The 57671-nt window shown below is 52.1% G+C and carries 48 protein-coding genes (2 of these 48 cut by a window edge); 13 read left to right on the top strand and 35 right to left on the bottom strand.

Features of this window, described 5'->3' with window-relative positions:
• From BQ7364_RS15620 to BQ7364_RS15610, 3 genes are all read right to left on the bottom strand, one after another.
• On the bottom strand, positions 1 to 1230 hold the 5' portion of the coding sequence (locus BQ7364_RS15620) for a sensor histidine kinase (RefSeq protein ID WP_072685608.1). 48 nt of this gene lie to the left of the window's left edge; only the first 1230 of its 1278 coding nucleotides appear in the window; its start codon is at positions 1228 to 1230; the stop codon falls past the left edge of the window.
• Positions 1227 to 1928, bottom strand: a complete 702-nt coding sequence (locus BQ7364_RS15615; protein WP_072685607.1) for a LytR/AlgR family response regulator transcription factor — start codon at positions 1926 to 1928, stop codon at positions 1227 to 1229. The genes BQ7364_RS15620 and BQ7364_RS15615 overlap by 4 nt, the downstream gene beginning before the upstream one ends.
• Positions 1929 to 2058: 130 nt before the next feature.
• A complete protein-coding gene (locus BQ7364_RS15610; protein ID WP_072685606.1) occupies positions 2059 to 4029 on the bottom strand; it encodes an endonuclease/exonuclease/phosphatase family protein in 1971 nt (656 codons plus the stop codon).
• Positions 4030 to 4195: 166 nt separating this feature from the next.
• On the opposite strand from BQ7364_RS15610, the gene BQ7364_RS15605 reads away from it, so the two are divergent.
• Positions 4196 to 5101: a LysR family transcriptional regulator gene (locus BQ7364_RS15605; RefSeq protein WP_072685605.1), complete on the top strand. Its 906-nt coding sequence runs from the start codon at positions 4196 to 4198 to the stop codon at positions 5099 to 5101.
• A 734-nt stretch (positions 5102 to 5835) separates the two neighbouring features.
• Here BQ7364_RS15605 and BQ7364_RS15600 read toward each other — a convergent pair.
• The 9 genes from BQ7364_RS15600 to BQ7364_RS15560 form a co-directional block, all read right to left on the bottom strand.
• Entirely contained in the window at positions 5836 to 7584 is a 1749-nt protein-coding gene (locus BQ7364_RS15600) for an alpha-glucosidase C-terminal domain-containing protein (protein ID WP_072685604.1), read from the bottom strand.
• 2 nt (positions 7585 to 7586) lie between these two features.
• Entirely contained in the window at positions 7587 to 8552 is a 966-nt protein-coding gene (locus BQ7364_RS15595; RefSeq protein ID WP_072685603.1) for a carbohydrate kinase family protein, read from the bottom strand.
• A 183-nt stretch (positions 8553 to 8735) separates the two neighbouring features.
• Positions 8736 to 10112 carry a hypothetical protein gene (locus tag BQ7364_RS15590; RefSeq protein WP_072685602.1) on the bottom strand — a complete coding sequence of 459 codons (1377 nt, stop codon included), beginning with the start codon at positions 10110 to 10112 and terminating at the stop codon, positions 8736 to 8738.
• Between the two features lie 222 nt (positions 10113 to 10334).
• Positions 10335 to 11436 (bottom strand): peptide chain release factor 2 gene (prfB, locus tag BQ7364_RS15585; RefSeq protein ID WP_139248660.1). Its coding sequence is split into 2 segments (ribosomal slippage): positions 10335 to 11363 and positions 11365 to 11436, totalling 1101 coding nucleotides; the frame shifts between segments, so codons are not numbered across the junction.
• Positions 11437 to 11438: 2 nt separating this feature from the next.
• Entirely contained in the window at positions 11439 to 13787 is a 2349-nt protein-coding gene (secA, locus tag BQ7364_RS15580) for a preprotein translocase subunit SecA (RefSeq protein WP_072685600.1), read from the bottom strand.
• An 87-nt stretch (positions 13788 to 13874) separates the two neighbouring features.
• Positions 13875 to 14072 (bottom strand): cold-shock protein, encoded by a 198-nt coding sequence (locus BQ7364_RS15575; RefSeq protein WP_072685599.1) that lies wholly within the window; start codon positions 14070 to 14072, stop codon positions 13875 to 13877.
• Positions 14073 to 14098: 26 nt separating this feature from the next.
• On the bottom strand, positions 14099 to 14308 hold the full coding sequence (locus tag BQ7364_RS15570) for a hypothetical protein (protein ID WP_139248659.1): 210 nt from the start codon (positions 14306 to 14308) through the stop codon (positions 14099 to 14101).
• Between the two features lie 15 nt (positions 14309 to 14323).
• Entirely contained in the window at positions 14324 to 14983 is a 660-nt protein-coding gene (locus BQ7364_RS15565) for a ComF family protein (protein WP_072685597.1), read from the bottom strand.
• The gene (locus BQ7364_RS15560; RefSeq protein ID WP_072685596.1) at positions 14970 to 16118 is read right to left on the bottom strand and encodes a helicase-related protein; all 1149 of its coding nucleotides are present in this window, start codon (positions 16116 to 16118) and stop codon (positions 14970 to 14972) included. The genes BQ7364_RS15565 and BQ7364_RS15560 overlap by 14 nt, the downstream gene beginning before the upstream one ends.
• A 123-nt stretch (positions 16119 to 16241) precedes the next feature.
• On the opposite strand from BQ7364_RS15560, the gene BQ7364_RS15555 reads away from it, so the two are divergent.
• Together BQ7364_RS15555 and BQ7364_RS18075 are read left to right on the top strand one after the other, a co-directional pair.
• Positions 16242 to 18020 (top strand): glycoside hydrolase family 35 protein, encoded by a 1779-nt coding sequence (locus tag BQ7364_RS15555; protein WP_072685595.1) that lies wholly within the window; start codon positions 16242 to 16244, stop codon positions 18018 to 18020.
• A 4-nt stretch (positions 18021 to 18024) separates the two neighbouring features.
• Complete coding sequence (locus BQ7364_RS18075; RefSeq protein WP_159432828.1) at positions 18025 to 18177, top strand: hypothetical protein; 153 nt, start codon at positions 18025 to 18027, stop codon at positions 18175 to 18177.
• A gap of 549 nt (positions 18178 to 18726) precedes the next feature.
• Here BQ7364_RS18075 and BQ7364_RS15545 read toward each other — a convergent pair.
• From BQ7364_RS15545 to BQ7364_RS18550, 3 genes are all read right to left on the bottom strand, one after another.
• Positions 18727 to 19605, bottom strand: coding sequence for an MBL fold metallo-hydrolase (locus BQ7364_RS15545; RefSeq protein ID WP_072685593.1), 879 nt, complete (start codon positions 19603 to 19605; stop codon positions 18727 to 18729).
• Positions 19606 to 19825: 220 nt separating this feature from the next.
• A complete protein-coding gene (locus BQ7364_RS15540) occupies positions 19826 to 21100 on the bottom strand; it encodes a DEAD/DEAH box helicase (RefSeq protein ID WP_072685592.1) in 1275 nt (424 codons plus the stop codon).
• 122 nt (positions 21101 to 21222) lie between these two features.
• On the bottom strand, positions 21223 to 21345 hold the full coding sequence (locus BQ7364_RS18550; protein ID WP_255370403.1) for a hypothetical protein: 123 nt from the start codon (positions 21343 to 21345) through the stop codon (positions 21223 to 21225).
• Positions 21346 to 21438: 93 nt separating this feature from the next.
• On the opposite strand from BQ7364_RS18550, the gene BQ7364_RS18070 reads away from it, so the two are divergent.
• The 4 genes from BQ7364_RS18070 (at position 21439) to BQ7364_RS15520 (ending at position 24229) form a co-directional block, all read left to right on the top strand.
• Positions 21439 to 21612 carry a hypothetical protein gene (locus BQ7364_RS18070; RefSeq protein ID WP_159432827.1) on the top strand — a complete coding sequence of 58 codons (174 nt, stop codon included), beginning with the start codon at positions 21439 to 21441 and terminating at the stop codon, positions 21610 to 21612.
• A 26-nt stretch (positions 21613 to 21638) separates the two neighbouring features.
• Positions 21639 to 22472 (top strand): class I SAM-dependent methyltransferase, encoded by an 834-nt coding sequence (locus BQ7364_RS15530; protein WP_072685590.1) that lies wholly within the window; start codon positions 21639 to 21641, stop codon positions 22470 to 22472.
• A gap of 246 nt (positions 22473 to 22718) precedes the next feature.
• On the top strand, positions 22719 to 23552 hold the full coding sequence (locus tag BQ7364_RS15525) for an RNA polymerase sigma factor (RefSeq protein ID WP_072685589.1): 834 nt from the start codon (positions 22719 to 22721) through the stop codon (positions 23550 to 23552).
• The gene (locus BQ7364_RS15520; protein WP_072685588.1) at positions 23540 to 24229 is read left to right on the top strand and encodes a DUF2461 domain-containing protein; all 690 of its coding nucleotides are present in this window, start codon (positions 23540 to 23542) and stop codon (positions 24227 to 24229) included. The genes BQ7364_RS15525 and BQ7364_RS15520 overlap by 13 nt, the downstream gene beginning before the upstream one ends.
• Before the next feature lie 132 nt (positions 24230 to 24361).
• Here the strand turns inward: BQ7364_RS15520 and BQ7364_RS15515 are convergent, their stop codons facing one another.
• Entirely contained in the window at positions 24362 to 25159 is a 798-nt protein-coding gene (locus BQ7364_RS15515) for a Nif3-like dinuclear metal center hexameric protein (RefSeq protein WP_072685587.1), read from the bottom strand.
• A gap of 199 nt (positions 25160 to 25358) precedes the next feature.
• On the opposite strand from BQ7364_RS15515, the gene BQ7364_RS15510 reads away from it, so the two are divergent.
• Complete coding sequence (locus tag BQ7364_RS15510; RefSeq protein ID WP_072685586.1) at positions 25359 to 26111, top strand: GNAT family N-acetyltransferase; 753 nt, start codon at positions 25359 to 25361, stop codon at positions 26109 to 26111.
• Positions 26112 to 27065: 954 nt separating this feature from the next.
• Here the strand turns inward: BQ7364_RS15510 and ispD are convergent.
• Together ispD and BQ7364_RS15495 are read right to left on the bottom strand one after the other, a co-directional pair.
• Positions 27066 to 27710, bottom strand: coding sequence for a 2-C-methyl-D-erythritol 4-phosphate cytidylyltransferase (gene ispD / locus BQ7364_RS15500; protein WP_072685584.1), 645 nt, complete (start codon positions 27708 to 27710; stop codon positions 27066 to 27068).
• 109 nt (positions 27711 to 27819) lie between these two features.
• Complete coding sequence (locus BQ7364_RS15495) at positions 27820 to 29817, bottom strand: Clp protease N-terminal domain-containing protein (protein ID WP_072685583.1); 1998 nt, start codon at positions 29815 to 29817, stop codon at positions 27820 to 27822.
• A 367-nt stretch (positions 29818 to 30184) separates the two neighbouring features.
• Here BQ7364_RS15495 and BQ7364_RS15490 point away from each other — a divergent pair, with 367 nt between their 5' ends.
• On the top strand, positions 30185 to 30673 hold the full coding sequence (locus BQ7364_RS15490) for an ATP:cob(I)alamin adenosyltransferase (RefSeq protein WP_072685582.1): 489 nt from the start codon (positions 30185 to 30187) through the stop codon (positions 30671 to 30673).
• A 23-nt stretch (positions 30674 to 30696) separates the two neighbouring features.
• Positions 30697 to 33213: a vitamin B12-dependent ribonucleotide reductase gene (locus BQ7364_RS15485; RefSeq protein WP_072685581.1), complete on the top strand. Its 2517-nt coding sequence runs from the start codon at positions 30697 to 30699 to the stop codon at positions 33211 to 33213.
• Positions 33214 to 33301: 88 nt separating this feature from the next.
• Here BQ7364_RS15485 and BQ7364_RS15480 read toward each other — a convergent pair whose 3' ends face one another.
• From BQ7364_RS15480 to groES, 10 genes are all read right to left on the bottom strand, one after another.
• Complete coding sequence (locus BQ7364_RS15480) at positions 33302 to 33931, bottom strand: hypothetical protein (RefSeq protein ID WP_072685580.1); 630 nt, start codon at positions 33929 to 33931, stop codon at positions 33302 to 33304.
• Positions 33932 to 34038: 107 nt separating this feature from the next.
• A complete protein-coding gene (locus BQ7364_RS15475; RefSeq protein ID WP_159432826.1) occupies positions 34039 to 34719 on the bottom strand; it encodes a hypothetical protein in 681 nt (226 codons plus the stop codon).
• A 346-nt stretch (positions 34720 to 35065) separates the two neighbouring features.
• Positions 35066 to 36433 (bottom strand): MATE family efflux transporter, encoded by a 1368-nt coding sequence (locus BQ7364_RS15470; RefSeq protein ID WP_072685578.1) that lies wholly within the window; start codon positions 36431 to 36433, stop codon positions 35066 to 35068.
• Positions 36406 to 36903: a MarR family winged helix-turn-helix transcriptional regulator gene (locus tag BQ7364_RS15465; protein ID WP_072685577.1), complete on the bottom strand. Its 498-nt coding sequence runs from the start codon at positions 36901 to 36903 to the stop codon at positions 36406 to 36408. Before BQ7364_RS15465 ends, BQ7364_RS15470 begins: the two co-directional genes overlap by 28 nt.
• A 345-nt stretch (positions 36904 to 37248) precedes the next feature.
• A complete protein-coding gene (gene uvrA, locus BQ7364_RS15455; protein ID WP_072685575.1) occupies positions 37249 to 39690 on the bottom strand; it encodes an excinuclease ABC subunit UvrA in 2442 nt (813 codons plus the stop codon).
• Between the two features lie 59 nt (positions 39691 to 39749).
• Complete coding sequence (locus tag BQ7364_RS15450) at positions 39750 to 40331, bottom strand: hypothetical protein (protein WP_072685574.1); 582 nt, start codon at positions 40329 to 40331, stop codon at positions 39750 to 39752.
• Between the two features lie 128 nt (positions 40332 to 40459).
• On the bottom strand, positions 40460 to 41602 hold the full coding sequence (locus tag BQ7364_RS15445; protein WP_072685573.1) for a diaminopropionate ammonia-lyase: 1143 nt from the start codon (positions 41600 to 41602) through the stop codon (positions 40460 to 40462).
• Between the two features lie 26 nt (positions 41603 to 41628).
• A complete protein-coding gene (locus tag BQ7364_RS15440) occupies positions 41629 to 43074 on the bottom strand; it encodes an MATE family efflux transporter (RefSeq protein ID WP_072685572.1) in 1446 nt (481 codons plus the stop codon).
• A gap of 183 nt (positions 43075 to 43257) precedes the next feature.
• A complete protein-coding gene (gene groL / locus BQ7364_RS15435) occupies positions 43258 to 44880 on the bottom strand; it encodes a chaperonin GroEL (RefSeq protein WP_072685571.1) in 1623 nt (540 codons plus the stop codon).
• 29 nt (positions 44881 to 44909) lie between these two features.
• Entirely contained in the window at positions 44910 to 45191 is a 282-nt protein-coding gene (gene groES / locus BQ7364_RS15430) for a co-chaperone GroES (RefSeq protein WP_006057763.1), read from the bottom strand.
• A 326-nt stretch (positions 45192 to 45517) separates the two neighbouring features.
• Here groES and BQ7364_RS15425 point away from each other — a divergent pair, with 326 nt between their 5' ends.
• Positions 45518 to 46447 carry an aldo/keto reductase gene (locus tag BQ7364_RS15425; protein WP_072685569.1) on the top strand — a complete coding sequence of 310 codons (930 nt, stop codon included), beginning with the start codon at positions 45518 to 45520 and terminating at the stop codon, positions 46445 to 46447.
• 395 nt (positions 46448 to 46842) lie between these two features.
• On the opposite strand, the gene BQ7364_RS15420 is transcribed toward BQ7364_RS15425, so the two are convergent.
• On the bottom strand, positions 46843 to 47130 hold the full coding sequence (locus BQ7364_RS15420; protein ID WP_072685567.1) for a TetR/AcrR family transcriptional regulator: 288 nt from the start codon (positions 47128 to 47130) through the stop codon (positions 46843 to 46845).
• A gap of 282 nt (positions 47131 to 47412) precedes the next feature.
• Between BQ7364_RS15420 and BQ7364_RS15415 the strand changes: the two genes are divergently transcribed.
• A complete protein-coding gene (locus BQ7364_RS15415; protein WP_072685565.1) occupies positions 47413 to 47874 on the top strand; it encodes a DUF1307 domain-containing protein in 462 nt (153 codons plus the stop codon).
• A gap of 200 nt (positions 47875 to 48074) precedes the next feature.
• Here the strand turns inward: BQ7364_RS15415 and BQ7364_RS15410 are convergent, their stop codons facing one another.
• The 6 genes from BQ7364_RS15410 to BQ7364_RS15385 form a co-directional block, all read right to left on the bottom strand.
• A complete protein-coding gene (locus BQ7364_RS15410; RefSeq protein WP_072685563.1) occupies positions 48075 to 50294 on the bottom strand; it encodes a CehA/McbA family metallohydrolase in 2220 nt (739 codons plus the stop codon).
• Between the two features lie 10 nt (positions 50295 to 50304).
• Positions 50305 to 51213, bottom strand: a complete 909-nt coding sequence (locus BQ7364_RS15405; RefSeq protein WP_072686130.1) for an ABC transporter permease — start codon at positions 51211 to 51213, stop codon at positions 50305 to 50307.
• Positions 51203 to 52276, bottom strand: a complete 1074-nt coding sequence (locus tag BQ7364_RS15400; protein ID WP_083538655.1) for an ABC transporter permease — start codon at positions 52274 to 52276, stop codon at positions 51203 to 51205. Before BQ7364_RS15400 ends, BQ7364_RS15405 begins: the two co-directional genes overlap by 11 nt.
• Positions 52260 to 53783: an ABC transporter ATP-binding protein gene (locus BQ7364_RS15395; RefSeq protein ID WP_072685562.1), complete on the bottom strand. Its 1524-nt coding sequence runs from the start codon at positions 53781 to 53783 to the stop codon at positions 52260 to 52262. Before BQ7364_RS15395 ends, BQ7364_RS15400 begins: the two co-directional genes overlap by 17 nt.
• A gap of 43 nt (positions 53784 to 53826) precedes the next feature.
• Positions 53827 to 54915, bottom strand: coding sequence for a BMP family ABC transporter substrate-binding protein (locus BQ7364_RS15390; RefSeq protein WP_072685560.1), 1089 nt, complete (start codon positions 54913 to 54915; stop codon positions 53827 to 53829).
• Between the two features lie 344 nt (positions 54916 to 55259).
• Complete coding sequence (locus BQ7364_RS15385) at positions 55260 to 56132, bottom strand: LysR family transcriptional regulator (RefSeq protein WP_159432825.1); 873 nt, start codon at positions 56130 to 56132, stop codon at positions 55260 to 55262.
• A gap of 129 nt (positions 56133 to 56261) precedes the next feature.
• Here BQ7364_RS15385 and BQ7364_RS15380 point away from each other — a divergent pair, with 129 nt between their 5' ends.
• Positions 56262 to 57671, top strand: partial view of an FAD-binding protein gene (locus tag BQ7364_RS15380; protein ID WP_072685556.1) — the 5' portion only. 915 nt of this gene lie beyond the right edge of the window; the window shows 1410 of its 2325 coding nt (coding positions 1-1410); it begins with the start codon at positions 56262 to 56264; its stop codon lies off the right edge, out of view.

The following is a 57671-nucleotide window of genomic DNA, read 5'->3' as shown; positions in this document are numbered from 1 at the left end:
ATCTCCATTCTGATGAAGATCAAGTTCGCCCCGGGCTTGATTTACAATCGAGCGAATACTTTGAATACCATACCCGTGTTCTTTAAAGTCCGGTTTCGAGCTTCGATTCAGATTGACTCGCCGGCCGGGCATGACTGAATTGATCAAGGTCAGATAAATTACAGAATCATCTTCCTTCAAATAGAACTCAATCTCCTTTTGTGGTGATTGCCTGGCTGCCTCCACAGCGTTGCTAAGCAGATTGGAGATTAAAAGACAAGTGCTCCATTCTTCTAACGGCCATTGGATATGACCCGTTTCCAAATGAAACTGAACTTCTGGTTCGTTTTCCATCGTCCGGTTCAAAAGACTGTCGATAATCGGATCTCCAGTATGCTCCTTCTTCGAAATTGTCTCGACGACTTTCATGGTACTTCTGACATAAGCGAGCGCTTCCAGATTCCGCTGCTCTTTTAAATAATATTCAAGCATTCCTAACAGATGCTTCAGATCATGCCGTTGTTTCCGGAATTTTTCCTGATTTTCAAGCGTTTCCGCAAGCCAGTTTTCCTTCAGGGTATTGCAGTTATGCTCGAGCTCAAGCCGTTTCTTACTTTCAGCGACGCGATAATACTGCTGGAACATCCATGTCATCAAAACGAAACAGCCGAATAAGACCGCGCTGATCAACAAGGATAGAATACGGATGCGGTCATCGCTGAAGATGCCGCAGATCTGATAATTGATATAAACACAGAGGAATAACAGAAACGCGCAACATCTGAAACTCCAGTCAAAACCTTCGTCCTGCGGCAATTCCGGCTTTCGCTTCATAAACAAAATGGGAATCAGAACCGCGAACTTATTAAAGTAGCCGCCAAGCGTCCGCAGCCAGCTTTCCTGCATCAGCTCCGCTGCGGAAACCTTCGCTGTCAAGGTCAAAAACTGAATAGAGACGGCAGACAGAATTCCTTCAACGATGTAAAACACCAAAATAATCGCAATGAGCGTTCTTGTTTTGCCGGGAAAAAAGAAGCGGATCATCACCATCATATTCATAAGCATAAACGGAATCAACAGCGCCGGATCCACCGTCCAGAACTCCATCGAATATTCGATAAGCGCAAATCCCAGAATGGACAGTACAACGACAAACCCCTGCCTGCGCAGAACAAAAAACTTCTGAACGAGCAGCGTCACGCTGATCATTTCCAGCAGACAGAAACTGAATTCAATGGCGGCGCGAATCATGTTCTCACCTTAAAGTCAGAGAAACGCCGGAGTACCTCTGACTTCTGATACTTACTGGCAAGCAGCGGCCGGTTTAATCCGCAGAGATAAACGGAATTATCTCTAATCTTTTCCACATTCATCAAATTAACTACTTCAGAGCGATTAATCTGGACCAAAATTTCATCCATGGCCAGGGCTTTCACAGCTTCGTTTAAAACGCGGCCTTTCAATTTTACCATTGTTCCACTTTTCAAATAGAGCGTGATGCTTCGATTGAAACAACTGAGATAAAGAATCTGATCCTGCCTGATCATGAGCCGGCCCATTTCAGTTTCAACGCTGACCTGATAATAAGCCGCTTCTTCACGAATTTTCTCAATAAGTCTTGGTAATTGAGTTTTCAGCTTTGATTTTATCAGAAATCCGACGATATGCGAGCCAAAGGCTTCAGCCATGTACTGTTCCTCAGCCGTAACATAAACAATTATCGGCGGCTGAGATAATTCCCGGCAGACTTTGGCGACGAAGAAACCATTCACATTTGGCATTTCAATATCTAAAAATAAAACATCTGGAGAATCCTGATTAAGCTTGGCGAGAAACTGTTGAGGATCGTTGGATGTTTTAATTTCGGTGAATACCATCGTTTTCTCAAGCTCATGGGCCATGACTTCCAGAAATTCCAGATCGTCGTCGACTATCGCTGCTTTGATCACGTTTTTATCTCCTTCTCTTTCAAGTTATCTTATAATTCTATTTATAACATAAATTTTAAAAGACTACAAAAAAAAGCTGAACCTCCAAATATAAAATTCGAGAGTCCAGCATTATTCAAACACTAATATTTTATTCTTCCACACTCATCAACAAGGAAGACTCCACATTCAGTTCGCTGTCGCCGCGCACACCGATATAAGCTTTACCCGGCTGAATCGCCGTCACGACACCCTGCTCATCCACGACCGCCACGCTCTCGTCGCTGGAAAACCAATGCAGCGGGACATCATCCGCGGATTCCGGCACAACTTCGCAGGTGACACGGGTCGTTTCTCCCGGCTTCAGTCCGCTCTTTTCCGCGCTGAGAAACAAGTTCTGAACCGGCGTCACTTCCCGGATCTGCACGTCATCCAGCCACAGTGTGCCTTCAGCGCCGCCCAGCTTAAAGCCCAGCTCCAGCGTCGAGGCAGAATACGCCGTAACAAAATCATAGCGGTAAACCGCCCAGTCTTCGCTCATGCACAGATTATCGTTCAGCTGGACCTGATGCGTCGGGATGATCTCGCCCGCCGCCGTTTTCTGCGTCATTTCCAGACCGAAGCTGTCGCTGTTCAAGCCGGCTGCTTTATGATGGAAAACCAGTTGATAGGTGGTATTCGGCTTTAATTCCAGCTCTGTGCTGAGCACCACGGCGGCAGAAGCGTCGGTTCCCGCTGCTCTCAGCGCCAGCGACTGACTGCCTTCTGTCTGAGTCTGCGTATCGACCGCAGCTGTCAGCGCCGCAGAACCCGGCTGATCTTCCTTCAGACGCCATCCTGACGGCAACACATCGCCGGCTTCCTCAAAGCTGCCGTTCGCCAACAAATCAGCGGGATCCGCCGATCTTCGGACCGGATCGCCAAAGATCTCAATTTCCGTGATTTCATAACCTTGATCCGCAGCCTGCTTGCCTGACAAGTCCAGGCGCACAAACTTCACTTCCTGCTTTTCAGCGGAAATCGCATCGCTGTCCGTCACTTTTTCAACGGCAGCGATTGGTTCAAAGGTTTCCCCATCGACCGATCCGGACACCGCATAGTCTCCCGCACGGACCGCGCCCCACAGAACGTTGATTTGTTCCACGGTGATCACCTCGTTCAGCTCAATCGTAATCGTCTGCGCCTCCGCAACGTCAGAAACCCACGGCGTCTTTCTGTCATAATCGACTAAAAGATACGGTGAACATTCTTCGTTGACAGAAGAAACCACGACGCTCTGACCTAAGGCCCGGTTGCCCGAATTGGCCGTGCCTTCCACTTCGCCTAACAATTCAAATTCAGCGTAAAACAAATCATGATCGGACAATTCACTCTCCACCCGCTGGATATCCGTAATCCGCATATTCTTCGTGCACAATACATTGTCGATTGTCAGCACCTGCATCGACGGATCGTCGCCTTCGCGGTAGGTATCGTACCACATTCCGTTATACCCGTTGGCAAGATTGAAATTATCCAGAAACATCGAATATTCGTAAGCGTGCTGATCGGTATTAAAATCCGCGGTGATGATTTTATATTCTATCGGATCCGCATTCACCCGCTCGATCACCTGCGCGATCTGACGGCGACGCAAATCCAGGTTTTCCCAGCTTAAATGGGTGTTGTATAAGGCGATCTGAACGCCGTCCTTATCAATGACGACGCGCTCCAGCGTCTTGGTCGCCCGGCTGCCGGTGCTTTCTAACGGGATCGAGCTGACGGCCTGCGGTTCATAGCGGGAAAGAATGCCGACCCCGAATGCGCCGTTAGCGAAATCGCGGCCTTTGGCAAAATGAGCATAGGGATAATCCTCATTTACAAAGCTCTGGACCATATCCACCGGATTGCGGTCGTTGAGCACGTCAACTTCCTGAATGCCGACGGCGTCCAGATGATGCCGGGCAAAGAGTTCAGCCATCGCCTGGGTATCGGGATGATTCTTCGCGGCGATATTCCACGTCCCAATGCGCAGCGTAACCGGGTTAGAGCTTCCTGATGAAGTCTGTGAGGAAGCGCTGCAGCCGGTGACCGGCAGCATCAGCAGCAGTAAGCCCAGCGTGAATTTCATTATTTTTTTCATGGTATCCTCCTGTTGTTAACGAATGCGAGCAGGTTGACGTCTGCCCTTAAATATAGTGTACTCATCTTCGCCGCTGTTGTCTATTCATGATTCTTATGGATAAGTAAGATTTCGTTATTCATAAATTCGTCTTATGGTATAATAAGATCAGAATCGAGGGGATAGCATGCTGGATTATCGCTTAAAAACCTTTCTGCTTCTCAGCAAGACGCTGAATTACACGAAAACAGCCCAGCAGCTGCACATGAGCCAGCCGGCTGTGTCGCAGCATATCCGCTACCTGGAGCAAACCTACAACATCAAGCTGTTTGAATATTATAATCGGCGGCTGCAGCTGACGGAAATGGGGCAGCGGTTTTATCAGCAGGTTTTAGCGTTGGAGGTGCAAAGTCAGGACATCATCGAACGGCTGCGGCAGGAACAGGAGCACCGGCGTCTGCTTCGGTTTGACTGCACCTTCACCTTCGGCGAGTACATCATGCCGCCGTTAGTCTGCCGTTGGATGAGGGAGAATCCCAATACCGAGCTGTGCATGCGAATCTCAGGGACGACGGCCTGTCTGGAAGCGCTCGATCAGGGCGAGATCGATTTCGCGTTAGTCGAGGGCTTCTTCGACAAAGCGGTGTATGAAAGCCGGCTGATCAAGATGACGCACATGGGGCTGGTTGTCCCGGTCGGCCATCCGCTGACGCAGAAGAAAGACGTCATGCTGAACGACCTGATCGATTATCCGTTAGTTGTGCGGCAGAAGGAATCGCGGATGCGCGGAATCCTGCCGACCGGTCTGGCAGAACACAATCTTTCTTACGAAAGCTTCGCCGGTTTAGTGCAGTGCGGAAGCATGAACGTCATGAAGACATTGATCAAAAACGGCTGCGGCATCGGTTTTTTGCACGCGGATATCATCCATCCGGAACTGCTTGAGGGCACGTTAGTTGAAATCCCGGTGAATGATTTTGTCCTGAAGCGGGAACTGAATATGGTTTATCTGCCGCATCATGCCGATCCGGGCATGCTCGATCAGATTTATCAGGATCTGGCGGAGCATCTCAAACAGCTGGGTACTCATTAAAGCAATTCTTCCGGCTAATCTTGGAATGAAGAAGAGATGACAAACAGAGATTTCGCATAAAAATAAAGCAGGATCCGACATAAATTGCAGGAGTGATAAAAGCAGGAATATTGTTTATGAAAGTATTGCCTGCTTTTTTGCATTTCTGCGAAGAGTTATTCTTTTTGAAAAACAGAAATTTAAGAAAAAAACGAAAGAAAGAGATTACGAAGCGTATTTCATCTTCTCGGCTATCCCTCATTATTCCGTTGAAATCTTTTCCATCAACTTCTATTCGATCCTCTCAATCCGACTGCTTTTCATCTCTGGCATCTCCTTATAGACCTGATTTGGATTACAGGCGTAACAGAAGATGCTCAGCTTGCTGTAGAGCTGCGAAAAAGCAGCGTAAAGAGGTGGTTTAAGTTCAGCAATGCTGTATCGAAATTCCTTGTCACTCCTGGATGCATGATCATTTCATTCTACGAGAATTAAGGGCAAGATTATGCCTTCAGGCTGTCCTGAATTTTTCAATAAGACCCTTTTAATTCCGCAGTTCACTCATGGAAATATACTATATTTTTGAACGGATTGAGGCTACAATTCTTACATTTTTAAAGATATGAAAAAAGACAGTTGTATCAATTTACAACTGTCTTTGTGATTGTTCAGGGGACTCTTTCGGTAGTCTCTAGTAGCCTCTTTTCATTTTTTAAACTGGAAAAGAGGTTATCTTTTAAATAAGATTTAATTTCTCAGGCTTCGACGATCAGCCACAGAAATTCGTAAGCCTTCAGGTCCAAGCTCTCCTGACTGCCGCGGATTCTTCGGCCCGTCAGCAATTCCCGCGCCTGTTCCTCCTTATTAAATAAGGAAGTAAGCGCACAGTATTGCGGCGATTCTGTAAAGTTGAATAAAAACAACAGCCGACGCTGTTCAGCGGCACGAACGAACGCCAACACTGCGTCGTTGCCAACATTCCCAATCTGTTCCCGACCTTCATTCCAATCCGGGTCCGCCGCCCGGACTTGCAGCATGGCTTTCAGGCTTTGGAAAATCCGGTATTCCACAGTCAGCGGCTGATAACGCCGCCGGGCTTTGTCTTCCACATAAACCGGTCTTTGCAGCCAGCGGCGGTCGCCTTCCTTTTCCGGATCCAGTCGGAAACTGGCGTCGTTGAGCGCGCCAAGTTCATCCCCATCCTGAAGCAGCGGCATCCCCCGCAAAGCCAGGTTCAGTCCCAGCAGCAGTAAAATCCGCCGACAGCTGTTTTCCAACTCATAAGGCTCATGTCCGTCCAAAGCCCGGCCGCAGCCAGCCCAGCTGGCCAGCGTTCCATAACACCGTCCGCTTTCCCGATCGCTTTCCCCTTCGGCAAAACTGCCCAGCGCCTGTCCTGTATAAAAATCCCTCAGAAACTGCCGGTGACAGTCCGGATCCCAGCCCCGCATCCGCGCCGCTTCCTCATTAAAATTCCAAACTACCCCCTGATCTTCGCCCACCGGATGAACCGCGATCGCTGACGAATTCAAGGCGTGGAAAACAAGATCGCCCTGCAGCATTTTCGTATCGCGCGTCGCCAGAGAATTCCAACCGTTGATCATCAATCCCTGATCGACGATAGCGGTTCCCGCCGGCGTCCGTTGGGAAAGAATCTGTAAATCCTTCGCCCCCGCTTCACTGTGACCCATGACCAGAACATCCGGACACACCAGTTTTCCGGCCGCCGCGAAGAGCGCAAACAAATCCGGAACCTGCGGATACAAGCGCTGAGCTTTGCATTCCTTCCACATTGAATCCAGTTGTTTCAGCTCAATCACATCCGCCCCGAAACTGACAAGTTCACAGAAACGTTCCAACATGCCCGCAAGCACCTGCGGATTCTTGTAGTCGAGCAGCCAGCCGCCGGTTTGCGGATGACGATATACATATTGTCCAATCTCATCCAGCCGCAAAAAGTCGCCGTTTTCTTTTTCTTTAGAAAACGGACTGAACAGCGCCGCCAGCTTCGGATCGGAAATCATCCAGTACCGCTGCTGCATCACACTGTCGCCGCGGATTGCCTGAAGCGCCCACGGATCCTCTGCCGGGGTGCTGGCGACGTCGAAATCCAGCCCGACCGCCAGCCCTTCCTCATGCCACAGATCGATCCTCTGCCGAAGTGTTTGCCGCAGGGATTCCGTGTGAGGAAAAGGCACGTCGCCGAACAACACCCAGCCGACGCCCAGCTCCTTCAGCTCCTGCGCCCGCGCATGAACCTGCGCCGGGGTCTGTACATCTGAATAAATAAGCCGCATCCCTGCCGGCGCCTGTTTAATCCACGGCATTGGCCGATTGGTTCTCTGTAAATTTAAAGTTCGCTTCTGTGCTTGTTCATCCAACAGCGCCAGCAGCGCGTCAAAGTCTTCTTCCCGGACGTGAAACGGCTGATAGACGCGGAAGTAAGCCGTCTCCATGCCCGCTTTCAAAGGTTGAAGCCGCCGTAAAAATTCATCCGCTTCCATTGTCAGCGCTCCGGATGTTGATCGAGCAGAGCCTGCGCTTCTTCCGTCGTGACTAACGAGGGCATTCCGCCTTTTCGGGTCACCGACAACGCGCCGGCCGCATTCGCTAACCGCAGCATCTGATAAACATCATCGCCATTGAGCTGTTCCAATGTTTTCCCTGATTTTAAGAAACTGGCCAGGAAACAGCCTAAGAATCCATCGCCAGCCCCGGTCGTATCCACGACGGAGACCGGGAAGGTCGGGGCGTTAATGTAATAGCCGTGGATCAGCGCATGACTGCCTTTTTCTCCTTCGGTGATTAAAATCAGCGGCGTTTTGTATTTCTTCGCGAGCTGCCGCGCGCCTTCTTCCAACGTTTCGCAGCCCGTCAAAAAAATTAATTCGTCTTCCGCAACCTTGAGGATATCGCAGAACTGCAGCCCATGCCGGATCTCATGCCGGGCTTCTTCCTCACTGTTCCACAGCGGCATCCGCAGATTCGGGTCGAACGACAAAATCTTGCCTTTCTGCTGGGCATATTTGACTAATTCGAACGTTGTGATCCGCGCCGGGTTATGCGTCATCGACACGGAACCATAATGAAACAGATCGCACTCGTCGATCGCGCGCAGATTTACTGCCTGACTTTCGATCATTGTGTCCGCGCCAGGATTGCGGTAAAAGCAGAACGACCGTTCCCCCTTCTCGTCTAACTGCACAAACGCCAACGTCGTCTTATAACGGGAATTGACAACCATGTATTCCGTATTGACGCCTTGATTGCGCAGCTTTTCCTGTAAAAACTGACCGAAGATATCGTCGCCGACCTCGCCCACAAAGCAAGCTTGCACGCCGTGCTTCACCGCCGCTGCCGCCAAGTTCGCCGGCGCGCCGCCGGGATTGCGTTCAAATATGATATTTCCGTTTTCGCTGACGCCTACCGGAGTAAAATCGATCAATGTTTCGCCAAATGAACATATTTTCATCTTAAGTGCCTCCTGCCCAAGATCATGAGTCCTTCTTATCTTATTCTAACACGAACCCAACTTTTCCCAAACACTAATCGCAAGCGTTTTCATTCACTTTTTCAAAATTAAAACAGGAATTTCGCTTCTTCAAACAAAAAGAAAAGGATTCCTGATAAGAAATCTCTTTTCTGATTGAGTGTCTTACGACGCGGAGCCTTTGATCACCTCATCGCCGACCCCGATTCGGATTTTATCCCTCCGCTGCAGCTGATCGTCATTCAGCATCAAGACGAAACAAACTTTTGTCCGGGTCTGAGGCTCTAATGTTTTGCTTTGTAAAAAATCATTTCCTTCCGGAATCATAATCCAGCCATATACAAATTCGGAATTTTCCTGCCACAGTATCCCCAGGCGTTCCTCCGCCTTGACCGTTTCAGAGCCATGATTTTCAAACAGTCCCTCAGCCACATAAAGCTGCATACCCGGATCCGCCTTCATGTAGGTATAATCGCCGGTGGTATTCGGCGGGTCCAGACGGGTTACTGTGCTGATTTTCTCGATCGTCAGACGATCTTGCGCTGTTTCAATCACATCGCCTTCCTGATAGACCGGATAAGCGTCCAAGTCATCACCCACCGTATAATCCATCCCGAAGCAATGGCCGTTCACCGCCAACTTCAGCCTTCCTGAAGAAGCTGCGTCAGCATCGAGTTTAATGAGCAGACGCAAGATTTTTTCTGTTCCCGGATCGAATGAGTCATAGACTTCCAGCTCCGTTTCCCCTTCCTCAGCAAACAGATCATAGCCGCCGATTTCAACTTCCTCGTTATGATAAATCAAACTGAACAACAGAAGATGAAGATCATAGTCTTCTCCATTTTTGACCTTAAGCCGTAAACTGATTCCTTGTTCCCCATCTTCCAGACTCATACCGGAATCGCTGCGATACATCAGTACCGAATTTACCGTCTTAATTTCTTCCACCGTCAGCTCTGCCTTTCCCGCCAGGAAGGACTCGCCGATTTTCAATTCAGCATCCTCCGATAAAACAGAATCGTTGGGCTGCGGTATTTGAAATTGGATTTCTTTCTGCGCTTCCTTTTGATCCTTGTACGCTAATCCCATCAGCACGGGGTCGCTTGCTTTCGTGATCAAAATCCAACCCCGGCTGCTTTCCTGGCGGGCCATTGGCTTTATTCCCTGAAACCAGTTTCCCGGATAGATGGCCCAAGACTCGTAAATGGGTTCGTCCTCTGTTTCCTCTGTCTGAAAAGAAGCTTCCCATACCTGGGTCAGATCTAAAACCTCCCGGCCTTCCAGCTGATTCATCGTGACTTCCATCTCGACTGCGCCGACCACCGCTTCTTCCACATACAGGTCGTAATTGCGCAGCTGCTGCACCTGATCCGCATTGAGATAACCTGTCAGCTTCACGCTCGCTTCATACCTCGTTCCATCGCTCAGTTTCCCTGCGATCACCGCCGCTTCCCCCGGCCTGGTTGGTTCTGCCTTCTGACTGCATCCGCTCACTAGGGATAATGCCAGCAGCGCGGCTAAAATTGTTCGTAAACCCTTCATGATTTTCCCTCCCTGGTTTTCTTCTTTAACTTCATTATACCATCCCCAGATTTTTTGGGAACGGGCGAAATGCGCGAAGTCACAGAATACATAAAATCAGGATAACCAAGCCAGAAGTAAAGATTATTCGAACAAATAGAAGCGTGCCAGCGGAATTGAAAATCAACGTCGAAGCCACAAAAAAACAAGCGCTCTCCGACTTTCGGAAAACGCCTGCTTGTTTTACTGAATCTGACTTTTCAGGTAACTGAAGATGAAGCCGTCCAGATCGCCGTCCATGACGTTCTGCACGCTGCCCATTTCATAGCCTGTGCGATGATCCTTGACCATCGTGTATGGACAGAAGACATACGAGCGGATCTGCGATCCCCATTCGATGTTTTTCTGTTCGCCGCGGATCGCTGCCAGCTTGGCTTCCTGTTCCTCGATCATGCGCTGATACAGTTTTGATTTCAACATGTTCATGCAGCGCTCGCGGTTCTGGATCTGGCTGCGCTCAGTCTGACAGGAAACAACGATGCCGGTCGGCTTATGCGTCATCCGCACGGCGCTGTCGGTCTTGTTGATATGCTGGCCGCCGGCGCCGCTGGCCCGCATCGTGACGACGTCGAGATCTTTCTCATCAATCGTGATTTCAATTTCGTCGGAGAACTGCGGCATGACGTCCAGCGAGGCAAATGAGGTATGCCGGCGTCCGGAGGAATCAAACGGGGAAATCCGCACCAGCCGGTGCACGCCCTTCTCCGCCTTCAGATAGCCATACGCCATATCGCCTTCGATCAGGATACTGGCGGACTTGATGCCTGCTTCATCGCCTTCCTGATAGTCCAGCACGGTGACCTTGTAGCCCTTCCGTTCCGCCCAGCGGCAGTACATCCGGTAAAGCATGCTCGCCCAGTCCTGACTTTCCGTTCCGCCAGCGCCCGGATGCAGCTCCAGGATCGCGTTGTTTTTGTCATACGGATGGGAAAGCAGCACCATCACCTCGAAATCCTCGAATTGATTGAGCGTGTCCTGATATTCCATGTCCAGCAGCTCTTTCAATTCCTCGTCGAAATTCTGGTTCAGCTCGTCGACAGTTTCCTGCAGCGAAGCCAGCGCCTGTTCCATCTGATGGTACTTCGCTTCCAGCTCTTTCATTCCGTTGCACTGGCGGATCACATTCTGGGCTGCTTTCGGATCATCCCAGAAATGCTCCTCGTTCATCTTCGCTTCCAGTTCTTCAATTTGTTTTTGCTTCGCAGCCAGGTCAAAGAGAGTCGCCTAACTGCTTTAACTTCGTTACCGAAGCGGTTAGGCCTTGACGGATCTCATACAATTCCATAGTTATTTCTTTCGCTCCTCTATTACAATTCTGACATTCAGGCAGAAGGTGACAACCTCCTGCGCAATCCGTGCCATCATGTCCTCAAACAGCTGATAGCCTTCGGAGACATACGCCTGCAGCGGATTGGACTGCGCGTACGAACGCAGATGAATCCCGTCGCGCAGCTTGCTCATAGTGTCGATGTGATCGACCCAGTTGCGGTCGATAACCTTCAGCACCATCGTCTTTTCAATCGGCAGCACATGCACCTTGATCGGCTCAATCTTGCTTTCATACACATCCCAGGCCGCCTTGCAGCACAGCTCGCTGATCTCCGGAATGCTCTTGCCTTCCAGGTCGGTTTCCGTCAGGCTTTCATGGAAGCCCATCTTGCCTAACGATTCCAGCAGCTCCGCTGTGTTGACCTTTTCTTCCTTGCCGTCATGCTCGGTATGCGCCGAAACCAGATTGCTGACGACGCGGTCGAACATATCCTTGACGATGCTGTGAACGTCTTCGTGATCCAGGATGAAGTTGCGCTGTTCATAGATAATCTCGCGCTGCTGACGCAGGACGTCGTCGTATTCCAGCAGTGTTTTACGAACGTCGAAGTTCACGCCTTCGACCCGCTTCTGCGCGCTGCCGATGGATTTCGTTACAACCTTGGATTCAATCGGAACGTCGCCCAGCTGCGAAAACAGGCTTTCCATTTTTTCCGAACCGAACCGCACCATCAGGTCGTCCTGTACGGAGACATAGAACCGGGAATAGCCCGGATCACCCTGACGGCCCGAACGGCCGCGCAGCTGATTATCAATACGGCGGGATTCATGCCGTTCTGAACCGATGACGGCCAGACCGCCCAGTTCGCGGACGCCCTCGCCCAGCTTGATATCGGTACCACGGCCGGCCATGTTGGTCGCGATCGTCACCGAACCCTTCTGCCCTGCCTTTTTGATAATCTCCGCTTCACGCGCATGATTCTTCGCGTTTAAGACTTCATGCGGGATCTTTTTATCTTTCAGCATCTTTGAGATAAATTCGCTGGTTTCAACGGCGATCGTGCCGACCAATACCGGCTGGCCCTTTTCATGGCATTCCCTGACCTCGTTGACCAGCGCCTCAAACTTGGCTTTCTTCGTGCCGAAGATCGCGTCCGGATAATCGATTCGGGCAACCGGGCGATTGGTCGGGATTTCCATGACACGCATGTTGTAGATGCTTAAGAATTCTTCTTCCTCGGTCTTGGCCGTACCGGTCATGCCGGCCAGCTTGTTGTAAAGGCGGAAGAAGTTCTGGTAGGTGATCGTCGCCAGCGTCGTCGTTTCCTGTTTGATCGACACGCCTTCTTTGGCTTCAATCGCCTGATGCAGACCGTCGGAATACGCGCGGCCCTTCATCAGACGGCCGGTGAACTGGTCGACGATGACGATCTCGTCGTTGTCCACGACGTACTCGACATCCTTCATCATGATGTAGTTGGCTTTTAACGCCTGCGAAATATGATGCACCAGCTGGGTGTGATCCAGCTCGTACAGGTTCTTGACACGGAAAGCTTTCTCCGCCTTGGTCACGCCGGAATCAGTCAGCTGAACCGTCTTGCTTTTGACGTCGATCTCATAGTCTTCGTCCGCCTTCAGCGATTTGACGAAGCGGTCTGCTTGCAGATACAGGTTGGCCGTCTGCTTCTGGCCACCGGAGATGATCAACGGCGTCCGTGATTCATCGACCAGAATCGAGTCGACTTCATCGACCAGCGCGAAATTCAGCGGACGCAGGACGCGGTCCTCAACGCGGGTGACCATGTTATCGCGCAGATAGTCGAATCCGACTTCCGCGTTGGTCGTGTAGGTGATATCGCAGTTATACGCCGCGCGCTTCTGCGCCGGGGTGAGCTGACGCAGGTTCAGGCCGACCGTCAGGCCCAGGAAGCGGTGAATCTGCCCCATCCAGTCGGCGTCGCGGCCGGCCAGGTATTCGTTGACGGTGACGACGTGCACGCCGCGGCCGTCCAGCGCGTTCAGATAGACCGGCAATACGGAGGTTAACGTTTTTCCTTCGCCGGTTTTCATCTCCGCGATATCGCCGCCGTGCAGAACGATGCCGCCCATCAGCTGAACGAGATACGGATATTCGCCGATCACCCGCTTCGCCGCTTCGCGCACAACCGCGAACGCTTCCGGCAATAAGTCGTCCAGCGTTTCGCCGTTCTTCAAGCGAGCCTGAAATTCCGGGGTCTTGGCTTTCAGTTCCTCGTCGCTCAAGCCTGCCATCTGGGAAGCCAGCGCATCGACTTCGTGAGCGCGTTTCTCGATTTCTTTCAATCGTTTTTTATCGTAATTAAATAGTTTGTCCAAAAAAGTTGCCATTGTGGTCCCTCCATCGCTCCTATTGTATCGTAATTGAGCGAAAAACACAAAGAAAAAGGCCGTCAAACCCGGCCTTTGATCGCTGTTTTACAGTTTTTTGACGTTGTGGGCCTGATAGCCCCGGTCGCCTTCGACCAGATCGAATTCCACCTCGGCGTTTTCCTCGATCGTCTTGAAGCCGTCCATCACCAGTTGGGAATAATGGAAAAAAACATCGCGGCCATCGCTGAGCTTGATGAAGCCGTAACCTTTTTCCTTATTGAACATCTTTACTTTACCTTGCATCTGCCTTAAACCTAACCCTTTCTTCTTTATTTATCCGCGGCGGTCTTCTCCGCCATGTCGCTTCGACGGGAACCGGGATCGCTGCCCGTCGTTTTGATGCTTTTCTGCTTCACCCCTTCGTTCGCTGAACCCGGGGAATTCCGCTTCGACTGATCCTGATTTTCGCTTGTTTCCGCCGCTAGAATTCCGCCGCTCCCGTCTACTTTGAGTATAGAGAGGATCGGCCGCAAACTCAAATCTTTTCCTTCGTCTTATTCCGCGCTTTTTCGACAACGGAGCTTACGGAATGGAGCGAAAGGGGGCGAAAGGAAGCGTTGATTGACGGCCAGCACCAGCGCTTGGTCGGCGGCAGGAAGCAATGCGTGAGCGGCGTTGAGCGTACTGCCGGTCGTGAGCACATCGTCGATCAACAACAGCTTTCCATCCGGGATTGGGACGCCGGGGATCAAGCGAATGTGGGTGGCAGCCTGCTGCCGCTGGGAGGCGCTGCCCTGCTGCACGTAATCCTCCGTCTTTTCCAACAGCTCCACGATCGGCAGCCGCAGTCCGGAAAACAGCTGGGGAATCGTATCGAAGCCGCGTTTTTCCCGTTTAGCGCGGGATGAGGGCATCGGCACCAGCGTGAAATGGCGGTACCGCCGGCGCAGCTTATCGCGCCAGGGCAGAAGGAAAACATTCTGCAGCGCTTCGTCCATGCATTCTTTGTACTGCACAAGCATTTTCATGAACGCCTCGTCATAGACAACCAGCCCCCGCACGCTCAGCTCGCCGAGCTTCACTTGATGGAAAATGGGCGTCAGCTGACTGCGGCAGACGCCGCACAGCGAATCGTCGGCGAACATCATTTCGGGGATCGTGCATCCGTTTAACAACGGGCCGCCGCACCACAGGCAGCGCTCAGCCGCTGGCATTGGCTTCCTCCAGACGTCTCACGCAGCGTTCAACCTGTTCGCTGCGCCTGCGGCACAGAAACAACCCGTCGCCATCCGGACAGGCAAAGCTGCGCCCGACCCGTCCGATCATCTGGGTCAGCGAAGCTTCGTCGAACACGCCATGATCGGCGTCCATCACGCACACGTCGACGCCCGCGATCGTCACGCCCCGTTCCAGCACCGTCGTCGCAAAGCAGAACTGCAGTTTGTTTGCCCGCAGCTTCCGCAGCGTTTCATCCTGATCCGGCGACTGACTGGTCAGCTCACCGCAGGAAAATTCCAGTGAAAACAAAACTTTTAAGCGATGACAGCCGCGAATCGTCGGCACAAAGATCAGCGCCTGCTTGTCCGCCTTTTGTTTGCCTTTCAACCAGCGATAAAGCCGCAGGATCAACAGGAACTGAGGACCGATCCGAACCCGGGGCACCGTCAGATCATGACCGTGCGGTCGGCGGTTGAGCTTGAGCTGCCTCAACGTCCCCGCCCTCACCCGTTCCTGCAGCTCCGCATCCGGCGTCGCCGTCGTGTAGACGATCTGGCCGCGGCAGCTGGTGCGCGCGATTCCATGCAGAACCGGGTCGCCCTTGTAGGGAAAAGCGTCCGGTTCATCCAGGATCAACAGATCGAACCGGTGAGGATAGCGGTAGAGCTGGTGGGTCGTACAGACGATCAGATCCGCTTCGGTCTTCTTGGTATAACCCTGACAGACCGGGATCACCGACAGGTTTGGAAACGCGTCCGCCAGCCGCCGCGCCAATTCCAGCACGACCTGCCGCCGGGCGACCGCAACCGCCGCCCGCTGTCCCCGCTGCAGCCGCCTCCGCAGACAATCCATTACAATTTCCGTTTTTCCCGCGCCGCACACCGCGTCGACCAGGACGTCGTGGGTTTCGGACAATTCGCACAGCTGATCGGAGATTTGCTTCTGATTCGGAGTCAGGGGATAATCCAGCCGCAGCTGCGGATCCAGCGGTTCACTAAGCTCGGGCACGACCGGCTCCTTGGCCTCGCACGTCAGCCTCCGGGAAAAGCCGACGCAGCGGCGGCAGTACCAGCCCTTGCTGCCAAGATAGAACCAGGATGGATCCTCATTTCCACATCGCGGACAGCGCATAATTTCACCTCCTACTTATAATATTGCGGAAAATTGGAAAAAGCCCCGCAAAAAACAAGAATTCCTTTCTTTTTTACGATTTCTTTTCTACAATAAAAGGTAGAGAAAGATGAGGAAACAATCATGACTACCTTTGCGATTCAAGATGATTTTATGCTTAACGGCCAGCCTGTCAAACTGATCTCCGGCGCGCTGCATTACTTCCGGATCGTTCCTGAATACTGGCAGGATCGTCTGGAAAAATTAAAAAATATGGGCTGCAACTGCGTGGAAACCTATATTCCATGGAACTACCATGAACCGAAAAAGGGCCAGTTTGATTTCAGCGGACGCAAGGACGTCGCGCGCTTTGTCCGCTTAGCTCAGGATTTAGGTTTGTGGGTCATTTTACGGCCGACGCCGTACATCTGCGCGGAATGGGAATTCGGCGGTCTGCCGGCATGGCTGTTAGCGGACGATTCGATGCGCGTGCGTTCGACCTATCAACCCTATCTCGATGCGGTCGACGCCTATTACGCCGAATTATTCAAAGTCATCCGGCCGTTGTTTTTCACTCACGGCGGACCGGTGCTGATGTGCCAGATTGAAAATGAATATGGCTCCTTCGGCAACGACAAGCAATATCTCAAGGCGATCAAGCGTCTGATGGAAAAGCATGGCTGCGATGTGCCGATGTTTACATCCGACGGCGGCTGGCGTGAAGTGCTCGACGCCGGAACCTTACTCAATGAAGGCGTGCTGCCGACTGCCAACTTCGGCTCGCGCACCGACGAACAGATCGGCGCGCTGCGTCAGTTCATGGACGACAACGACATCCACGGCCCGCTTATGTGCATGGAATTCTGGATCGGCTGGTTCAACAACTGGGGATCGCCGCTGAAAACCCGCGACGCGAAGGATGCAGCGGACGAGCTGGATGCAATGCTGCGTCAGGGCAGCGTCAACATCTACATGTTCCATGGCGGCACCAATCCGGAATTTTATAACGGCTGCAGCTACCACAACGGCATGGATCCGCAGATCACCTCTTACGACTATGCCGCTCCGCTGACGGAGTGGGGTACGGAAGCAGAGAAATACGCCGCTTTCCGCGAGGTCATCGCCAAATATCATCCGATCACCCCGGTGCCGCTGTCCACGCCGATCACCTTTAAAAGCTATGGCGAACTGCGCTGTGTGAACAAGGTTTCCTTATTTAATACACTTTCCTCTCTGGCAAAGCCGATCGAAACCGACATTCCTCAGCCGATGGAAAAGCTGGGGCAGGGCTACGGCTACATCCTGTACCGCGCGCATGTCGGCAAAGCGCGCGAGCTGGCCAAAGCCAAGCTGGCGGATTGCGACGACCGCGCTCAGGTGTTTGTCAACCAGAAATTGATCGCCACGCAATACAAGGAAACGATGGGAAGCAACATCCCGCTTACGCTTGATCATCCGACCGACAACGTGATCGACATTCTTGTGGAAAACCTCGGCCGCATCAACTACGGCGCAAGTCTGGTTTCTCCGCATCAGCGCAAGGGCATCAAAGGCGGCTTCATGCTGGACCTGCACTTCCACACCGGCTGGCAGCAGTATTGTCTGGAGCTGGACCATGTTGATCAGGTTGATTTCACCGGCGATTATCAGGAAGGTGTTCCGGCATTCTATCAATTTACCGTAGACATTGAAGAGCCGGCGGATACGTTCCTGAACCTGAACGGCTGGGGCAAAGGCGCGGCGTTTTTGAACGGGAAAAATCTTGGGCGGTTCTGGGAGCTGGGCCCGACGCATTATCTGTATATCCCGGCGCCGTTATTGAAAAAAGGTAAAAATACGATTGTCCTGTTTGAAACAGAAGGCAGAACCGGAACAGTCTCGCTGGACGACCAGCCGCTGATCGATCAGCCGCAGGAAGCCTGAGCCGATGGTCTGGGGAATTCTCTTTCAGCTTCTCATCCTCTTGATCGCACTCACCCTCGTTTATGAAATCATCCGATGTGCGGTGAAACAGGGAATCCTTGACGCCAAAGCGGAGCTTGAGAAAACTGACAAAAAAGACCGGCAAGATCTCCAATAATCAAAGTCCTTTAAAAAAACAGAGCTATCAGCACGTCCTATCATGAGGAGTTCAGAAACTCCGGGACAGGTTGAAAAGCTCTGTTTTTTAATTTAACGGTTTTCTTATTTTCCTATTATTCAAGGTATCTCAGGCTTCATCCGCAATCAGCCAATCCACAATGTTCACCGATTTTATTTTCTTATAAGAAGCGTTCAGTCCTGGATACAGGGATACAATTATCTTCTCATAATGATCAAAGAAACAGGCTTCTGATAATAAGATAGATATCACAGTTGAAATCGATCTGGAAGGCGTTGACCGTCTCTTCCCCAGCGGGGATCCATTGAACTTCATCGAAAAAGATACATTTTTTAATCAATGTAGTTCCATATAACTCACTTATTCCTTCTATTCTATATATTCCCTTGCCTTCTCCAACCACGGTGACTGAAAACAGTTCTTATGACTAACAAATTTCTCCAAAGTTCTCATTCACAAATAGAAAAAAGATGGACATCAAAGTCCGACTCTTTCATCATCTATCTGCAGATTCCCGATTAATCGTGGTTATTTGCCCTGCGCCGCCGCGACGTTGTGTTCGCACATTGCATGCAGCGGCGTAGCTGGAATGACTTTAGAATTCTGTGTTCTGTCGGTCAGGCTGTCGGCACAGTACACTAACGAAAAGCCTTTCCATGACGCCCGCCGGTAATGAGCTTGGTGATAGGGGAAATGCCGATCCCGGGCGCTGTAGGTCGCGGAGCTGCAGTCGAGACAACCTTCTTCTCCGGCCAGAATCCGATCGCAGAGTTCGATCATGATTGTCAGGACTTCCGGTTTCAACGGTGAACCGTTATGACCGGTGCAGATCCAGTCAAATTCTTCACGCCGCAGATCAAGCTGGATCAACAATTTCCGGTAATCGCTCACCGTCGCCGCCGGCTCGCTGTGAAACTGCCCCGCTTTTTCCGCAAAGCCCGGCAGAAGCAGCACCTGATCCACGTCCAGTTCATCGCCGGCATAGAGGATTCTTTCCGTGTGATCAAAAATCATGATATTGCCCGGAGCGTGACAATCGCAAAGCAGAATTTCCAAGCACCGTTGTCCGAGTTTAAGAATCTGATGGTCCTGCACAAATACCGGCGTATAATCCAAATTCAACTTCGCGGGGTCCTCGTCCATCGCGTTGCGGCTGGACGCCGCCGTTCTTTCCGTCATATACACTTGATCAAATAAGCCGCATTGACCGGTATGATCAATATGGGCATGGGTGCAGATCACCGTCCTGACTGGTTTCTGAATTAAAGCTTCACAGAACTGACGGATCTGGACTTCCCCGCAGCCGCAGTCGATCAGCGCCGGGACCTTTCCGTCCAACAGATAACAGTCGCAGCCGCAGCCCCTTATCCGCCATGTCGTTTTTGTGATCGGTTCCGCCTGAATCATCCTCATGTCCTCCTTGTTTTTAACATTGGTTTTCCTCTTCTTTATTGTAAAGGGGAAAAGCTCAAATGCCAACTCCGCACAGGGAGAAATTCGCGGTGAAAGTCCCCGGGCTAGCGCGAATCCTCGCTGTGACATAACTTTCCCTGAACAAAAGAAAGAACAAAAGAAACAAGAAAAAAGATCGAAAACAGAAATGCTTTCGATCTCATATTCTTCTTCCTTACTTCGCCGCCTCGCGCGACTTCTGCGCGTGAGCTGGACGGCGCCGGCGAGCTGGCCGATGACCGGCTGGTTTATTCGCCGGACTGGCTGGCGCCTGGTTCGGGGAACCCACCGTTTTGGACTCTGCCGCCTGCGGCTGAACCGTAGTTTTACACTCAGGATCCTTGACGACCGGAATCGTATATCGGATCAGTTTTTCAATATCCTTCAAATAAGCGCGTTCATCGTTCTGGCAGAAGGAGATCGCAATCCCTTCCTGCCCTGCCCGGGCTGTCCGGCCGATCCGGTGAACATAGGTCTCGCTGATATTGGGAATGTTGTAATTGATGACATGGGAAAGCTTCTCAATGTCAATGCCGCGCGCCGCGATGTCGGTCGCCACCAGCACCTGGATCTCATGATTCTTAAATGCGGCCAGCGCTTTCTGCCGGGCGTTCTGCGATTTGTTACCATGGATCGCCATCGCCTGAACATGCCCCTTGGTTAAAAAGCGGACAACGCGGTCAGCTTCATGCTTGGTCCGGGTAAAGACCAGCGCCGAGGTGACTTCCTCCTTCTTCAAAACCCGCAGCAGCAGGTCATTCTTTTCGTGCTTTTCCACATAGTACACACGCTGTTCGATCTTTTCAATCGGCGTGGATACCGGCGTTGCTTCCACGCGGACTGGATTCTTCAGCAGCGAAGCGGCCAGCCCGGCGATTTCTTTCGGCATCGTCGCCGAGAACAGCAGCGTCTGCTTTTTGTTCACCAGCAGCGCGCTGACGCGTTTTACATCGTGGATAAAACCCATGTCCAGCATCCGGTCGGCTTCGTCGAGCACAAAGATTTCCACCTGGCTCAGATCCAACAGACGCTGGCCGACCAGATCGAGCAGACGGCCCGGCGTCGCGATCAGAATATCCGCGCCCTTTTTCAGCTGATCGACCTGCGCGCCCTGCTTAACGCCGCCGAAAATCACGACGGTCTTCAACGGCAGGCCCTGACCGTACAGCTGGAAGTTATCCACAATCTGGATCGCCAGCTCGCGGGTCGGGGTCAGCACCAGCGCCTTGATCGCCCGCTTGCCTTTCTGCGGCTGTTTCATCAGCTGGTCGAGAATCGGCAGTGCAAACGCTGCAGTTTTGCCTGTGCCGGTCTGCGCCAGCCCCAGCAGATCGCGCCCCTCCAAGACCGGCGGGATCGCTTTCTGCTGAATCTTGGTCGGGGTCGTATAGCCCATCCGCTGGCAATTTTTCAAGATTGACGGATGGATTGGTAATTCGTTAAATTTCATGGTTCACTCTTTCTATTCCTAATTCAAAAACAGTGCTTCGGCGCACTGTCAGGATGTCATAACACAATTATGCATCAAGAAATGGGACTTACGGTACATAGTATAGCTCATCTTCGTCTATTTTACCAGAAAAAAGCGCGGAACCCCTTTTCCTGCAGCGCCTCCGCTCCTAAAAACAGGACGGCTTCATTGTCAAAATCCATGCCGCAAGAAACGAACAGTCCCGGAATGATCGCGATTGCCATCAGGCTTATTTCCCGTTACAATAAAGGCGCAAGCTCACAAAAAAGGATGGATTCTGTCCGGTGTCCGGTCCTGAAATCTGCGTCCAGCAAAACGTGGAAAAAGAAAATATCATCGCCGGCTGCTGTCAGGAAAGTATGTTACAAGCAGCTCTTTTGGGGTGCGATGGGATTTTCCACAACGATTTTTCGTTGATCAACAAGCGTTTCCCAGGCGTTTTCGAGGAAAAAGCGTTCCTCGCTGCCCCTCAAGCTCATTCCCACGGTTAAAAATCCGAAAAGAAAGGACAAAATTCATGAAAAACTTTATTTCTCAGATCCAAACCCGGCCGGCCTTATATCAACAGAGTCAGGCGAATATCTGGACTGATCCCTATCTGTCGCAGAAAATGCTCGAAGCTCATCTGGATGAAACGACCGATGGCGCGACACGCCGGGGAGACTTCGTCAGGCAATCCGCAGCCTGGATCGCATCCCAGCTGCCGCCGGATCAGTATCCCCAGCTTCTGGATTTAGGCTGCGGGCCGGGAATCTATGCGGAGCTCTTTGCCCGGCAGGGATATCAAGTTTCCGGAATTGATTTCTCCGTCCGCTCGCTGGATTACGCGAAGCAGTCCGCGGCAGAAAAAGGCCTCTCGATCCAATATCGTCAGGGGGATTACACCCAGATCGAATTCGGCGGGCCATTCCATGTGATCACGCTGATTTATTGTGATTTCGGCGTGCTGATGCCTTCCGCCCGAACAGCCTTATTAAAGCAGATCTACGCTTCCCTGCTTCCCGGCGGTGTTTTTCTGTTCGACGTGTTTACACCGCTGAACTATGAGGGCAAGCCTGAAACGAAGCGTTGGTTCGTTGAAGAACAAGGCTACTGGAGCGAGGAGCCGGCGTTGGTCCTGCACGCGTTTTATCGGTATGATCAGGACGCTTCGTATTGTAACCAATATGTCACGATCAAGCCTGACGCGTACACAATCTATCACGTCTGGGAACATGGATTTACCGCTGCAGAATTAGAGCGGGATTTGACCGCGGCGGGCTTTCAGTCCGTTACGTTTTATGGCGATGTGGCAGGCGGGCCGCTGGAAAAAGACAAAACAACGCTGTGTGTGCTGGCAAAAAAGGAATGACGGCTGCGAAAAAAGAACCAATACATTGTCAAAGGATAAGAAGGAAGACCGCTGACTACCACTCTTATCCTGTGACGCGCTGTCCCTTGTTCGCCGCTATGCGAGCCAGCGCTATCCCCAAAACGGATTTTCCGCCTATCCTCGTCTCATGCGGTATCCTGAATTTAAAAATTTTTACAAAAATAACGCAAAAAAATGTCACACAAAGAATTCCCTTCCGTCTAATTATTGAAAGGAGAAATTCAGATGGACAATCAAACTCAACCGCTATCCCCCGCTTTGATTGAGGAGGTGCTGGCGCATAAACCACAGGCCGCGGCAGAATTAGTCCGGCAGCTGCAGACGCCGATCTTTAACCTGGCGCTGCGGATGCTTGGCAGCGTGGCTGACGCCGAAGACGCGACGCAGGAAATCCTGCTTCTGGTTTTGGAAAAACTGCCGTGCTTCCGCGGGGAAAGTGCCTTAAGCACCTGGGTCTACCGGCTTGCGGTCAACCGGCTGATCGACGAAAAGCGCTCGATGTTCGCCACGCATCCGCTGAGCTATGAGGCCTATGCTCAGGATATTCAGGCATACCAGAAAGAATCGCAGCGGGAAGATAAGCAGATTCTGGCCCGGGAACTGAAATATTCGTGTACCAACGTCATGCTTCAATGTCTGAAGCCGCAGGATCGCTGCATCTTCATTCTGGGCACAATGTTTAAAGCCGACAGCCGGCAGGCGGCGGAAATCCTGAACTTAACGCCGGAAGCTTACCGCCAGCGGTTATCCCGCGCCCGTCGGAAAATGGCGGACTTCATGTCGCAGTATTGTTACCTGGCTTCCGGCGGCTGCCGCTGCACCTGCCGGATCGACTTTGCGATCGGCACGCGCCGGCTGGATCCGGACAATCTGGAATATTCCAAGCTGCCGACAGCTGAACCGCAGGTTTTACAGCAGCATTTAGAAGCGATGGAAAAAATTGAGGAACACATGACGGTATTCGATACCCTGTCCGCCTACGCGCTGCCGGAAGAAAAGCGGCAGAAATTACAGGAAGTGGTCGCTTCCGTCTGGATGGAAAAAGTATGTCAGAATTAAATTTTGATCTGGCCCTGACGCAGCAGTTTCTTGGCGATCTGGCCCGCAGCAACAGTCTGGACTGGATGCATGCGCATCAGACAGACTACAAGCTGGCGCGAAAACAATTTGAAAATCTGGCCCGTGCGGTCAACGAACAGCTGGCGGTAAACGACCCGCGGCGGCTGGACATTGACATTTCCCGCCGGATCAGCCGGCTGAACCGGGACACCCGGTTTTCCAACGATAAGTCGCCCTACAACCCGGTCTTCCGGATTCATTGTTCTCCCTGGGGATCCCAGCCGATTCCCTGCGATCTGTTCCTCGCTCTGACACCCGCTGCCTTGCTTGTGGGCGGCGGCTTGTTTGCTTCGCAGTTTGCGGAAGCGACCATGCTGGTCCGTCAGGCAATTCTGGAACAAGCTGACGTTTTCAGCGCGCTGATCCAGACGCCGGACTTCGCCGTCTGTCTGCCGGTCAAAGGAGAAAGCCTGAAACGAGTGCCGAAGCCATTTCCTGCCGATCATCCGCTGGCGGATTATCTGAAGATGAAGTCATGGTATCTCGAATGCTACATCGAGGGCAATCAGTCCGCTTCAGAAGTCGTCGGTCAGATCGTAAGACTGGCTGAAACCATGCGGCCGTTCAACGAATTCCTGAACCGCGCGCTGGCTTCCTTCACGATGCCGCAGCGCTGAGACCGTCCTCATTGAATCGTTATAAAAGCCGGGGATCTCGGATACTCCCGGCTTTTCTTCTCTGTTCTATTTCGTCAGACTCGTATTTTACCAATTTTTGGAACAATTAGCTTATAACGGATTCCTTTTCACTCAATCTTCTGCCGGAGCCTCGATCAGGGTAAACTGAAATCCCTCGTCCAGTTTAACGAATCGGCAATCAGGAAATACTTTGCTTAAATAGTGGACCATGCCGGCCATGCCTTCCATCTCATTGGTAGAATGATGGCAGAGAATGCAGGGAATTCTGGCATCCAGACACCATTGCAGATCGATCCAGTTCGTGAAGCCATCGTCAGCCAGGATCATGCAATCCACATTCTCCAGCATCATCACCTGCGAATTCATCGCCGCGCCGACGCCCATGCCTAATTTCGTTACCCGCTGATCCGGATTCCCCAGAATTTCCACATAACCGCAGCCATGCGGCTTCAAGGCTTTCGCCAGTTTTTCCGCCAGCTCTGAAACGGTTTCCTTTTCAATCGCCGCGTAATGATAAAAAGAGGAAACCGGGCGTTCGTCAAAGGGAATCCCGGTACTGCGCGCCAGCGAATCCGCCACACCGTAGAATGGAAACTGATCCCAGCCGTCATGACAGCGGTATATGGTAATCTGATGTTTTTGGCAAAGCTTGATCTTTTGATCGCGCAGGTCTTTCATCGTCTTATACGGCGCGGTTGTTTCCACATAGAGGCAATTTTCGTGCGAAATGATAAAATGAATATCCTGCCGGATGCATTCCTCGATCACTTTCATCGTTGCGACCCAGCAGACAGCTACTTGACTGACCTCGGAACCCCCTCCGTCAATCAGGATAAAATCCCGGGTTTTGCGATAATCCACCCAGGGCGTATGACTTTGAATATGATCAATTATTGTTTGTATTTGCATAAACGAACCTCCTTTGTTTTCATTATAAGCCGAAATCGAGTGTCCGGTCTTATCAATTTGTCTCTATTATATTTTTTCAATGTTGTCTCTGATTTCATGCGTCCATCATTATTGCATCACTTTCTTACAAAATCCGCGGCGCTCTATGTTTCTGTCATAAAATCTTATATAATTTCCTTAAAAGAAATGAGGATCCGTAATGGAATTCAAATTTGTAACCTTAACGCCGGATAATCTTGCATCCGAGCATCTCAGCTGCATTATCCGCACGAAAAAAGCACATCCGGGAGTGGAAGCCAAACGCCAGTGGCTGGCTGAGCGGCTTTCAGAGGGTCATATTTTCCGCAAACTGGACGCAAAAGAAAAAGAAACAGCCTTCATTGAATACGCGCCGTTAGAAACTGCCTGGGTTCCGATCATCGGCGATCATTATCTCTATCTCTACTGCCTCTGGGTTACCGGCAGCTTCAAGGGAAAAGGGATTGGTCAGGCTTTGATGGATTCCTGTCTGGCTGACGCTAAACGTCAGGGGAAAGCCGGCGTCTGCATGCTGGGTTCGCACAAACAAAAATCCTGGCTGTCCGATCAGGCGTTCGCCAAGAAACAGGGCTTTGAAGTCGTCGATCAAACCGAAAACGGCTATGAGCTTCTGGCTTTGTCGCTGGATGGAACAAAACCGCGATTTACGGAAAGCGCAAAACAAATGCGAATTGAGAATCAGGAATTAACAATCTTCTATGACGATCAGTGTCCGTTTATCGCGCAATCTATTGAAAAGGTTAAGAAAGAGTGTGAAACTCAGGCTATTCAGTTGACGCTCAGGCATGTTGATACCTTGGAAAAAGCCAAAGCCCTGCCCTGTGTTTTCAACAACTGGGCCTGTTTCTACAAGGGAAAATTTGAAACGGTGAATTTGCTTAACCCTGAGATGTTGAAAAGAATATTAAAATAACAGGACAGGATTTCATAAATCATTTATTCACTTACCGCAAACGAACGTTGAGTTTCTCAGCGTTCGTTTTCTATTTTCAGCTTTTATTTCTTGATTGAATTGTTCCAAAGAAGTGCCGCAATCATCACAAAGAAAACTGGCGCTGATCTGTCCGCCACTTCTTAATAAGAGAGAGTGTCTGACCGGGATCGCTTTTTTAAGCATCCCTGCACCCTTAGTCTATTCCTTCTTGAGTTAGTTCATGGCCGTGGTTGTTTTCACAATCTTCATTTCTCTAGTAAATAAATTTTTGTATATCTTTTCCCTTTGTTTCTTCTCTGTATTTAAAAGATGTTCTGAAAGCAACCTGTTCAGGTTCAATCAACTCAAACATGCCATGTTTATGTAATTACGCATATCCGCTCGTTTTTCGCTTAGTTTCATTCGTTTTCATAAAAGATCGCGGGTAATCTTAACTTTCTTCTGTTTCCAGCAAGGCTATTTCTACTTTTGCGCAATATTAATAGTGTAGGGTCTTTGATGAAGCGGCTGCCCGTCCGGGATGGATCTTTCTTTGGATTCATTTGTTTTTCGAGCTGGATTGTTCAGCTCTGGAAAGGAGGGGCTTTCTATGAATTTTTTCATGGAACTCTTGTTTTCTCTCTCTTTTTCTGAATGGATGTTGATGATTCAAACAACGATCATGATCATTGAATGCAGAATCAGAATTATAGAATTCAAAAGAAAAAACGCCGTCATCCGTCACAAAGATCACCGGCGTTTATCTGTCCACAGCTTCTCTTCGATGAAGAGATAGCTTACGACGGGTGCCGCTTTTTCAAGCGTCCCTACACCCTTAGTATATTCCGTTCCTGAGTTATTTCAAGGGCGTGCGGTTATTTTCATAATTTTCATTTTCAGACACTTTGCTCCATAAAAAAACCGGACAGCGATGCTGGCCGGAATGATTCGTTCTTAACGCAGATCTTCCTGCGTCGTAATCTTGATATTTTTATACGATCCCAGCACCGCGTACACCGCTTCGCCGGTTAACAGTTCTACGACCTGCGCGTCGTCGGTCGCCTGTACCTTTTCCTGACGCGCCTTGCGGTACGCCCGCAGAATCAGCGACGTCTTAAACGCCTGCGGCGTCTGCGCCTGCACCAGCTGGCTGCGGTTCGGCGTTTCCTTAATCTTTCCGTCTTCAATGACCTTGATCGTATCCTTGCACGGCACCGTCAACAGACAAGCGTCATGCTCGCTTAAGCTCTGGCAGAGCCGGTCCAGACATTCCTGTTCCAGAAACGGCCGCGCGCCGTCATGGATCAGCACATAATCCTCACTGACCGCCATTAATCCGTTGAATACGCTCTCCTGACGGGTTGTGCCGCCTTCCACAAACACAACGTTCCCCCGTTGTGTCCGGTTGCGCATACAGCGCACGTAATCCTCACGCTGAGTCACAATCACGATTTGTTTGCACCGTGAGTCCGCCTCGAAAATGCTCATCGTCTTTTCCAAAACATTCTTTCCGTCCGCAAAGGTGTAGAACACCTTGTTGTAGCCAAGATTCATCCGGCGCCCCTGTCCGGCAGCCACGATCAATGCTGAATATTCCATCCTGTTCCCTCTTTTTCGCCCTTATGGTAGTGTTTATTTTATCACACCCCGATAAGTCCGGCAATGGACTGAACCGGATTTCACAAATCCCGGCGGATTTTTACAGGATTCAGCCCGCGGATTTTTTAAAATGCCGCGTTAGATAAGAGCGAATCTGACGATCGATCTTTTCCGGGTCTTCCCCTTCCACATCAAACGGCGTATCCTCGCCCAGCTCCATTGCCAGCTGCGGCAGTTTGCGCGTCATCTCCTGATAACGCCGCCGCGCCAGCGTCTCCATTTCCGTGCTGTCCAGCGTCCGGAAATCCAGAACTGCATCGGCCAGCGCCGTCCAGCCTTCCTCTTCGGTTTTTACCGTCACTGCCTGATAGCCCAATCCGGACACGGCGTGACTTTGTTCGCTGTCCAGAAGTATCAGACAATGCCGCAGATCCACCTTCCGCCCCGCTTCTTCCTCGATCATTCCCTGTTCGATGCCTTTGCGCAGGATCGCCGCACATTCCGGACGGGCAGCGTCCAGATTGCGGATCAACAACAGCGAATAGGGCGAACGCCGCAGTTTCTCCAGCCACAGCGAATATTGTTGATCTACGCCATGAACGAAGCGATAACCAGCCTGACTGTCCTGGTAATCCATCATATCTACTTCAATCCGCCGCTCGTTTTGACCAAAGTACAGCTGCGCCAGCACCTTCGCCAGCCGCTGCTTCAAGGAAAACTGCTTTCCGCAAAGCAGCCATACGCCTAACGGACGTTCCTGTACGACGCCCAGCTCCATCCACTGCAGCTGCTGATCAATCTGCGTCAGAATGTCTTCCTGACCGATCAGCTCCATGCGCAGCCGCTGCATCACCCGGTCCTTGCGGCAGCGGTCCTGTAACGGCACATCGGTGAGTTGTTCTAAAATCTGATCAATATCCCGCTGCTCCACTTCTTCACGACAATCCATCCGCGCGCTGGCGCAGGCCAGATCAATGACATCCAGCGCCTTGTCCGGCAGCTTGCGCGAGGGCATGAAATATTGTGTGCTTTCCATCAGCGGGCCAACCAGCCTGAACGGAAATCGAATCTGATGATGCTGCTCGTATTCGGGAATCTTCGCTTCGATCATCCGCCGGGCGGAATCCAGATCCGGCTCTTCAATCATGACCGGCTGAAAGCGCCGCTGCAGCGCCCGATCCTTTTCAATGAACTTCAGATATTCATCATAGGTCGTCGCGCCGATGCAGCGGATTTCTCCGCGCGCCAAAACCGGTTTCAGCACACCGGCCACGTCGATCGAACCCTCCGCCTTGCCGGCGCCGATGATCTGATGAATTTCGTCAATAAAAAGAATGACCTGGGGAAATTGCCGCAGGGCATCCAGGATTTTCTGAATCTTCTCTTCAAACTCGCCGCGGTACTTTGTACCTGCCACCAGACCGTTGACGCTCAGTTCAAAGATGACGCTGCCGCGCAGACAATCCGGCACCTCATTCTCGTCGATGCTTTTGGCCAGCTGTTCCACCAACGCCGTCTTGCCGACGCCCGGATCCCCCAAAAGCAGCGGATTCGCTTTTTCCTTACGGCACAGGATCCGGATGATCGAATTCATCTGCGCCTGCCGTTCAACGATATTGGAAGGCCGGCGGGTCATCCACTGGTTCAGGTTGCGCAGCTCGCGGATGGCATTCAGACTTTCGATATCCTGCCGGTTCAGCTCCGCGATCAATCCGGCGATATCCACATCATACCGTCTCAACAGCTCCGAAGCGACGTTATTGGGTGTTTCCAACAATGTCCGCGTCAACATTTTCAGCGTGATCACCGGCGGCGTGGAACGGGCCGCTTCCACCAGACATTTCTCCAGAATTTCCTGGACAGTCTGCGTATATTCCGTCTGTCTTGTTTCTTCCTCATTAAAACCAAACAGCACCTGAATATCCTCTTTCAGCTGTTCGGCGGTAATTCCGCGTTCGCTCAGCAATTTCTGCAGCGCGGAGTTGTCCGTCTGCAGAATGCCGATTAATAAATGCTCCGTCCCGATAAAGGTGTTTTTCATCTGCCGCGCCACCGTGCGGGCAGCCTGGATCGCCTTTTGAGCCTGAGGATCAAAATTGGTTTTCATCCTCGCGATTCCTCCTTCCAAACCGTTGAACTTCCCAGTTCAAGTTCAGTGATAGTATTGCCCCGGCCCGAGATCACTACACCACGGCCGTCTGTTCCAATTTTTAGGATTTCCCCTGGCGTTTTCAACATGCTTCATTTCAGTTTATCATCCAGGGAGAAAACTTATGCCCGGATCTTCGCTTTGTCCCTGCCTGAATCGCTTTCAAATTATGAAACTGAAATGAAACCAGGTAAGTTTACCTCACTTTTTTTCGAATAAATTATGAAAATCGTTCCAATCGCGATTTCTTTATGACTTCTGGACAAAAACATTTTATAATGGAAGCAATGGCCCGTAAAAGGCAGACATGAAGCGAGGTGAAAACATGATCGTTACAACCAAAACCGGGGATCAGGGAACGACCGGGATTCAGGGTGAGCGGATTTCCAAAGCAGATCCGTTAATCGAAGTCCTGGGCGATCTGGACGAACTGAGCGCTGAATGTCTGTTGCTAGCCAGCGGATTTGCCAGATATAGAAAACCGATGGAACAGATCGTGAACCAGATCAGCGCCGCCAGCGCGAAGTTGGCCGGGTATGGCAGCGCGGATTTGGAAAGTTATACCCGGAAGCTGGAAACGGAAATTTATTCGCGGGTCTCAGCGGCTGGTGAATTCCGGTTTCATTATCCAATCGACAATTCCGAAAGCGCGATGCTGAATCGGCTGCGGGCAATCAGCCGGCGCGTCGAGCGGCATTGGTGGAAGCTGCAGGAAACCCGGAAGACAGATCCGTCGCTGGGCGTCTATCTGAACCGGATCAGCGATTATTTTTACGCGCTGCAGATTCAGAGTGCGAAGGGTTCGGAAATTTAAGCATAGGAGGAAGCATTCATATTATGGGATATCGCAAGGAAACAATCGCTAAACTCAATCAGGACATCCGGGAATTTTTTCCCTATTTAACTGAAATCCAACCGGAAGATCACACGATCCATTCCGGTGTTTCACGGCTGGTCATGCTTGACCGCTACGCCCAAAAGGACCGCGAACTCAGAACGCTGGGCATCGGCGACATCGTGCTGACCGTCATCAAAGAGGACCCGAAATATCCGGCCCGGGGCGTCGGCGTCGTCAAAGCGATCGACTGGGAAAATGAGAGCGTGACGATTGAAATTGAAGAAGAATTCCGCGGTACGCTGGAAGACGAGCAGGAGTCGATCACGGGGATGATCCGCCGGCCGTTTGCGGAAATCGACAAGCCGATGGAAATTTACTATGAACAAATCGCGCGCCGGGTCGGCACCGCGCTGGCGGAGCCGGAAACCGATGAAGAACAGCGGAAAAAATATGCCGGCTTGTTTACTGAACAGTTAAAGAAACTCAACGTCATCCCGGCCGGACGCGTCTTGTTCGGCGCGGGCAGCGGTACGCAGGTTACCTATTTCAACTGCTTCGTTATGCCGTTTGTCGAGGATTCCCGCGGCGGCATTGCGGAACATCGCAAGGAAGTCATGGAAATCATGTCCCGCGGCGGCGGGGTCGGGACCAACGGTTCGACACTGCGTCCGAAGCATGCCCCGGCCAAAGGCGTCGGCGGCCGCAGCAGCGGTGCGGTCAGCTGGCTGAACGACATCGCCAACCTGACCAATCTGGTCGAGCAGGGCGGTTCGCGGCGCGGCGCGCAGATGATCATGTTGGCGGACTGGCATCCGGACATCATCGAGTTCATCATTTCCAAAATGCAGAATCCGCGCGTGCTGAAATGGCTGAGTGAAAACAGTAAAGACGAACAGGTACGCGAACTGGCTCAGCGCAAACTGAAATTTATTCCGCTTTCCCGGCTGGAACGGCAGATGCTGGAAACCTTGATCGAAAGCAAAAACACGCCGGCTGACGTTCTGGACTATGCTCAGCAGACACTGTTGGAAGGCGGTCGTCTGGAAGTGGTCAATCCGGAATTCTTAAGCGGCGCCAACATTTCCGTAACACTGACCGACGAATTTATGGAAGCGGTGGAAAAGAACGGGACCTTTGATCTGCGGTTCCCGGACATCGCCAATTATACCCCGCAGCAGAAAGAAGCCTACGATACCCATTGGCACAAGATCGGCGACGTCCGTGAGTGGGAAGCACTGGGTTATCCGATCAAGACCTACCGCACGATCCGCGCCCGCGATCTATGGGATCTGATCTGCTTCTGCGCGACCTACTCGGCGGAACCGGGCATCTTCTTCATCGACAACGCCAACAAAATGACCAACGCTAAAGCCTATGGTCAGAAAGTCGTCGCCACCAATCCATGCGGGGAACAGCCGCTGGCGCCGTATTCCGTCTGCAACCTGGCCGCCGTCAATCTCGCCAACTTCGTCGACAAGAAAGACGGCCGGATCCTGTTTGATGAACTGGCGGAAACGGTCGCACTGACCGTGCGGATGCAGGACAACGTCATCAACAGCACCCCGTATTTCCTCAAGGCCAACGAAAATCAGGCGCTGGGCGAACGGCGCGTCGGTTTGGGCGTCATGGGCCTGCACGACATGTTGATCTGGAACCGCAAGCGCTATGGCTCGCCGGAAGCGCTGGAAACGATCGATCAGGTCTTCCACTGCATCGCCCGCGCGGCTTATCAGACGTCGGTCGAGCTGGCGAAGGAAAAAGGCAGCTTCCCGTTCTTTACCAGCGGTGAAGCGTTCATCAACACCGGATACATGAAGCAGATGGACGAGGACATCCGGCAGTCCATCCTGAAATACGGAATCCGGAATTCGCATCTGTTAACGATTGCCCCAACGGGTTCGACCGGCACGATGGTCGGCGTCTCCACCGGTCTGGAACCGTATTTCAGCTTCTCTTACTTCCGTTCGGGACGGCTGGGCAAGTTCATCGAAGTCAACGCGGCGATCGTCGATCAGTGGCTGGCGCTCAATCCGGGCTACACCCGCGATACGCTGCCGGAGTTCTTCGTCAGCGCGATGGAGCTGACGCCGGAAGAACACGCCGATACCCAATGTGTAATCCAGCGCTGGATCGATTCCTCCATCTCCAAGACAGTCAACGCCCCGCGGGGCTTCTCGGTTCGGCAGGTTCAGCACATCTATGAACGGCTGTACGCGGGCGGCGCAAAAGGCGGGACGGTGTACGTTGACGGTTCACGTGATTCCCAGGTACTGACCTTGAGCAACGAGGAAGAAAACAGCTGGGATCAGATGGATATTGAGCGTGATTTCGGTGTTCCGGTTAAAAAGACGCAGGAAGCGGAAAAGAAAACCGATCTGCGCGCGGACCGGCAGGACCGCAATATCGGCGTGGAGGTCGGCGATATCTGCCCGATCTGCCTGGAAGGCATCGTCGAAGAAATCGGCGGCTGCAATACCTGCACCAACTGCAACGCACAGCTGAAATGCGGCTTGTAGACGTCTTCTCCTGCTTTGTTTTCCATTCAAAAAGCTAAAAAAGGATTGCGTACTGTGATGACCTGATCACGGTACGCAATCCTTTTGTTTATTCGGCAAGAAACGGCAGCAGCTGGTCCAGCGCGGTTTCCCAGATCTTCTGGTCATGTTCCCAATCCCCATTCATGGCGGGATCGTGATATCTCAGTTCGCCAAGATAAAAGCAGTCGTCGTGTTTGACATGAAACTGACCGCGGACAGTCTGGCCCACCTGTTGATAGTCCAGGATCGCCGCCGTTGACCCAAGCCAGCCCAGCTGCCGCTCTGGCCCCAGCCAGGTAATCATTTTTGACAGCGGCATAACCGAACTCAAATCGCGGTCGCTGATATAAAGCTCCAGCGAGATTCCGCGGCCGTCCGGGCTGTTTCCCTTTCCTTCATACAGAAGACCAATCGGCTGAGGCGTTTGGGTAAAATGAGCGGCGTAGTCAATGGTATAACATTCCCCCCGAAAGTCCACCTCGGCAACCGCCGGCGCAATTTCACGGTTCAGCTCAGCGCGGAACACTTCGTTGATCAGCGTGATATCAAGGCCAACTTTCTCACGCAGCCAAACGCGGGACAGCGTGATCGGCGTCAGTGAATACGGATGGTGACTTAAAGTTTTAAACGTCCAGAACCTGGCAGTGTAGAGAATCATCAGCGCAATCAGCGCGATCTCCAGTTTTTTCCACTTCATACCTCAACCTTCATTTCTTTTAAACCCCGGGGCAGCGGGAAGCGTCCGGAGCGTAATTCAGACGCCTCTGCGCAGCTTTTTCTTATCCGGCCTGGCTCCCATGTTTTTTACATTGCCCAAGCTGACAGATCCATCGTGGTCATCGGCTGGTCCGTACGGACGCTCACGTTGATTTCAACGCTGAAATTCATCGTCATGCCTTCCTCTTCACTGGTCGCGTCGACGACGATCAGTCCGCCGGTCATCTGATAATCTTTCGATACCTGGAAGCTCATCTTCCATTCATTTAAAGCCACCGTCTGATCAATCATTTCAAATTGCTGCTGCAATTCCTGCAGGGCGTCCAGATCGGGTTCAGCATCGCCTAAAGCCCCTAACAAATCCGCCAGCTCGGCAAAGCTCTGCGCTTCATAGATCAGCTCATAACCAGTCCCGGTTTTCTTCACGGAGAAAGCGTTAACCATCTTCTCCATATTCCTGTTCTGCTGAAGCTCCTGGATCGTTTCCGGCGTGTAAGCGTAAGGCTGGCTGCTGCGTTCGCCATTCACTTCGCTGTACATCATCTGATCCTGAACACAGTATTTCATATCCATGGATTGCCCCATAAACGAGGTTGTAAAACTAAAGTAAACGACAGGTTCGCCCTGTTTCTCTGCCGGCTGCGTCTGGATGATGAGATCCATCGGAAATTCCAGCGTCATTCCCTGCGTGGTCATCTTCAGCTGACCGGTCATGGCGACGGATTGAACCGCTTCGCTTTTCATTTGCTTCGCCTGGACTTTTGCCATAATCTCAGACGCGCTTTCTGTTTTAGCACAGCCGCTGAGAGCCAGGCAGAGCCAGACTGCCAGCCAAAGAATCCTGCTTTTCTTCATTTTTCTCATGTTCTGTTCCTTTCTCCTCCTCAAATTCTGCGTATTGCAAGCTCCCTGCCGCAGATCATTCAAGGTATTCTTTACTTTAAGCATAGCATATTCTTACTTCAATTCCGACATCGAATCGTTGCGGAAACTGGAAAATTTATGAAATCGTCAGAAACGGACTTTCTATTTTCTTAAATCTTTGTTTAAAATCAAAATAAAAACGACGCGAAGAGCGTCGCTTTCTTCACAGACTTGTTTTCTCTGCTTCGGCTTAAGCGTGAATCTGTTCGTGCTCCACCGCGCGGAAGAAGCGGAAGAACAACGTGATTGTGACCAGTACGGAAATTGTATCGGCAATCGGTTCCGCGACGAATACTGCAAACACCTTATTCTCAAAGAAATTCGGCAGAATATAGATCAGCGGAATCAACAGGATAATCTTTCGCAATAACGCCAGAAAGGTTGAAATCTTGGCGTTGCCCAGCGCGATGAAGGTTTGCTGGCAAGCCAGCTGCGCGCCCATTAAGAACACAGCCGCGATATAAATCCGCAGCGCCCAGACCGTAATTTGCGTCAGCGCCGGATCGCCGGTAAAGATCGCCGCAAACATCTGCGGGAACAGCATGCACAGCACCCACATGACGGAGGAATAAACCAGACAGCTCACCAGCAGCAGATGGAACGCTTTCTTCACCCGGTCAATATTTCCCGCGCCATAGTTGAAGCTGATGATCGGCTGCGCGCCCTGGGTTAAGCCCTGCAGCGGCAGCATCGAGAACTGCATGACGCTGGACAGGATCGTCATTGCGCCGACCGCCAGATCGCCGCCGTATTTCAATAAGGAGGAATTAAAGCACAGCACTAACAGACTTTCCGTTGACTGCATGATAAACGGCGCAACGCCCAGCGCCAGCGCCGGGAACAGGATCTTGGCGTCGATGCTGAAATATTTCGGATGCAGCTTGAGCTGACTTTTTTTACCGCTTAAAAACTGCAGCACCCAGACGGTCGAGACAGCCTGCGACAGCACCGTCGCCAGCGCCGCCCCGCGCACGCCCATATGGAAGCCGAAGATCAGAACCGGATCGAGCACAATGTTGGTGATCGCACCGATGACGACCGTCAGCATGCTGACGCGGGAAAAGCCCTGCGCGGAAATAAAAGCGTTCATGCCCAGCGTCAGCTGAACGAAAATTGTACCGGCCGCGTAAATCATCATATACGCTTTGGCATAAACGATCGTGTTCTCACTGGCGCCGAACATCATTAACAACGGCTCGCAGAAGATCATCGTGACTGCCGTCAGGGCAAGGGCGGTGATCACTAACGCCGTAAAGCAGTTGCCTAAAATCTTATTGGCCTGTTCGTTATCACCTTTGCCCATCATGATCGAGGCCCGCGGAGCGCCGCCCATGCTGACTAAGGCCGCAAAAGCGGAGATAATCATGATTAACGGGAAGGCAACGCCGACGCCGGTTAACGCCGCAGCGCCTGAGCCTGGAATATGGCCGATATACATCCGGTCGACCATGTTGTAGAGTGCGTTGACGACCTGGGATGTGATCGCCGGAACCGCCAGCGCAAAAAACAAGCTTCCGATGCGGTCCTTCCCTAAATTGGTTTCTTTCGATTGAAGCATAATTCGTCCCCTTTCCGATTGGTCATCGCTTCGATGTTCGCATAAATCTGATGCTGAACCCGGGTATACACCGCCAGTTCTTCCTCGCTGATATTCCGGGTCACCGCTTCGGAAAAGCGTGTCTGATTGACGCGCATCTGACCGATTACCGGAGCGGCTTTCTGCGTCAGCCTGAGGTGCAGGATCCGATGATCCTTCGCGTCTTCCTCGCTGGTCAGATAGCCCCGGCGCATCAGCGTATCCACGCTGCGGCAGACCAGACCTTTGGATACGCCCAGAGTGACGGTCAGCTCTTTGGCGGTGTTGATCGACGGGTTGTTGGACAGGAAGATCAGCACGTTCATTTCATTGGGAGAAAAAGCTTCGTCCGCGATGGAATGAACGCAGAAACGGCTGTAAGCCTCGCGCAAACGGGCATAGCCTTTCAGCATCTGTTCGACGTTGAAGATGGGTATTCGTATTTTACTCATCAGCGTTTCTCCTTGGCAATTAGTTTACTTGTATACGATCATTCCTAAGTATACTCCGGATCTGCCGCAAGTCAAGCGCTCTTTTCCCTTATCTCTATTCTTTTCCCGACCAATATGTTCCCATACCGAAGATCTCTTTATCTGACAAAAAGCACGCAGATCCTGGGATTGAACGCTGTCCGGCAAAGTCCTCCCGCGGCTGAAGCCGTTCTTTTTCGAACAGACGTTCCTGGGTACAGAGAAGAAAAAGCGGCTGATTTGTATTTTTATCAACCGCTCTCTGATTCGCTGAAATCACTGAACATCTTTCCTATCAGAATTCTCATCGTCTTAAAACTTGTTTTGTTACAAATAACGGGCCGTCGCGCTTTTCATTTCGGCTTTGAATGCCTGCGGCGTACCGGCGAACATCAGCTGCCCGCCCTGATCGCCGCCCTGCGGTCCCAGATCGATCACCCAGTCGCACGCCCGGATCAGCTGCGGATTGTGTTCCACTACGATCACGGTATGGCCTGCGTCCCGCAGCCGCAGAAGCAGTTTCAGAAAATGTTCGACGTCGGCCGGATGTAATCCCGTCGTCGGTTCGTCCATTAAATACAGCTTAGCTTTTCCGCTGTGATTTTCGATCAGCTCCACCGCCAGCTTCAAGCGCTGCGCTTCACCGCCGGAGAGAGTCGTCAGCGGCTGCCCCAGCGGCAGATACCCCAATCCCGCCTCCGCTAACCGCTTCAGCATCCGGCCTAATTTCGGCTGCCCGGCAAAGAAAATTATCGCTTCCTCAACCGTCAGTTTGAGCACTTCGTCGATCGAGCGGCCGTTGTATTTGACGCTCAGCACCGTATCGTTAAAGCGCTGTCCATGACAAACGGGGCAGACGACCTCAACGTTGGCAAAAAACAACATGTTGTTCTCCACCACGCCCATTCCCTGACAGTTCTCGCATCGTCCGCCTGGGGTATTGAACGAAAAATAAGAAGCCGGGCAATGCGCGGCGCGGGCTGCCCCGGTCTTCGCAAAGAGAGTGCGGATCAACCCGTAAACGCCGCTGTAAGTGGCGACATTGGAACGCTTCATCCGGGTGATCGCGGATTGTTCAATCGTCACGATCCGTTCAAATTGTTCCAGGCCCGTGATCTCAGCCCGGCCGCCGCGGTTTGCCGCAAGCACTTCAAATACCAGCGTGGATTTCCCCGAGCCCGAAGGTCCGCTCACCGCGCACAGACATCCGGTGGGAAAAGCGACGTCAAAATGGCGCAGGTTATACTGACAGGCATTTTTAATCGTAATCCAGCCTTGCGCGGATCGGGTCTGCGAAGGAAACTCAGCCGGTGCAGCCAGCCAGAATCCGGTTAAGGAATCGGGATTCGACCGAAGCTGTTCCGGGGGTTCGCAGGCGATGAGTGTTCCGCCATGAATCCCGGCGCCCGGTCCGAATTCAACCAGTAAATCCGCAGCCCGCATCACATCCGGATCATGTTCGATCATCAGCACGGTATTGCCCAGATCACGCAGATGGCTAAGGATTGCGATCAACCCTTCGGTATCCTGCGGATGCAGACCGGCCGTCGGTTCATCCAGCATGATTAAAATTCCGGACATCTCCAGATCCAGCGCCGCCGCCAGCCGCAGCCGCTGACTTTCCCCGCCGGAAAGCGTGATGATTTGCCGATCCAGTGTCAGATAACCCAGGCCGACCCGGATCAGACGGTTCAGCTTGGTTTGAATATCGCGCAGATAGGCATCGGCCAGTTCGCGGGCACTGCCGGTTAACGCTGGCTCCAGCCCGGCAACCCAATCCCGCAGACGGTTTAAGGAAAAACCGGATAATTCCGGCAGGCGGGTTCCGTTCACAGTGACCTGAGCGCTCAGCGCGTTGAGCCGCTCGCCATGACAGGCCGGGCATTCAACCGTCTGAAAATACGCATCCAGCGCCGTGGCTTGCCCGCCCTTTTCAGCCCAGCGCCGCCGCAGATTCGCCGCGACACCTTCAAACTTTTTGCCCGCAGCCGCTTTTGGCGGCAGGTTTCTGGCCAGCTCAGACAACAGCGCAGGACTGTCGCTGCCTTCCCACAATAGCATCCGCTGCGCTTTGGAGAACTGACATACCGGGATATTTTGCGGTTCGTCCAGACCGAAAGCGCGGCAGGCGGCATAATACACGGATATTTCATATTCTCCATAGCGTTTTTCCCAGAAACGGACCGCCCCTGCCTCTAAAGAAAGCGCCGGATCCAACATCCGGTCCTCATCGACGGTATGAATTTTCCCCAGCCCCTCGCAAACCGGGCAGGCGCCTTCCGTTGTATTGAACGAAAAATGGGTGCGGGTCAGTTTCTCCATACGCTGACCGCAGCGGCTGCAGCGCATGAAAACATGGAAATCGCCGTCGCGCTTTTCCGTTTCTTCCCTGCAGTCAGCCGCGTCGATCACCGCGCGGCAATGAGGGCAAATGCGGCGGTGTAATTTTTCATAAATCATCCGCAGATCGGTATAGATATCGCTCAGGGTCCCGACCGTGGAACGAGGATTCTTATTCGCGGCCGTCTGCGGGATCACGACCGCCGGACTGGCGCCGCGGACTTTATCCACCTTCGGCTTGGGAATTCCCTGCATTCCCATCGCTTCCAGATACTGCCGCTGACATTCGTTAAACAGGACGTCGATCAGAAACGTCGACTTGCCGGAACCGGAAACTCCGGTCAAAACGATCAGTTTTTCCTTCGGCAGCGTCAGCGAGACATTTCTCAGATTTCCCTCGTGCGCGTTAAATACTTCAATTTTACGCATACCTCACCTGCTTCCTGCTTTCCTTATGACGACGATTCTGCGGCGTTCGCACCGCCCCCTCATGACAGCGGAACTTCGATGTCGATCAACGGCCGGATCTTATTGATGATAAATGGATCCGTAACGTCCAGCAAGGTCATTCCATCAGAGGGCTCATGCGGGATCAGCACATCGGCGATATGAAACATGAACAGACGCTCGCCCACAGTGCCGAAAACCTGATGATCAATCTGAACAATCTGATCGACGCGCCAGGCTTGTGCATCCAGAGGAAAAGCATAATCCAGAATGTTGTCTTCCGTGATTTCAGTTTCGCTCAGCCGGATACAGTGATAAAAACAACCGGCATATTGAACAAGCCGCTGCCATTTCATCATTTCCTTCGTAAGGGCCTGCTGCCGGAGGACTGGATCGGGGATAATCTGAATCTCCATCGAAAAATGGATTTCCTTTGTGTTGATCGAACCCAGTCCCTGTTCTTTCAGAATCTGATCGGCTTCGCTCAGTTCATTGATTTCACATTGATAAGATTGGTCTAAATACACAATTCCGTCTTTCTCAGCAATCGTCAGGGTATTTACTTCGTTGCGCAGACAGCCGTCGAGAAAAGAGGGCAGCTCCCGCACAACCGGTGGCGGCATTGGGGGATCTGGCTCCAACAGCTAGGGAAAGAACACATCCAGATTTTGCAGGAAGATTCCCAAAGCTATGAAAACAATCAGAATGGCGGCGATCACCCCGGTGGAAACCGACCGGCCCCGCTCCCCATTCATTTTCCGACCAACTGCGGATCGCATCCGACAACGCGCCGATAGTCGTCCGGGTCCGTTGCTCCTTCCGTATTCAGAAGCAGCACGACGGAATGTTCATCCAGTCCCAGCGCCTGCTTCATCGCTTCATAATGAGGATCCTGACACAAGCTTAACAGAAGCCCCAGTCCGACAGCCCCGGATTCGCCGGAAACAATCGCTTCATCGCCTTCCAGCGGTTGAGCGTACTGCCGCATCCCGGCCTCCGTGATTTCATCCGCACAGGCGAAGTAGAACGCCGCGTAATCGCGCAGCACCGGAAAGAGATCCGGATTGACTTCCCCGCAATTCAGACCGGCCATGATCGTCGGCGTGATGCCGGCCTTTGAGACCAGCGTGCCTTGCGTACAGGAGGCGAAGACACAGGCGGAGTCCGTCGCTTCAATGATCGAGACGACCGGCATCTCTGCTTTCAATGTATCCGCCAGCCAGCCCAGCACGCCCCCGGCCATCGAACCGACGCCGGCCTGTAAAAATACATGCGTCGGCTTGTCCAGCGCCTGTTCCGCGATCTGTTGAACAACCTCGCGGATCATCGTCGTATAGCCCAGCACGATGTTCTGAGGAATTTCATGGTAATTCTCCAGCACCGTGTCCTGCACTAAAACATAGCCGTTGCGCTGCGCATAATCGCGCGTCCAGCGCACGGTATCGTCATAGCCCCATTCCGTCACGGTGACTTTGGCGTTGCCCAGCGCCTCGATCGCCTGCACGCGGCTGGCGACGGTGCCTTTGGGCATGAAGATCTCCGCCCGGCAGCCGGCCTGCAGTGCGGCCCAGGCCACGCCTTTGCCATGATTGCCATCGGTCGTCGTCACAAATACCGGCCGGGTGTGAGGATGCTGATCAAGATATTGATGCACCGCATAGCTGGCCCCCAGAGCCTTGAAGGCATTCAGACCGAAACGATGCGATTCATCTTTGACCAGAATCGCCTGAATTCCCAGTTTTTCCGCCAGTTTTGATAAATTGATCAGCGGCGTCGGGGCGTATTGCTTTAACGTCTGATGAAAGTCAGCGACCTGCCGGTAATGTTCAGAATTGAACATGGCCGGCAGCGGTCCGCGCGCCAGTTTCCCTTTTGCCATTTGAATTCTATCCATGTGTTTTCTCCTCCGTTTTTCCCAGTTTATGCCGCTTCGCCCTTCAGCTTCATCAGCTGCCATTGGCCGCCGCGGTAGCGCATCCAGATCAAAAGCGTGCGCAGCAGCTGATCCGCAACCAGCGCGATCCAGGCGCCATACAGACCCCAATGCAGCTCGTATACCGTCAGCATCGCCAACAGCGGGCGCACGATCAGCGTCGTGACAAAGATGACCACGGCGGTGGTTTTCGTATCCCCGGCTCCGCGCAGGACGCCGGCCAGAATAAACTGCGTCGCCTGAAACGGCTGGATCAGCGCCAGAAACATCAGAATCCGCGTGCCCTGTTCGATGACTTCCGGTTCGCTGCTGTAAAGAGAGACGATCGGGCCGCCGATCACAAAGAAAACAAACGCCAGCACCAGCGAGAAGCCGATCCCGATCTGTTGACTGACCTTGCCGTAATGATGCGCCATATCAGTCCGCTTTTTTCCCAACGACTGGCCGACCAGCGACGTCGAGGATACCGCGAAGCCCTGACCGATCATAAACGACAGCGATTGAATGTTCATGCAGACATTATGTGTCGCAAACGCGACCGTGCCTAAGGAAGCGACAGTCTTGGAATACAGGATCACGCCGAAGCGCATAAACAGCTGCTCGACCATCGCCGGCAGACCGATCGCAAAGATATTGCCGAGAATTTCCCGGTCAAGATGAAACTTCTTTCGCCAGTGGAATTCAAGATATCCGCCTTTTTTCATCAGCGCCCAGCCCGCCATGAAGAACGCCGCCGTCTGGCCGATCACCGTCGCTAACGAGGCTCCGGCCACGCCCATTTTGGGGAAGCCGAGATGGCCGTAGATCAGAAGCCAGTTCAGAATGATATTGATCACATTGGCTGCGACGTTGTATTTCATCGCCGTCTTGGAATCGCCGCCCCCGCGCAGCACCGCCGTGATCGTCGTGGTCAGCGCCATCAGCACAAAGCCGGCCATTTGTATTTGTAAGTAAACCGTACCATTGATCAAGCTCAGTTCATCCGTGGCCCCCATAAACCGGACCATCGTTTCCGAAAAGAGAAAGCCGACGATGGAAGCCGTAAGGGACATCACCAGCGTCAGCATGAGTGCCTGCCGCACCGCTTCATTCGCCTTCGCCGGCTGGTCCGCACCTTTATAGCGGGCAACTAACGCTGTCGCCCCGACGTTCATCGCCATGAACATTGTCATCATTAGAAATTTCGGCTGCGTCGTCAAGCCGACCGCCGTGATCGCCCATGCCCCCAGCTGTCCGACCATCATCAAATCCGCCATCGACGTCAGCTGTGTCAGCGTCAGTTCGACAAACGACGGGCCCGCGATTCGAAGCACATCCTTCATCAACAGGCCGCGCGTCAATCCCGGCGGCAGCGCCGTTTGTTTCTTTGATATTTCCAGACTCTCGCCGGCTTCCACCCGATCTAAAGCCAGCTGTCCACTTCCCCCTGTCATTGTGATTTGTCCTCCCCTTGATTGTATTTCCTATTATACCATGAAGCGCCCTTTCGGAAAACGCTTTCAGCAAGGTTGAAAGCGAATAAATCAGTTGGGAAAAAGAAAAAACAGACAGCACCGGGGGATTGTGCTGTCTGCGTGAAACACAGAGTTATGATCGTTGATGAATTCAGTTATGGCTTAGTACATGCCGCCATCCGGCATGGCTGGCGCCGCCGGAGCATTCTTTTCCGGCAATTCAGCGACCGCCGCTTCAGTTGTGATGAACAGCGCCGAGATGGATGCCGCGTTCAGCAGCGCGTTGCGGGTAACCTTGGTCGGATCTACGATACCGGCTTCAAACATATCGACCCATTCGCCCTTCTTGGCGTCGAAGCCGATATTCTTGCCTTCTGTCAGCTGACGGGAAGTGATCTGATCGCCGTCATAGCCGGCGTTTTCCGCAATCTGATACAGCGGCTTCAGAATTGCTTCAAAGACAGCGCTGATGCCCTTCTGTTCATCCGGAGTTTCGCCCTTCAGCTCGTCGCGGTATTCGCGATAGATCGAAGCCAGAGCTGCGCCGCCGCCGATGACGATCCCTTCGACAACAGCCGCCTTCGTCGCATTCAAAGCGTCTTCGATCCGCAGTTTCTTTTCCTTCATTTCGCTTTCTGTCGCAGCGCCGACCTTCACGATCGCAACGCCTGTTGTCAGCTTCGCCAGCCGTTCGTTCAGACGCTTCTTGTCGTATTCCTGCGTCGTATTTTCGATCTGCTGCTTCAGTTCTGCGATCCGCTCGTTCAGTCTTTCCTTGTTGCCTGAACCGCCGACGATCGTTGTGTCATCTTTCTTAACAACGACGCGGTTCGCATGTCCGAGATCTTCGATTTCGCCGTCTTTCAGTTCCATCGCCAGATCCTTGGCAAAATACTTCGCACCGGTGACGATCGCGATATCTTCCAGCATTGCCTTCTGATTGTCTCCGAAGCTTGGCGCCTTCGTGCAGACAACATTGAACGTGCCGCGCAGCTTGTTCAGAACCAGCGTCGCAACGACTTCCTGATCAATATCGTCAGCAATGATCAGCAGCGGCTTGTTGGTCTGGACGATCTTTTCCAATAATGGCAGGACTTCCTGAATCGTGTTGATCTTCTGATCGGTAACCAGAATATACGGATTTTCCAGCACCGCTTCGTTCTTTTCGCGGTTGGATACCATGTATGGGCTGATGAAGCCCTTGTCATACTGTAAGCCTTCGACTGTTTCCAGTTCAGTTTCAAAACCATTGGACTCGTCAACAGTGATGACGCCTTCGCGCCCGACTTTTTCCATCGCCTGCGCAATGATTTCACCGACTTCCTGAGAACCGGAAGAAATTGCGGCAACCTGAGCGATATCCTGGTTTGTTTCAACCTTATGCGTCTGTTCCAGCAGCTTGTCCGCAATGAACTTCGCCGCTTTTTCCATGCCGACTCTCATCAGCACCGGATTCGTGCCTTTTTCCACACTGCTCATGCCTTTGTGGATCATCGACTGCGCCAGCAGCGTCGCTGTCGTGGTGCCGTCGCCGGCCGTATCATTGGTCTTGGAAGCGACTTCCAGAACCAGCTTCGCGCCCATATTTTCAATCTTGTCTTCGCATTCAATTTCCTTGGCGATCGTCACGCCGTCATTGGTGATTAACGGTGAACCATAGCTTCTTTCCAGAACGACGTTGCGGCCTTTCGGACCCAGCGTAATCTTGACCGCATCGGCCAGTGTATCGACACCCTTCATCATTGCGACCCGGGCATCTTTAGAAAAACGGACTTCCTTTGCCATATTCTCATTCCTCCTTTAAATGTTTGTTGTTATTCAATAACCGCCATGATCTTGGATTCCGGAACTAATAAATATTCCTGTCCGTCGATCTTGACTTCAGTTCCGCCATACTTTTCGTAAATGACGCGGTCGTTGACTTTGACGCAGCATTCGACATGCTTGCCGTCGACCTCATGACCGTTATTGACTGCCAGAACCTTGCCTACGGTTGGTTTTTCTGTGTTTTTGTCAGTCAGGATAATCCCGCTGGCGGTTTTCTCTTCTGCCTTTTCTTTCTCTAAGAGCACAAAATCATTACATGGTCTGATCATCGTAATTCCTCCTTATCGCTCATTTTAGCACTCTTATCTTATCAGTGCTAGCACTTATTATTATAGTCTGCCAAGCTTCTTTGTCAACACTTCTTCGCGACTTTCTGCAAGAAATTCTGATTTTTTCTCTGCTTGCTTTATTTTAGCGGCAGCAATCGGCGAACCCTCGAATATTTTGACGGACAAATCCGAAATGATCGACTTTCACAAATAACGCTCGCTCGTAAAAGAGCTGAAGACCCTTGCCGCAGAAAACGATCATCGGGCATATATCAAAGAAGGCGGCAGTGGATATGGTATAATAAGGAAAAATCAGGAGGTTTAGCATGCTGAAAAGAAAATTTGGAAAAACCGGGATGGAGGTTTCCGCCGTGGGAATGGGAACCTGGAACATTGGCAATCAATGGGGCGCACTGGATGATCAACAGGTTTACGAAACGATTCAGGCCGCCTATGCAAGCGGGATTACGGTCTTTGATACCGCCGATGCTTACGGCATACCCGGCGGTTGTTCAGAAGAACGGCTCGGCCGGGCATTGGAGGGAATCCGCGAAAACGTCGTTCTGATCTCAAAATTCGGCAACTGGGCGAAGCGCTTCGGCGGCGCGATGCAGTTCACCTGCGCCGATATCGTGATCGAAGCCTGCCACGCCTCGCTGTTTCGCCTGCGGACAGACTATCTCGACATTGCGCTGTGTCATCTCAACGATTTACAACCGGCGGAAGTCGAGCCATGGCTGGAAGGGTTTGAGGAGCTAAAACGACGGGGACTGGTGCGTCATTACGGCATATCGACCGATCATCTGGACGTGCTGAAGGAATTCAACCGGCGCGGCAGCTGCGAGGTCGTCGAGCTGGATTATTCGCTGATCAACAAGACGCCGGAAACTAACGGAATGCTGGACTACTGTCTGGAAAACAACATCGGCGTGCTCGTGCGCGGACCGCTGGCGCAGGGGATTTTATCCGGGCACTATACCCGTGATACGCATTTCACCGATACCATCCGCATGCCGTTTAATGAAGGCGGCAGCGCACGGGAAGTCTATCTTCAGAAAATGGACCGGCTGGACCGTGTGCGCGAAGTGGCGGGCAAAGAGAATCTGGTTCAGACCAGCCTGCGCTATATCCTTTCTCATCCGGTTAGCCCGGTTGTCATTCCCGGGGCGAAATCGCCGGATCAGGCTAAGGCTAACGCCAAAGCCGGCAGCGCTTGTCTGGACGACGAACTGTACGCCAGGCTGAAAGCGTGCTGACTTCTTCCATAAATCAGCGTTCAACCCGTCGGCGCATGCCAGCGGGTTTTTGTTTGAGGGCGTTTCTCCTGCGCATGCTTCTTAATATCCTTTCTGATCCAGCCTCTTCCCTGCCTTGCCGCTTCAACTGAATTCATATTCTTAACGAAGTTGAAATTTCCACAGACAAGCCCTGAGCCCCTACGGTCATTGGCCTGAGGTCTGCCCTTGTTTAACCCGAAACTTTAACCGCTCAGCGCTTAAACTGAAATCAACGATCCGCAAACAGGCATGCCTGCAGCCTGACTCTATGGGATTCTGTTTTTTGTCGGGATTGGGTTTCTTTTATCCGCGGCGATTAAGAAACCCGCCGCCCGCGGTTGATTTCTGCAAATTACAATTCATCAGCCGGAAACTCAACTGGTAATAAAAAGCGGCGGACCGGCAGGGATTATCCCGCTGCGGTCTGCACCGTTTTCGTTTCTGTTTTCATTTTTTGATCTTCGGCAAAAAGATTCGGTTCTATAAATTTTGGTGCTGGCGGAAACCAATGCCTTTTTAACGTAATAATAAAGCGGACCACGGGTCATTCCGGCTTCCTTACCGATCGCCTCCAGATTGGTTCCGGCATACCCGTAACGGGAAAAGTGTTCCCTGGCGATCGTCATAATTTTTTGCCTGGTCTGTTTTTCTGCGTTTCCCATAGTGATTCCCCTTTATGCGTTTAACATATCACTTTGCGGCGCTGCCTGAGCTCGAGTAAGCTGGCGGACCGATGATTCTTGTTTTTTATTGAAATCCATTAATGAAAACTTCATTCATTCGCTGAACATGTACGGATTTCTATTTTGGAATACAAAAATTTCTATTTATCGTTTATAATACAGGAAGCAGTAGTCCGCGCCGATCTGATTCAGGGACTTGCCAAAGGCAAGCGATCGGTGGGGAAACTGTAAGATTGCGGAATTCCGCTTCATGGAGGAAAAATGAAAAAGATTATTACGCCCCTTCTCGCCTGCTTACTGATCGCAGGCTGTTCCAGCGCACCAAAAACGAAGACCGAGACGGCTTCCTGCAGCTATACGCAGGAAGGCTTAATGACGGCTACCTATGATCTGACGGCTGAAAACAACGATATTACCGTTCTTTCTTTAAAGATGATCTACGATAAATCAATGTTCGGCGACATTGACTTTACAACGATCACGGAAGAAGAAAAAACACAGATGATCGACGCCATCCTTACCCAGTCCGGCATCACGGAAGACATGAAGGGCGTCACAACCAAGGTTGAAATCGAAGACACGATCATCGCTACGATTGAAATGAACCTGAAGGAAGCGGATCCGGATACGTTAAAGAATCTGGGATTTGATTTCTCCAACACGGACATGAGCTTTGACAAGGTTGTTCAGGATATGAAGGACCAGGGCTTCGATTGCAAATAAACCTATAAACTGAAAATCAAAATAAAGATGAGAAAGTTTCTTCCTTGGGAGAAACTTTTCTCTTCTTTTTTCTTTTTCAACGTAAATAAAAAGAGCAGGACGGTTGACTGAACCGAACTGCTCGTTTTTGGTTTGTTTCGTATTTTATCTGTGATCGCTCTAAATCCAGCTTGTTATTCAGCGTAAAACGAAACCGCAATTTAACCGCGGGTAACCCAGATCGGCGAACACCATGCGCAGTGATCGTCGATCTGCTCGACGCGCAGATAGTAGAAATCTTCTTCGCCGCGTTCGCTGTCTTCCAAGGTGAAGTCCACTGCCTGACCGCAGTTTTCCTTCTCAACGAGAACTTCGTTGTTCTTGATGATCTGCACTTTGCGAATCTCGTTGACCGCCAGCACGCTGACGTCCAGCTTCACCGCTTCCCCGGCCGGAATCATGATTTCTTCACCCATGTGGTGACTGCCGATCTTCAGCGAGGCCAGAATCCGGGCGCCGCTGGTGCCGTAAGTGAAGCGGTTGTAGATCGCGTTCCAGACGTTTTCACTGGTCAGCGTCGGAACGAAGGCGCCCAAGATTCCGCCTTCGACGCCATGCTCCATCTGGTGCGAGTCAGAACCTGCGATAAAGCCCAGGTGATAGCCACGAGCCAGCGCGTCCTGAGCGCAGTGGCGTTCAAATTTCATGATATTCTTCGTGTACTTCGACTGGTTTTCAAATTTCTCATAGTCGGCGTGGCGCGAGAAGATTTCAACGACGCGCTGGACTTCCGGATCATGGTAATCCCAGTCCGTCGCCGCGGATACCAGACCCCAGTTGGCTGCCGGATGATGCGGAATGCACTGGCCGCCGTCCTTCTTGATGCTCGCGAACAGCACCGTCGGGTTGTTGCCTTCCGGATCGGTGCTGCGGTACAGGCCGCCGGTGCTGGACGGGTAGTAGACGTTCTTGTGCCCGAAATCATGCTTGTATTCGTTGGACGTCCATTCATAGGCCAACAGCACGGCGAAGTTCTTTTCCCCATTGAACAGATTGCGCGTCGTGCGGTTCCATTCCCATTCGGAATCCGTCGCGATATCCGGATAATCGTCGTGGTCGGTCAGCGCGCAGAAATCCATGTTGGCGTCCTTGATCGCGTAGTGATAATATTGATCAATCTCGCCCAGCGCGTCGGACAGATTGGACTGGCCGTGGATATCGCCGAAGGTCAGCATCAGGTTCTCATAACCGTTCTTCTTCAGCCAGGCCGCGACTTCTTCCGCGCTGCGGCTGTCCAGCGCTTTTTCCGCCGGGATCGGCTGCACGAACTGATCGATCTTCTTTTCAATCTCTAAATCATAGAACTGCGGCAAAACGTCCAGCGCGACTTCGTTGTAGACGATCGACGCGTAACGGTGCATGTGGCCGTTTTTGTTGCCGAACTGCCAGATATAATGCAGAACATTGCTTTCATCCAGCGCAATATGCGGACGCACGGCGCACTGGCTGTCGTTGTAGGTGATGACGACCGGTTCCGACCAGACGCCTTCTAAATCACGCACGCGCACAATCGCGTTGTATTTGCCCCAGGTGTAGGTGACCACCGTATAGCCCTGAGCGTTCGCTGTGATGTCGATGTTGTTGTACCAGTTGCGGTTTTCCGTCAGTACCGCGTAATGGGACGTGACAACTTGGCCGTCTTTTACTTCCACGTCGATTACGTTGTTGCTGAAATAACAGTGCTTGCCGTTTTCATACCAGGCGATCGTGACCTTCTGGCCGACCCGGGTCATGACCGGATGCGTGCTGTAAATCGCCGTCTGATTCAGCTTGACTTCCTCGCTCCACTGCCCGTCGATCTTGGCGCGCACGACGACGTCATAGTTCACGCCGTTATACAGATCATAAGCGACAAAGCAATGACCTTTGCCGTCATGATCGAAGCATGGACGATACGTCTTCACCGCGGTGTTGACCTTTTCCAGCGTCACCGTTTCGCCCAGCGTGGCAACGATCGTATCGCTGAAGCCGACGCCCTGACGGTTGTATACGACGACCGGATGGATTCCGTCGTCTTTAACGGAAGGATAGAACAGTGCTTCGCCCTCGTCGATCACCTGGATCGCGCCGAACACGCCGTCCTGATATTCGCGGACGCACAGCTTCCACACGCCATTCTCAAATTCCGACCAGGCGGTGATCACGCGGTCGTTGAACGTGTGCATGCTTGGCCGCAGTGCCAGGCCGCTGCCGGAGATCTGAACTTCATTGTGCGGATGATGATCAATCATCTGCGCGAACTGGATAACCTCGGTGTGATCGAGATATTTTTCCCAGACCGCAAAGACTTCGTTCTTACTGTTGACCGTGACGTCCGGGTACTGGCAGCTGCTCTGCCAGATATCCGTGATTTCAACGGACGTACTCTTGAAATGTTCCATAGTTCCTCCTTTATTCGTCTTCATATTTACCAACACCGGCAGGCGGCTGAATGTTCTTGACGCCAAACGCCAGAACCAGCAGGGTGACGATGTACGGGATCATTTGGACCAGCTGCGACGGAATGCCGTAGCCCTGAACATAAATCTGAACCGCATCGCACAGCGCGAACAATGAACCGCACAACAGAACGTTCAGCGGATTGTAGCGCGACAGGATCGCGATCGCGATCGCGATGTAGCCGCGGCTGGCGGACATATCGCGCACGAACATATTCAGGCTGTCGATCGACAAATACGCCCCGGCCAGGCCGGCCAGCGCACCGCAGACCAACACGCCGATATACTTCATCCGCCGGACGGGAATGCCCATACTGCTGGCAGCCTTCGGATTTTCACCGACCATCCGCAAGCGCAGACCAAACGGCGTTTTAAATAAGATGAACCAGCTGGCGACACAGACGAGAATCGTGAAGATCAGCAGCACTGACTGGCGGCTGAAAATATCGCCGAGCACCGGCACGTCCTTTAAGAACGTCAGCTTGGTGTTGACGGAAGCGACGGCTTCGGAATTGCCCTTGTTGCCCCAGATAATCTGCATCAGCAGCGTGGACGCCGCCGTGGCTAACAGGTTCAGGCCGATACCGCTGATGACCTGATTGACCTTATAGCGGATGCACAGAAGGCCGTGGCACAATCCGAAGATCATGCCGCCCAAGATCCCGCACAACAGACCGATCCAGGCGTTGCCGGAATAGAACGAACCGACGGCAGCCGTAAACGCGCCGGTCAGAATCATACTTTCAAGGCCCAGCGCCATGATGCCGCTGCGCACGGAATACACGCCGCCCAGCGCCGCCAGAATCAGCGGAATGGACATGGAGAACATCGTGCTCAGAATGCCTGTGATATTATTCAGCATAGCTGCGTCCTCCCTTCTTTGGTTTGCGGTCCGCGCCGATCAAGGCCCGGATCAGAAGCGGCGCGGAAACAAAGATAACGACTAACGCCTGAATGACGCTGACAAACTCCGTCGGAATCTGGCTCATCATATTCAGATACATCGCACCGGTTTTTAAGGCGCCGAAAATGATGCCTGCCAAAATGATACCTAACGGTGAATCGCTGGCCAGCGCTGCGACGGAGATCCCGCTGAAGCCATATCCCGGTGAAAAACCGCTGATAAACCGCTTGCCGACGCTGGTCACATGCACCGCGCCGCACAGACCGGCCAACGCACCGCTGAACAGCATCGCTTTCATCATGACGCCGCCGACCTTGATGCCGGCCGTTTCCGCAGCCTTCATGTTCAAGCCGACCGCCCGGATTTCATAACCAAAGCGAGTCTTTTCCAATACAAACTTGACGATCAGAGCCGCGAGCACCGCGATCACAATCGCCCAGGTCAGCTGATAACCGGGAATCAGTTTGCCTAACAGCGCGCCGTCGACGATTTTCTCGGTCTGCGCGACCGCGCCCTCAGCTTTTAATGGATAATTGACTAAATAATCGCAGAAATTCACGATGATGAAATTGGTCATCGTCGTCGTAATGACTTCGTTGGAGCCAAAACGGACTTTCAGAAAGCCGATCAGCGCACCGGCCAGACCACCGCCGATCACACCGCTCAACAAGGCCAGTACAAGATGCAGAATGCCCGGCAGCGGCAGCGGCGTCATGCCGACTAAAGCGGCAACCATCGCACCGGTCACCATCTGCCCTTCGACGCCGAGGTTGATCAGCGTGGCTTTCTTGCCGACCATAAACGCCAGACCGGTAAAAATCAGCGGCGTCGCCTGGATCAGGGTGTTAGTGAAGGAACGCACAGACCCAAGCGAACCTTCAATGATCACGGAATAGGCGAAGATCGGATCATAACCGCACAGCAGCATGATCACGCAGCTGACCAGAATCGCCAGAACGAAGGACACCAGCGAGATCACGATCGGACTGGTTTTCATCAGCCGGTTAGACAGCTTGCTCATGGTGTTCCTCCTTTCCTCCGGTCATCAACAGGCCCAGCGACAGCTCGTCGGTATCCTCGGCCTGCTGAACGCTGACGATCCGGCCGTCGTAAATCACGGCGATCCGGTCGGACAGCGAGCGGACTTCGTCGAGATCCGCTGAAATTAACAAAATTGCTTTACCTTCATCGCGCAAGCGCAGCAGCTGATGATGGATATACTCCATCGCGCCGACATCGACTCCGCGGGTCGGCTGGGCGACGATCAGCACGTCCGGGTTCTGCTTGAACACCCGGGCGATGACCACCTTCTGCTGGTTTCCGCCGGAGAGCGAGGAAACAAATTCGCGCGCGTTCGGCGTTTTGATCATGTATTCGCCGACCGCTTCCTCGGCGTAGCTCTGGATAGCTTTTTTCTGAAGCAGGCCCTGTTTGAGAAACTGCGGTTCGTCATGATAACCTAAAATCAGATTGTCTTCAATCGACATTTCCGCGACTAAACCGCGGCTCAGGCGGTCTTCCGGAATGTGTCCGATCTTATGCTTTAAGAAGGTATGGGCATCTCCATGGATCGCTTTCGTTCCCATCGTAATCGTCCCGGAATCGGCTTTGCGCAGACCGGTCAAAACTTCGATCAGTTCGGTCTGACCGTTGCCTTCGATGCCGGCGACCCCCAGAATTTCGCCCTTGCGGATTGACAGCGAGATGCCTTTAAGCACCTGCACGCCGCGCTCGCTCAGCTTTAAATCCTGAATCCGGAAAAACTCCTCGCCCATGTTCGTATTTTCCCGGCGCACATTCAGTTCAACATCGCGGCCGACCATCATTTTTGCCAGGTCGCTGGTCGTGACATGCTCAAGCGGCAATCCGGATTCAACCATCTTCCCATCGCGCAGAACGGAAATCCGGTCGGCAATCGCCAGTGTTTCCTTCAGCTTATGCGTGATGATAATGATCGACTTGTTATCCTTTTTCAGATTCCGCATGATGACGAACAGTTCTTCGACTTCCTGCGGCGTGAGCACGGCCGTCGGTTCGTCAAGGATTAGAATGTTGGCGCCGCGGTAGATCGCCTTGAGGATCTCGACGCGCTGCTGCTCGCCGACGGATAATTCCTGAACCTTCGCTTTGGCATTGATATTGAAGTGAAAGCGGTCGATCAGGGCTTGAATCTCCTGCTCGGCCTTCTTCTCGTCGATCAGCCAGCCTTTGCGCGGCTCGTGATTGACGATGATATTTTCAGTAACGCTCATGACCGGGGAAAGCATGAAGTGCTGATGCACCATGCCGATCCCCAGCCGGATCGCGTCTTTTGGGCTCTTGATCTTGACCGGCTTGCCGTCTACGCGGATTTCACCCTCATCCGGCATCGTCATACCGTAGAGGATTTTCATCAGCGTTGATTTGCCGGCTCCATTTTCTCCCAGCAGGGAATGAATCTCTCCCTGACCTAAAGAAAAGGAAACATGATCAACAGCTCGCACTAATGGATATTGCTTAACAATATCAATCATTTCTACACTGTTCATTGTTTCCTCCTTTTTCTTTTTACAAAATCAACTTGTTTTCAGCTTATTTTGTATACTGATTGGAAGATACCCAGCTGTCCAGTTCATCTTCTGTTTCGCAGATGACCAGCTCGCCGCTTTGAATCTTGGCTTTGATATCCGCAATCGCCGCCGCGATGTCTTCAGGAACTTCAACGTTGGAGAATTCATTGGAATAACCGACCGCTTCTTCCTTTAAGCCGCTGATCTTGACGCCTTCGGTCCATGTGCCTTCAACTAAAGCCTTGACTTCGTTGTAGACCATTTCGTTGACGTTGCGGATCGAGGTCGCCGGGATATAATCCGGTTCGATCGCATTCTGGTTTCCGCCGACGCCGAATGCATAGCGGTCAGCTTCTTTCGCAGCATTGAAGACACCAAGTCCGGAAGCTCCGGCAATGTGCTGGATGAAATCTGCGCCCTTGTTATACATCGACATTGCGATATTTTTACCTTTGTCAGAATCGTTGAAGCTGCCGACCGTCGCCGTCAAAACTTCACATTCCGGATTGACATATTTTACACCCGCTTCAAAACCAACGACGCCAGACCGCAGATTCGGATTGTCCATGCCCAGGATAACGCCGACAACGTTGTCCGCATTGGCTTTCGGCATTTCAGACAGCGTGCCTAAACCTGCGTAAACGCCGCACAGGAATGTCTGTTCCTGCCACTTTGTGGAAACAGCGCTGACGTTCGGCAGTTCCAGAGATGAGTCGATGATCGAGAATTTCTGATCCGGATAATCCGCCTGCACCGCCGTCAGAGCATCGTTCTGATCGGTTGCCAGACCGATGATTAAATCATAGACGCCGGCATCCGCAAACTGGCGGTAACCTGCTTCAAAATCACTGGCTGATTCCGGTTCAACATACTGGAAATCAATTCCGAAATCTTCTTTGGCCTGAGACAAGCCATCATAGGACATGTCGTTGAAGTTCTTATCGCCCAGTCCCCCGGTGGACAGAACGATCGCCACTTTCACCTGCTTATCACCGTTATTGGCTGTGCCTCCGTTGTTGTCTGTGCCGCCTTGTTTGCCGCCGTTGCCTGAGCAGGCTGCCAGCGATAAAGTCAGCAGTGCAGCGGTACAGAGAAGTCCTAACTTTTTCATCTTTTCCCTCCTGGTAAGCATAACGCTTACAAATACAGTAGTTTTATATCATGGAAAAGCCTACAAAAAAAGTGACAAATGTCACTTTTACTATATTTCATATGAATCTTCGCGTTTCTTCTGTAAGCGTTTTCTGCACTTTGAGTTGATCCACTTCGATCGCGGCTTCCATCTCTGAAAGAACAGTCTGCAAAACCCTGTTTTTTACTTGTTTAAGAATTTTAAAGATCAGTTTTATTTTTACACGGCAGCGTCTGAAATGCAACGTTGTTGCTTCGCTGATCCAGCGCGGCCTCCTGTATTTCCTGTTTATCCGCAAATTCACAGGGCTGCAGGGTCCGTCTTTAACCGCTGAAATTCTCTATGTAGTCGATCAGCCGCTGAATGGATGAGTTCACCGCCACATCATTGCGAAGCAGCACATGGAGCTGTACTTCTACATGCATATCCGCTAAGGGCAGCGCGACGATCCCCGGGTATTCCGTGTATTGCCAGCCAGCGTTAAAACTGACGGCAAGTCCGCTCTGAACTAATCTCATAATCAAATCCCGATCGGATGAATTCAGATAATAATCGGGAGCTTTCAGCCGGTTTTTACTGATTTCAGCATTGGTCTTCCCCGCCTGGCCGATGTCGTGACTCAGGCCGATCAAGGGATAAGGATTCAGGTCCGCGAGCCGGACTTCGTCCTGCCGCGTCAGCGGATGATCTTTCGCGGCAAGCAGAAACAGCTTGTTTTTCCTGGTATGCAAAGAATGGAAAACCGCTTCGTTGTAATTTCCCGTTGCGATCCAGACCGGGATCTCCTTTTGTTCCATGGCTTCCGCCAGCCGCTGCTTCGTAACCGAACGAACGCGAATCGCCAGATCCTGATTTTGAATGATGAAATTCGCCAGAAAATCTTTGCCAAAACCTTCCGAAAATCCGGATTGTAAGCCGATGACCAGTTCGTTTGTCCGTTTCTGCTTCAGTTTGTGGACTTCACTTAAAAAATCCTGATGAAATTGGATATAGTCTTCCGAACGTTCATACAAGGCTTCCGCGAATCGCGTCGGGACAGCGCCGGTACCCGTGACGTCAAACAGCTGCGCACCCAGCTCCTGTTCCATTTTCCGGATAATTTTCGTTAATCCTTGTCTTGATATATAGAGTGCTTCCGCGGCCTTATTCAGGCTTCCCTGCTCCACAATCGTCCGGAAATAATGTAATTGGATCACATCCATTATCCCACCCCTTTCGCTTATTGTAACACAGGAATGTAACTTTTGTTGCACCCAATGCAAACGAACGCTCCTCTCCACATCATCGCAGGCTATGATAAATTATTATCAAACGGAGGGAAAATAATGAAAAAGCAAGTTCTACGATTCAACATACTGCTTCTGATTGGCGCCTTGTTGCTTTCCGGCTGTTCGAAAACACCGGGCGGCGAAACCGGAACTCGATCGAGAACCGCGGCCGCTCAGGGATTCGGCGGCGAAGTTTCCGTCACACTGACCACTGAAAACGGCACGCTCGCCGACGTCGTGATCCAGGGAGACAAAGAAACTGAAGCGGTTGGCGGTCAGGCCATCCTGACTTTACAGAAAGCGATGAAAGAGAGTCAATCCATTGACGTGGAAGCCGTCAGCGGTGCGACCCTTACCAGCGAAGCCGTCCTCAGCGCAGCCCGTCAGGCGTGGAATACGTTAAACGGAGTCGAAACGGCAAAACCCGACGTCAAGATGAAAGCTGGAACCTATACGGCCTCGGCTCCGGGTTTCCGTTCCGCCTGGGATATCGAGGTCAGCGTTACCGTGGATGAAACACAGCTGCTTGCAGTCCAGGTCAATCCGGATTCCGCGGACACGGTCGGGATTTTCCAAAGCGCGGCCAATCTGCTTCCGCAGCGAATGGTTGAACATCAATCCGTTGCCGTCGAAGCAATCTGCGGCGCGACGGTTTCCAGCAACGCGATTAAAAGCGCCGCGAAAAAGGCCATCGTTCAGGCTTTGGAAGCGGCCGGCACCGACGCTGCGGCCATTTCCGCCTTTGAAACCATTCCGGATGAAGCGCCGGCGGCGGAGGAATTAACGACGGATATTCTGGTTGTCGGACTGGGGGCAGCCGGCACTACCGCCGCCTTGAGCGCTGCGGAAACCATGGCAGCGGAAAATCCTGAGAACGTCAGCGTACTGGCCATTGACAAGGCTGGCCGATATGGCGGAGCTTCCTCTTTGTGCTCAGGCGTCTTCGCGGTGAATCCGCCGGGTCTGGCGGACAAGTACAATGACGGAAAGGACTTCACTGACCGCGACGCGCTGTTAACGGACTGGCTGACGTATGTCGAAGGCGATGCAAAGCCGGAAATGATCGAATTACTGCTCGATCATTCCGGCGACACAATCGACTGGTTAGTTGAAGATTACGGGCTGGAACTGGAAAAACCGCAGACAGGGTTAACCGAAGGCGATTCCAATATCGTATTGTTCTCTTATGCGCCAAGCAAGGACGGCATGACCGTCAGACGGCAGCACAACATTCAGTTCTATGACAACTGTATGGCGGAATTCACGAAAATGGGCGGCAAAATCATGTTGGAAACGGAAGCTTATGATCTGATTGTGGAAAACGGCCAGGTTACCGGCGTGAAAGCGCGCAATACCGCCAACGGTCAGGAAATTCTGATTCACGCCAGGAAAGTCATTCTGGGAACCGGAGGCTTCTTATCCAATTCCGCGATGACCCAGAAATATTTATCGAACACGGTTTATCCG

It is taken from the genome of Holdemania sp. Marseille-P2844 (genome assembly GCF_900120005.1).
Classification (GTDB): domain Bacteria; phylum Bacillota_I; class Bacilli_A; order Erysipelotrichales; family Erysipelotrichaceae; genus Holdemania.
The sequence above is the reverse complement of the archived record's forward strand: the minus strand, read 5'-3'. Positions and strand labels throughout refer to the sequence as shown.

Bases quoted from the DNA above. Each gene is read 5' to 3' on its own strand.
- BQ7364_RS15610 (WP_072685606.1), bottom strand. From the start codon at position 4,029: ATGAAAAAAATAATGAAATTCACGCTGGGCTTACTGCTGCTGATGCTG.
- BQ7364_RS15605 (WP_072685605.1), top strand. From the start codon at position 4,196: ATGCTGGATTATCGCTTAAAAACCTTTCTGCTTCTCAGCAAGACGCTG.
- BQ7364_RS15600 (WP_072685604.1), bottom strand. From the start codon at position 7,584: ATGGAAGCGGATGAATTTTTACGGCGGCTTCAACCTTTGAAAGCGGGC.
- BQ7364_RS15595 (WP_072685603.1), bottom strand. From the start codon at position 8,552: ATGAAAATATGTTCATTTGGCGAAACATTGATCGATTTTACTCCGGTA.
- BQ7364_RS15590 (WP_072685602.1), bottom strand. From the start codon at position 10,112: ATGAAGGGTTTACGAACAATTTTAGCCGCGCTGCTGGCATTATCCCTA.
- secA (WP_072685600.1), bottom strand. From the start codon at position 13,787: ATGGCAACTTTTTTGGACAAACTATTTAATTACGATAAAAAACGATTG.
- BQ7364_RS15575 (WP_072685599.1), bottom strand. From the start codon at position 14,072: ATGCAAGGTAAAGTAAAGATGTTCAATAAGGAAAAAGGTTACGGCTTC.
- BQ7364_RS15565 (WP_072685597.1), bottom strand. From the start codon at position 14,983: ATGCCAGCGGCTGAGCGCTGCCTGTGGTGCGGCGGCCCGTTGTTAAAC.
- BQ7364_RS15560 (WP_072685596.1), bottom strand. From the start codon at position 16,118: ATGCGCTGTCCGCGATGTGGAAATGAGGATCCATCCTGGTTCTATCTT.
- BQ7364_RS15555 (WP_072685595.1), top strand. From the start codon at position 16,242: ATGACTACCTTTGCGATTCAAGATGATTTTATGCTTAACGGCCAGCCT.
- BQ7364_RS18075 (WP_159432828.1), top strand. From the start codon at position 18,025: ATGGTCTGGGGAATTCTCTTTCAGCTTCTCATCCTCTTGATCGCACTC.
- BQ7364_RS15545 (WP_072685593.1), bottom strand. From the start codon at position 19,605: ATGATTCAGGCGGAACCGATCACAAAAACGACATGGCGGATAAGGGGC.
- BQ7364_RS15540 (WP_072685592.1), bottom strand. From the start codon at position 21,100: ATGAAATTTAACGAATTACCAATCCATCCGTCAATCTTGAAAAATTGC.
- BQ7364_RS18550 (WP_255370403.1), bottom strand. From the start codon at position 21,345: ATGGCAATCGCGATCATTCCGGGACTGTTCGTTTCTTGCGGCATGGAT.
- BQ7364_RS15530 (WP_072685590.1), top strand. From the start codon at position 21,639: ATGAAAAACTTTATTTCTCAGATCCAAACCCGGCCGGCCTTATATCAA.
- BQ7364_RS15525 (WP_072685589.1), top strand. From the start codon at position 22,719: ATGGACAATCAAACTCAACCGCTATCCCCCGCTTTGATTGAGGAGGTG.
- BQ7364_RS15520 (WP_072685588.1), top strand. From the start codon at position 23,540: ATGTCAGAATTAAATTTTGATCTGGCCCTGACGCAGCAGTTTCTTGGC.
- BQ7364_RS15515 (WP_072685587.1), bottom strand. From the start codon at position 25,159: ATGCAAATACAAACAATAATTGATCATATTCAAAGTCATACGCCCTGG.
- BQ7364_RS15510 (WP_072685586.1), top strand. From the start codon at position 25,359: ATGGAATTCAAATTTGTAACCTTAACGCCGGATAATCTTGCATCCGAG.
- ispD (WP_072685584.1), bottom strand. From the start codon at position 27,710: ATGGAATATTCAGCATTGATCGTGGCTGCCGGACAGGGGCGCCGGATG.
- BQ7364_RS15495 (WP_072685583.1), bottom strand. From the start codon at position 29,817: ATGAAAACCAATTTTGATCCTCAGGCTCAAAAGGCGATCCAGGCTGCC.
- BQ7364_RS15490 (WP_072685582.1), top strand. From the start codon at position 30,185: ATGATCGTTACAACCAAAACCGGGGATCAGGGAACGACCGGGATTCAG.
- BQ7364_RS15485 (WP_072685581.1), top strand. From the start codon at position 30,697: ATGGGATATCGCAAGGAAACAATCGCTAAACTCAATCAGGACATCCGG.
- BQ7364_RS15480 (WP_072685580.1), bottom strand. From the start codon at position 33,931: ATGAAGTGGAAAAAACTGGAGATCGCGCTGATTGCGCTGATGATTCTC.
- BQ7364_RS15475 (WP_159432826.1), bottom strand. From the start codon at position 34,719: ATGGCAAAAGTCCAGGCGAAGCAAATGAAAAGCGAAGCGGTTCAATCC.
- BQ7364_RS15470 (WP_072685578.1), bottom strand. From the start codon at position 36,433: ATGCTTCAATCGAAAGAAACCAATTTAGGGAAGGACCGCATCGGAAGC.
- BQ7364_RS15465 (WP_072685577.1), bottom strand. From the start codon at position 36,903: ATGAGTAAAATACGAATACCCATCTTCAACGTCGAACAGATGCTGAAA.
- uvrA (WP_072685575.1), bottom strand. From the start codon at position 39,690: ATGCGTAAAATTGAAGTATTTAACGCGCACGAGGGAAATCTGAGAAAT.
- BQ7364_RS15450 (WP_072685574.1), bottom strand. From the start codon at position 40,331: ATGCCGCCACCGGTTGTGCGGGAGCTGCCCTCTTTTCTCGACGGCTGT.
- BQ7364_RS15445 (WP_072685573.1), bottom strand. From the start codon at position 41,602: ATGGATAGAATTCAAATGGCAAAAGGGAAACTGGCGCGCGGACCGCTG.
- BQ7364_RS15440 (WP_072685572.1), bottom strand. From the start codon at position 43,074: ATGACAGGGGGAAGTGGACAGCTGGCTTTAGATCGGGTGGAAGCCGGC.
- groL (WP_072685571.1), bottom strand. From the start codon at position 44,880: ATGGCAAAGGAAGTCCGTTTTTCTAAAGATGCCCGGGTCGCAATGATG.
- groES (WP_006057763.1), bottom strand. From the start codon at position 45,191: ATGATCAGACCATGTAATGATTTTGTGCTCTTAGAGAAAGAAAAGGCA.
- BQ7364_RS15425 (WP_072685569.1), top strand. From the start codon at position 45,518: ATGCTGAAAAGAAAATTTGGAAAAACCGGGATGGAGGTTTCCGCCGTG.
- BQ7364_RS15420 (WP_072685567.1), bottom strand. From the start codon at position 47,130: ATGGGAAACGCAGAAAAACAGACCAGGCAAAAAATTATGACGATCGCC.
- BQ7364_RS15415 (WP_072685565.1), top strand. From the start codon at position 47,413: ATGAAAAAGATTATTACGCCCCTTCTCGCCTGCTTACTGATCGCAGGC.
- BQ7364_RS15410 (WP_072685563.1), bottom strand. From the start codon at position 50,294: ATGGAACATTTCAAGAGTACGTCCGTTGAAATCACGGATATCTGGCAG.
- BQ7364_RS15405 (WP_072686130.1), bottom strand. From the start codon at position 51,213: ATGCTGAATAATATCACAGGCATTCTGAGCACGATGTTCTCCATGTCC.
- BQ7364_RS15400 (WP_083538655.1), bottom strand. From the start codon at position 52,276: ATGAGCAAGCTGTCTAACCGGCTGATGAAAACCAGTCCGATCGTGATC.
- BQ7364_RS15395 (WP_072685562.1), bottom strand. From the start codon at position 53,783: ATGAACAGTGTAGAAATGATTGATATTGTTAAGCAATATCCATTAGTG.
- BQ7364_RS15390 (WP_072685560.1), bottom strand. From the start codon at position 54,915: ATGAAAAAGTTAGGACTTCTCTGTACCGCTGCACTGCTGACTTTATCG.